The following is a 55,323-nucleotide window of genomic DNA, read 5'->3' as shown; positions in this document are numbered from 1 at the left end:
GCGCTTGAAAATGACCTGAGTTGCAAGGTCGTCATCCCAAGGGATCAGGTCAAATTCATCAAAGTCGATACCGCCGGATCATCCTTCGAAGACACCGAACAGGCTGTGCAAAACGCTGTATACGATGCCACCCCTTATGACCTGACAGAGCTGGTATATGTCACGGCAGATGACGGGGCGACCACATGCGTCGCCGTCGTTCCACGCGATACACTGGAGGAAGCTCGGGGGTTTGTGCTGGGATACGGATTCGTTCCGGTCGCGTTCAGCGCTGCATATGAAACAGATGACTTTCCGACCGAACCGTTTTTCCCGCTTGGGGACGCGCCTGCGACGACAAACGCGCCCAAAGTGATCGCCACAGACCCCGCGCAGGATAGTCCGGTTGTTCACGCGATCGCCGATTCTACCGCTCCGACCAGCTTTTGGCCTGTCCAAAAAGTGGCCGCACCTAACTGGGCCTCTCTGCCATCAGTGCGAATTGTAGCGGCGGTGGCTTTGATGTTGGTGGCCGGTGGCATATGGAGTCTTTTCAGAGAAGACAGCCCTGCCCCTGCCGATTCAGAACTGGCCCTGCTGGACGAAACAATATCCCAACCCGAACCGAGTTCTGGACCTGTCGAGCCTGCAGAGACACCCGCAGCACAGGCCGAAGTCACAGTGCCCGAGACTGCAGAGCCAGAAATGGCACCGACCTCTGAATCAGAGCCCGAGCTGTCTGCAACCGACCAGGCCATTCTTGAGGCGCTGAACGTTGCGCCCGCGTTGGTAGACGAAATCGAGCTTGAGCCTGAAACTCAGTTAGTTCCGACACAGCCGGGGATCGAAATCACGTCACCAGGCCTTTTGATAGCGCCGGCACAGGATCCGCAAATTGAGCTGTATCTGGCCTCCAAAGACGACTCAAATCTGTCGCGTGATGCAATCGCATTGCCGCCAGCACACACATACGACACCGACCTGCCATTTGATTTCGAACCACTTTCAACCGCTGCCGGGGCTAGGTTCAGCCTTGATGAGCGCGGGCTGGTAATACCAACCAAAGAAGGCGTCTTGAACCCGGACGGAGTGGTTGTCTATTTGGGAACACCTTCTAAAACTCCCCCTCCATCGGCTTTGGTCCGGCTGGAAAAGGCACCTGTTGAGGAAGTGGTCGACAACAGGCTGGCGACATTGCGACCGAAACCAAGGCCCGAGAACCTGGCCGAAAATTTTGAACGGCAGCGGCTTCAAGGGCGTACATTGAAGGAATTGTCTGGAATTCGCCCGAAACCGCGCCCGGAATCCCTGTTGCGTGCCCCGCCGCCGCCGGAATCGACTGAGCCCCTTGCGGAAATGAGGGTGCCGCGCCCCAAACTCCGACCGGCCGGACTGACCCGGCAGGCCAGTGCAGGTACTGCGACTTTGGGTTCGGCAGCTGGAATTGAACAGCTCAACAGTGAGGTCGGAACGTTCCAGCCCAAAACCACAGCGCCCAAAATCCCATCCTCGGCTTCGGTTGCACGGCAGGCCACAATCGACAATGCAATCAACCTGCGGAAACTGAACCTGATCGGGGTTTACGGCAGCCCATCCAATCGCCGCGCATTGGTTCGGCTGCCCAGCGGCAGGTACAAAAAGCTTAAGATCGGGGACAGGCTTGACGGCGGCAATGTCATTGCTATCAGCGACAATGAATTGCGCTATCAGAAACGCGGGCGAAACGTGGTTCTCAAGATGCCACGTGGTTAGGAGGCGGCCTGCGCGGGTGACCACGCAGGATTACCTTCTTGCATCAAGCTGCTGAAATTTCTCCACTTTCAATCTGCTCTCGCTCGATGGATTCGAACAGCGCCTTAAAGTTACCCTCGCCAAACCCATCGTCGCCTTTGCGCTGAATGAACTCGAAGAAAATCGGTCCGATGACCGTTTTCGAGAAGATTTGCAGCAGAATCCGGGTCTCACCTCCGTCCAGAACGCCCTCTCCATCAATCAGAATGCCGTGCTTCATCATCCGGCCCAACGGCTCTTCATGATCGACCACGCGGGTTTTAGACAACTCATAATAGGCTTCGTTCGGGCCGGGCATGAACTTCAGCCCCTTTTCGGCAATCGCATCGGTCGAGGCATAGATATCCTCGCTGCCCACAGCGATATGCTGGATGCCCTCGCCCTTGTATTTCTTCAAGTAGGAAACGATCTGCCCGGTTTCGCCGCGATCTTCGTTGATCGGAATGCGGATACGCCCGCATGGAGACGTCAGCGCGCGGCTAAAAAGACCGGTGAATTTGCCCTGAATGTCAAAAAAACGGATTTCACGGAAGTTGAACAAATCACCATAGAACTTGAACCACTTGTCCATATTGCCCTTGTAAACATTGTGGGTCAGGTGATCGAGATAATAGAACCCATCCCCCCGGGGCTTGGACTGTTCGGTCCATGTGAATTCCTGATTATAGGGCGATGTTTCGTAATATTGATCAATGAAATAGATCAACGATCCGCCAATCCCCTTGATCGCAGGTACATTCAGTGTCTTGTCTGCCGCGTCATAAGGTTCAGCCCCTTTCGCTACAGCGTGCTCATAGGCTTTCTGCGCATCCACGACGCGCCATCCCATCGCCGGAGCACAAGGGCCATGCTCGCCCACGAACCGGGCAGAATAGCTGTCGGGATCTGCATTCAGGATGTAAGTCACATCACCCTGTTGCCACAACTCAATCGCAGGCTTGTCCTTGTGGTGACCTACCAGCGCGAATCCCATCTTTGCGAACAGATCACGCAGCTCTTGCGGCTCGGGATGTGCGAACTCGACAAACTCGAACCCATCGGTTCCGGCGGGGTTTTCATCCGATATGATTGATTTCGGGGCGTTGTGAGGGAAAGGACCCATGGCGCGTCTCCGTTAATACAGGAATTTATTTGCTGATTTTAAAATACGTCTTAATCGGCACTTTTTTCGCGCATAGTTTTTCAATAACTTAAAAGGGCGCGCGTAATTTGCGCATAAGATTGGCCAATCACGGAGTTTTTCCGCACATGCTTGATTCTACTGATACGCGCCTGCTGTCAGCGCTGCAGAAAAACGCCCACCTAACAGCACATCAACTTGGAGAGATGTTGAACCTGTCGCCCAGTCAGGCTGGTCGCCGGCGCCAACGGCTGGAGGCTGAAGGGTATATCACCAGCTATGTCGCACGCCTCGATCCTCTAAAGTTAGGGTTGCAGGTGCAGGGTTTTGTTCAGGTTCATCTGAGTACGCACGGTCCCGAGCAATCTGAAGGCTTTGCCCGTATGGTCGAAACACGCGCCGAAATCACCAGCGCATGGACAATGACAGGTGAGGCCGATTATTTACTACATGTCTATTGCGACGATCTATCCGCGCTTAATCGCTTGCTTCATCAGGTAATCCTTCCACATCCTGCAGTGGCTCGGATACAAAGCCAAATCGTTATGGATCAGCTCAAACGCGACGCCCCCCTTCCCACCTGAGCGCATTGAAAGGACGATCATGGACAACTTCCTTTACCAGGCGACGATCTATCTGGCTGCGGCTGTGATCGCCGTGCCGCTTTCGGCGCGTCTGGGACTGGGCTCTGTACTGGGATATCTGGCCGCGGGCCTTGTCATAGGGCCGTTGTTCGGATTGGTGGGTGCGGAAACGGAAAACCTGCAGCATGTGGCTGAATTCGGCGTAGTCATGATGCTGTTCCTGATCGGACTTGAACTGGAACCGCGCGCTCTTTGGGATATGCGGGACAGGCTTTTGGGGCTTGGCGGCCTCCAGGTGCTTTTATCGACCGCAGTGATCGCCAGCGTCGCCATGTATGCAAATCATCCATGGTCCGTAGCCCTGGCAGTGGGGTTGACGCTTTCCCTGTCATCAACTGCGATTGTTTTGCAGACCCTGTCGGAAAAGGGCTTGATGAAAACGAACGGAGGACGGGCGACCTTTTCAGTACTGCTGACTCAGGACATCGCGGTCATACCAATCCTGGCACTGCTTCCACTGCTGGCTCTGCCTGCCATTCCCCAGATTGCAAATGACGGATCTATCAACCGCATATCCACGGGGCACCACGGCGCGGCGCATCATAGCTTGTCATTGGTCGAGGGGTTGCCAGGGTGGGCGGTAACGCTTGTCACCATTGCCGCGATCGGTTTCGTCATTCTCGCCGGAGTGTACCTGACCAGGCCCTTGTTCCGCTTTATTCATGCGACCCGCCTCCGCGAGATGTATACGGCGCTGGCGTTGATGATTGTGGTTGGCATTTCCTTCCTGATGACGCTGGTTGGCCTGTCACCCGCTCTGGGCGCGTTTCTTGCGGGTGTGGTGCTGGCCAGTTCCGAGTTCCGGCATGAAATGGAGAGCGACCTAGAGCCGTTCAAAGGCCTTTTCCTTGGTCTGTTTTTCATCACCGTTGGCGCAGGCATCGATGTCGCCTATTTCTTTGACGACCCCTTCGACCTGATCGGACTGGCCCTGTTGGTAATCTTGGTCAAAGGGATCATTCTGTTCCTGGTTGGCCGCGCCTTTAAACTGCGCGGGCGCGATCACTGGCTGTTTACACTGGGGCTGGCGCAAGCGGGTGAGTTCGGCTTTGTCCTGCTGGCGTTTTCGACCCAGCAGAATGTGATTCCAGGGGATCTGTCACAAAAACTTCTGATGATCATTGCGCTGACCATGCTGATCACGCCGCTTTTGTTCATCATTTATGATCTTCTCTCGCGCCGGATGGGGGATGGCACACCGGCACCCGAACCGGATGAGATCGACGAGAAAGGCCCGGTCATCATCGCCGGGATCGGGCGATTTGGTCAGATCGTCAATCGTCTGGTGCAGGCAAGCGGGTTCAAAACCATCGTTCTTGACCATAACATCGAAACCATCCAGCTGATGCGTCGCTTTGGCGTAAAAGGGTTCCTGGGGGATCCGACCCGTCCGGAACTGTTGCGCGCGGCCGGCCTTGAAAAAGCATCTGTTCTGGTGGCTGCGATGGATGATCGCAAGAAGGTGACGCGTCTTGTCGGCTATGCGCGCCGCCAGCGCCCAGACCTACACATCGTCGCGCGGGCACGGGATCGGACCCACGTGTATGAGCTGTATCAAGCCGGCGCGAACGACATTGTGCGCGAGACATTCGATGGCTCATTACGGGCCGGGCGATATGTGCTCGAGAATGTGGGTCTCAGCGAATACGAGGCAGCGCAGGCCGAACAGACTTTCTACCACCATGATCGCATGTCGGTTCGGGAACTGGCCGAACTGTGGATTCCCGGCTTGCCCACCGCCGAGAACAAGAAATACATCGAGCGTGCGCAGCAGCTGGAAAAAGACCTTGAGACCGAACTGCTGGAATTGGCGGAAGAAAACGACAAAAAATCGGCCTGACCTTCAACTCACCGTCAGGCCGCGCGGATCAACCGTCCGAGACGCCAGCTTCGGCAAAGGTCGCCATGCCGGAATGACAGGCAACAGCGCTTTTGAGGATATTGATCGCCAGCGCCCCGCCAGAGCCCTCACCCAGTCGCAGCCCCAGCTTCAGCAAAGGCTCTTTTCCGAGCTTGGCCAACACAGCGCCATGCGCACCTTCCGCGCTCTGGTGCCCGGCGATCGTGTGATCCAGCGCGCTCTCTGAAAGGTCAGACAGACACGCGGCGGCCGCTGAGCAGATAAAGCCATCCAGAATAACCGGAATGTGCAGCGCGCGTGCGGCGGCAATGGCTCCGGCCATAGCGGCGATCTCGCGTCCGCCCAGACGGCGCAGAATCTCTAGCCCATCGCCCGAACCGCCATGTAGCGTAACACCTTCGGCCACCACACGGGTTTTGTTTGCCAATCCCGCATCATCGACACCTGTTCCGCGACCAGTCCAATCGCCCGCCTCACCTCCGAACAAGGCGCAAGCAATCGCCGCTGCGGGGGTCGTGTTGCCGATACCCATTTCACCAACAACAAGAAGATCGGCGTCTGGTCTGACCGCAGTCCACCCGGTGCGCAGCGCCTGCAACAGGTCGTCCTCTGACATAGCTGGACCTGATGTGAAATCCGCGGTCGGTCGTTCAAGCTCCAGCGCGTGGACATCCATCGTTGCCCCAGCCGCCTCGGCCAGCTGGTTGATGGCCGCCCCGCCATGTTCAAAGTTCAACACCATCTGCACGGTCACTTCCGGCGGAAAGGCCGAAACACCTTGTGCTGTGACACCGTGGTTTCCGGCAAACACGATAACCTGCGGCGAGGTGATCTGCGGGCGGGCATCCCCGCGCCAGCCTGCATACCAGATTGCCAGGTCTTCCAACCGACCAAGCGCGCCCGGAGGTTTGGTCAGCTGCCCATTACGGTCAGTCGCCCCTTGCGCAGCGGCATCATCGGGCCCGGAGGCTTGCCGGACAGCTTCGCGGAAAGAATTCAGATTGTAAATTTCGGGCAGCATCCAAAGCCTCGTTGCATCAGAGTGGTCCTGCGTGTTTAACCGAAGCGATCAAACCGACAAGACCCTGAAAGGCGCAGGAGTGCTAAAAAACGACACCAAGCTCATTTCTGCCTGGGATATTCCGCTGGCTTTGGTCCTGTTGACGCGTTTGCCGGTGCCGCGGCTGCCTGACAGAGTGTTCTCGCGTCAGGCCAGCGCCGTTTGGGCCTTTCCATTGGCGGGGCTTGTTGTCGGCCTGTTGGCCTGTGCCGCAGGATGGATGGCGACGGCTATGGGGCTGCCGTCGATAGCGTGTGCCATACTTATCGTTCTTGTCCTGACCATCACCACCGGCGCGATGCACGAGGATGGGCTTGCAGATACCGCCGACGGGCTGTGGGGCGGTTTCACGCCTGAACGGCGGCTAGAGATCATGAAGGACAGCCACATCGGCACCTATGGCGTCCTTGCCCTGATTTCTTCGCAACTGCTGCGCGTGTCGTTGATTACTGCGATCCTTTCGAATGCGGGTTTTGCCACCATATTGGCCGCATGCATCGTTTCGCGGGCTATGATGCCTGTTATTATGTCCGTCCTTCCAAATGCCCGCCAATCAGGCCTTAGCCATTCAGTGGGCGCACCCGGGTCGACCGCGGTGATACTCGGCGGGGCCATGGCGCTGCTGCTCACTCTGCCCATAATCGGGTTGCAGGTGGTTTTCCCGGCGCTGATTGCCACTTTGTCTGCGGTGGCAATGGCGATGCTAGCCAAGGCCAAGATCGAGGGTCAGACCGGTGACATACTGGGCGCTACTCAACAACTGGCCGAGATAGGGTTTCTTATGGCCGTAGCTACGCAGGTTTAGTGGCCCCGATTTCAATAGGTGACTGCAATATAAAAAGGCCACCTCCTTGCGGGGATGGCCTTAAAACTTTGATTTTAGCAGGTTCAGGCCGCCGCTGCCGCGCGCGAGGTCAGAACCTCATCCACCTGCCTGGCCGCAGACACTTCGCCTGCGCCGGATACTGCCGCGACTTCGCGGGTCAGACGCTCAAGCGCGGCTTCATAAAGCTGACGTTCGGAATAGCTCTGTTCGCGCTGATCATCGGTGCGGTGCAGATCGCGGACAACTTCGGCAATCGAGATCAGATCACCCGAGTTGATCTTTTGTTCATATTCCTGTGCCCGGCGGGACCACATGGCACGCTTGACCTTGGCCTTGCCCTTCAGCGTTTTCATCGCTTGGCTGATGACATCTGGCGAGCTGAGCGACCGCAGACCAGACTCGGTCGCTTTGTTGGTCGGCACGCGCAGGGTCATTTTGTCTTTCTCAAAGGAAATGACGAACAGCTCGAGCGAGTATCCGGCAACTTCCTGCTCTTCGATCGAAATGATCTGACCGACACCATGGGCCGGGTAAACAACATAGTCGTTGGGGCGAAACTCAAGCTTCTTCGACTTAGACATACAGGTTCTTCCTTGGTTACGAGAGCGCGGGACAGACAACAAAACGACCCACCCCGTGCCAGTACGGCCCGGTCAGGTTGCTGTGTTTTCAACTAATCAGAACTCCAAAGCGAGCATACTTACGGAGTCATCCCCATCTCAATCAACGTTCAATTTCCGAGTATATCACAAAATTGAGACACTCGAAAGGCTGCCCCTTTCCACATGAAAGAAAGGTGTTAAGAAACAGATAGATAAGGTGCCATCTCACTGCTGAACTGACAAGTTCAGAGCGCGAATCGCTTAGCCGCCTTCGCCGGGGGCCTCAGAGAAGTATTTCTCCATCTTACCCTCTTCGCCATCACGCTCTTCTGCATCAGGCAGCGGGTCTTTCTTCGTCACGATCACCGGCCACTGCTCAGAGAACTTACGATTAAACTCGACCCATTGATCCATGCCTGGCTCAGTATCCGGACGGATCGCATCAGCGGGACATTCAGGTTCACATACTCCGCAATCGATGCATTCATCGGGATGGATGACCAGTGTATTCTCACCTTCGTAGAAACAATCCACCGGACACACTTCGACACAGTCGGTGTATTTGCAGGCGATGCAGTTTTCAGTGACAACATAGGTCATGGTGGATTTCCCGTTTGCGGTTTGGGCGTCTAGCTAAATCAGTATGGCGTCAGCTTCAAGATATGTTCAGCTATCTTGATTGCGAGAAAGATCAAGTAGACGTCGATCCTTCTTGGTGGGACGACCTTTTCCCTCATACCCTGGATTTCGCGGCTGCGTGTCCTGCTTTTCGGTCAAATCGGTATATAGTGTCTGCGCCTCGGTTGCCGGTCCGCGCCGATCACCCAGTTTTTCGATACGCACAACGCGCACAATCCGCCCCTGAGGGAAGGTCAGAACATCACCGGGGGCCACAGGCTGCGCCGGTTTCAGGATCCGGTTTCCGTTGACGCGGACATGGCCGCCACTGACCTGTTTGGCGGACAGGCTTCGGGTCTTGAAGAACCGAGCCTGCCACAGCCATTTATCGATCCGAAGCCGGGCCTCGGTCATCAGGCGTTAATTGCCTTCCTTCAAACCCATAAGCGCGGCCGCGAACGGGTTATCGGGATCAATGGGCTTTTCTTTCCTGGGCGGACGAGACGAGAAGGTCTTGGCACCCTGCGGCTTGCCACCTTTCTTGCCCTGCGGCTTGCCCCGGCCATCCTGAGGCTTACCGCGCGGCTTACCTTTGCCCTGCCCCTGCCGCTGTTCACGGCGTGGGCCTTGGTTGGCCTGACGCTGACGGCCCCAGGTGAAGGTATAGAAGACCTCAACCTCGGGTTCATCTGTTGCTGCTGTCGGCGCGGTGGCCTCGGCTGCTGCCTCGGTGCTTTCGGTGGCCTCGGCTGACGCCTCGGTGGGTGCGGCGACCTCTTCGGGGGTTCCCTCTGGTGCGGGTACTTCCTCGGAGGCAGCTGCTTCCGTGGCCTCTGCGGCAGGTAGCTCTGCCGGTGTGGGCTTAACCTTTTCACGCTCGGCGCGTTCGGCCTTGTAGCCCAGCCCCTGCATCAGGTCGGCGAATTGTTCCAGCGTCATACCGGTGATCGACAGCATGTCAGGCTTGGCCTCGAACCCACCACGGCTGTCTTCAGCGCGCAGCATGTCGGCCAGACGTTCCAGCATGTCGATCCGGATCGAGCGTTCGCCCGCATCGCGATAACCACACATAGTGTCATAACCGTCAGGTGCGCCTTTGGCGATGGGCACAGTAACAAGACCCGGAGGCGGCGCGTCGGGAAATTCCTGCAGGCCATTTGCCAATGCCCACAGAACAAGACGCAGACGCGTTGGGGCCGGTTTCAGCAGTAGCGGCATGAAAATGGTGAACTGACCAAAGCGGATACCGTGTTTGCGCAGCGCGCCACGGGCGTCCTGATCCAGATCCTTGACGTCTTGCGCGACACCTGCGCGCGGCAATACGCCTAGCGCCTCAACCATGCGGAAGGCAAAGCCCCTGGCCAGCCCATTGAGTTCTTCATCGCGCGACAGGTTCAGCAACGGCTCGAACAGTGCGGCCACTTTGCGGTCGATGAAATGCTGCAGGCGACGCTGAACTTTCTGTTCAACATCGGGGCCCGCGGCCTCGTCCACAAAAACCTCGACCAGCGGCTTGAGAGGCTCTGCCCCGGCAACCAGCTTGCCAACGGCATATTCACCCCACATCAGGCCACCCTGATCGGTAAAATCAATTTCGGTATCGGGTGCATTATAGAAGCGATCGGCACGCAGATGGAATTGCGGCGCGAGGGCTTGCAAGGACGCCGATTTCAAGGCTTTCGCCTCGGCTCCTTGCGCGCTTTTGTCCGGACTGAACCGGAACCCTTCCAGACGACCGACGAATTCACCTTCGACGGTCACTTCACCCTTGTCATTTACTTCGGCCAAAAGGGCCTCCTTCTGTTTGAGCCGGCGCAACAAAACGGATGTGCGCCGGTCCACAAATCTCTGAGTCAAACGGTCATGCAGAGCGTCTGACAGCCTGTCTTCTACAATGCGCGTCTCATCACGCCAATGGGATTCGTCACGCACCCAACCATTTCGTTGCGCAACGTAAGTCCAGGTGCGAATATATGCCAACCTTTTTGACAGTGCATCTATATCGCCATCCGTTCGGTCGATCCGGCGGATTTGCCGCGCCATAAAGTCATCCGGGATCGAACCACCTTCATGCAGGTGGCCAAAAATCACTTCGATCTGGCTGGCATGTTCGGCATGGCTGATGCCGCGAAAATCGGGGATTCGGCAAACATCCCACAACAAACGAACGGATTGCGGATCACTGGCACGGGCCGCAATTTCGGCAACTTGCGACAAGGATTTAAGCACATTCAGATCATCTGCCGGACGGGCTTTGATCAGGTGTTCGCTATCCGGGCTAATCTCGAGCGTGTGGATCAGAGCGTCAATCGAACCAAACTGCAAGGCGGCATTCCGCCAATTCAGTTTTTTCATCGGCGCAAAGCGGCTGTCCATAATGGCCTGCGCGACACCGTCGTCCAGAGGCGGCGCCTCGCCGGTCACGCCGAAGGTTCCATCGGACATTCCGCGCCCTGCGCGGCCAGCAATTTGGGCAAGCTCATTCGGGGCCAGGGGCCGCATGCGCCGGCCATCGAATTTGGTCAGGGACGAGAAGGCAACATGGTTCACATCCAAGTTCAACCCCATCCCGATGGCATCGGTGGCAACTAAATAGTCGACCTCACCATTCTGATAGAGCTCAACCTGTGCATTCCGTGTACGCGGGCTAAGCGCCCCCATGACCACAGCTGCCCCACCCTTTTGACGGCGTAGCAGCTCGGCGATGGCATAGACGTTGTCGACCGAAAACCCGACGATGGCGCTGCGCGGTGGCATGCGGCTGATTTTCTTGGAGCCGGCATAGACCAGTTGCGACATCCGCTCTCGCCGGACGAATTGTGCTTCGGGCACAAGTGCCGCGATGGGACCGCGCATGGTATCGGATCCCAGAAACAGGGTTTCATTGGTGCCGCGCGCGCGCAGCAACCTGTCGGTGAAGACGTGGCCGCGTTCCGGGTCGGCGCAGAGTTGGATTTCGTCGATAGCCACAAAATCGGCACCCATGCCTTCGGGCATCGCCTCGACCGTACAGACCCAATATTTCGCACGCGGCGGTACGATACGTTCTTCCCCGGTGATCAGCGCCACCACCGACGGTCCGCGAATGGCGACGATTTTGTCGTATACCTCGCGCGCAAGCAGGCGCAGCGGCAGGCCGATCACCCCCGTGCGGTACCCCAGCATACGTTCGATTGCGTAATGGGTTTTGCCTGTATTGGTCGGGCCAAGTACGGCCACGATTCGGGATGACCCGCTCACCTTTGCCCCCTGCCCCCGGTTCTCAGAGGGCCGAGCCCTCGACCTGGGCTTTCAGTCGATTCACTGCATTGGTTACTTCTTCGTAATGGGGATGTATAGCCAAGGCATGGGAATAGGCCGCAAATGCCTTTTCGGGCTGACCCAGAATCTCAAATATCAATCCAAGCCCGTAGATGGCCTCATAGTTATTCGGGTTCAGCGTCAGGGCATGTTCCAGATCTGCGGCAGCCATCCCGAACCTTTCGATCCCAAAAAACGCAGAGGCCCGCGCGTGCCAGCCTTCGGCGAAATCAGGCGCGTGGTCTGTCAGGGCCGTCAAATGCTCGATCGCGGCATAGGTGTCACCATCATCCAGTGCTTCGCGCCCACGCTCCAGCAGCAGATCGGCGGAGGCCGAACCAGATTGCGACCAGAGCGCCCGTAACTGGCGGTCGATTCCAGTCGCCTGGTCCGGTGTGGCCTGCGCAAGGTTCTGCAACAACTCGGCCTCGTCGCGGGAATCCTCCTGCTGCGCAAGGCAAGTGGAGGAAAACATGACTAGGACAAAAAGTGCCGCAACGGTACCTTTGAGATTGTTGATTGCATTGCTCATAACAAGTGTCAGTGTAGCGTTGCGACCGAGGATGTCCATTCACGGCGTACTAACAAAATGAGGAAGATCATGAGCGATTCATTGGAAAAAGCCGCAGCAGTGCTGAATGAGAAACTGTCGGGCGGCGATTTCGACGCATCGGCTAAATTTGCCATCGCGGATTTGGGCGCGATCGTAGTTGATGCAAGCGGCGCGCGCATCAGCGATGAAGAAACGGACGTGACTTTGAACGCTGATGCGGACACGTTCGAGCAAATTCTCAATGGTGATCTGGACCCGACAAGCGCCTTCATGGCCGGAAAACTGAGCATTGACGGCGACATGGGCGCGGCAATGAAACTCGCCTCGGCCCTGGCCTGATGGAATACCCGTCGGCCCCTTTGTTCGAAGACGTGGCTGGCGGCCCCGCTGGCGGTGTTGCACATTGGTTGAACACCGCCGACGGTACCCGAATTCGCGTGGCGCATTGGCGCCCCGAAGGTAAAGCGAACGGGACTGTCATGCTGTTTCCCGGTCGCACTGAATACATCGAAAAATACGGTGATGCAGCGAGTGAATTCGTCAAGCGTGGCTTTGCCGTGCTGGTGATCGACTGGCGGGGTCAGGGATTGGCAGACCGGTTGCTTGACGATCCGCGGGTTGGCCATGTCAATAAATTCACTGACTATCAGCAAGACGTAGATGTGTCGCTAGAGCTGGCCACAAAGCTTGATCTGCCCAGGCCCTGGCATGTTATCGGCCACTCTATGGGTGGTGCCATTGGATTGCGGGCAGTTTTGGAAAACGATTGTTTTGCTACCTGTGTTTTTACCGGTCCGATGTGGGGGATTTTCTTTACGCCCCTTATGAAACCCATCAGCCGGTTGACCGCAAATTGGGCCCCACGACTGGGGTTTGGCGAAAAGACGCCCCCAACCACATCACTGGACAGCTATGTTCTGACACAGCCTTTCGAAGGCAATAGCCTGACACGCGATCCTGCCATGTACAAAATGATGCAGGATCATCTGGCCAAGTATCCCGAACTGTCCCTTGGTGCGCCGTCGACGATCTGGCTGCGCGAGGCATTAGATGAATGCGACTGGTTGATGGTGCAGACTGCCCCAGCCATTCCATGCCTGACATATCTTGGCTCCCACGAGCAGATTGTGGACCGCAAGGCCATCCGCGCACGCATGGCAAACTGGCCCAACAGCACGTTGATCGAAATTCCAGACGGTGAACACGAAGTCCTGATGGAACCACCAGAGGTGCGCGACCCTGCATTTGACCAAATCGCCGCGCATTTCAAAGCTGCATAGACGGATCACCCCCTGGAACCGGCGCTTTCCCTTTGACTGTCCGCTTGTGATCCTCGCCGGTCGCGCCTAGATGTTTGCCAAAGCAGATTTTCGAGGTGATCCATGCGCGACCTTCCTTTTCCAGTACGTGACGCAAACGCGGTCGGCGGGGCCGATAATCTTGGCAACCTGCCGGAATGGGATCTGACGGATCTTTATGCTTCGGAAGACGCGGCCGAGCTTGCGCGTGACCTGGACTGGTTGGAAACCGAATGCGCCGCCTTTGCCGCAGATTACGAAGGCAATTTGGCGGATCTTGATGCCCAGGGCTTGCTGACCTGCGTGTTGCGGAACGAAAAGATCAATTCGATCGCCGGGCGTATCATGTCCTTTGCCGGACTGCGCTATTATCAGCTGACGACCGACGCCGAGCGCGCCAAGTTCCTCTCGGACATGCAGGAAAAGATCACTGTCTTTACCACGCCGCTGGTGTTCTTCACGCTGGAAATCAATCGCCTCGACGACGACGCGCTAAAAGCGCATTTCGACGCCAACACCGATCTGGCCCGTTACGAGCCCGTATTCCGCCGCATCCGCGCAATGAAACCCTATCAGCTATCTGACGAGCTAGAAAAATTCCTGCACGATCTGGGTGTTGTTGGCGATGCCTGGGAACGCCTGTTCGACGAGACCATCGCGGGCTTGACCTTTGATGTTGACGGAGAAGAGTTGAACATCGAAGGCACACTCAACCTACTGACCGAGCAGGACCGCAGCAAACGCGAAGCGGCTTCTCGCGAATTGGCCCGCGTGTTTCAGGACAACGTCAAGACCTTCGCGCGCGTTCACAACACGCAGGCCAAGGAAAAGGAAATCGTCGACCGCTGGCGCAATATGCCGACTGCGCAGACTGGTCGCCATCTGTCGAATGACGTCGAACCCGAGGTCGTCGAGGCCCTGCGCGAGGCGGTCGTGGCCGCTTATCCCAAACTGAGCCACCGGTATTACGAGCTAAAGCGCAAATGGCTGGGTCTGGACGTGATGCAGGTCTGGGATCGCAACGCCCCCCTGCCGATGGAAGACACGCAGATTGTCGGCTGGGATGACGCCGAGAAAACCGTGATGGATGCCTATGAGGCCTTTGATCCGCGTATGGGTGAGATCGCCGCGCCGTTCTTCTCGAAGGGTTGGATTGATGCCGCGGTGAAACCGGGCAAGGCGCCGGGCGCCTTTGCGCATCCCACCGTAACTGACGTCCACCCCTATGTGATGCTGAACTATCTGGGTAAGCCGCGCGATGTGATGACCCTGGCGCATGAGCTGGGCCATGGCGTTCATCAGGTGTTGGCCGCCGATCAGGGCGAGATGCTGTCATCCACCCCGCTGACGCTGGCCGAAACCGCTTCGGTTTTTGGTGAAATGCTGACCTTCCGCAAAATGCTGGACAAGGCCGAAACCCCTGAGCAGCGCAAGATTCTGCTGGCTGGCAAGGTCGAGGACATGATCAACACGGTCGTGCGCCAAATCGCGTTCTATGACTTCGAATGCAAATTGCACGCCGCCCGCCGCGAGGGCGAGTTGACCCCGGACGACATCAACGCCCTGTGGATGAGCGTTCAGGCCGAAAGCCTCGGCCCCGCATTTGAATTCATGGAAGGGTATGAGACGTTCTGGGCCTATATCCCACATTTCGTGCACTCGCCCTTCTACGTCTACGCCTACGCCTTTGGTGATGGCCTCGTGAACGCGCTCTATTCCGTCTACGAAAGCGGCGCGGACGGGTTCGAGGACAAGTATTTCGACATGCTGCGCGCCGGTGGATCAAAACACCACAAAGAGCTGCTGGCCCCGTTCGGTCTGGATGCCAGCGATCCCAAGTTCTGGGACAAAGGCCTGTCGATGATCTCGGGCTTTATTGACGAGTTGGAGGCGATGGAGGGCTGAAGCCGCCTGAAGCGGAGACGGTGATGTCTGCTTTGCGGACTTTGCTGCCGTACGCACCTAGTCACTTTGTAGCTCCTCTCGCACCTGCATGAGGATTTCTCCTAGTCGATTGAGGCCCGCTCCGTCAGGTCCAATTCCCCAGTAGGCATCCATTGGAGCATTCTCCGCAATGCGTGCGTTTCCCGTAGATAGGAGCAGTTCGCGCGGAAGCTCGTGGGTCTGGAACTTGCGTCTAACTGCGTCCAGCATGATTTCCTCTTTAATATCTTCCCAATCGCTTCGCAGTTGGATTTTTCTTGTCATACCTAGCGCCTTAGCGTCTTTTGGCTTTCCGCAAATTCTGATGCGTTCGCGATAATCTTCATCGTGAAACTTCATTGCTTGGAAGTAATGCTCAACGGTCCGCCACCACCGGTCACCAAAAGCGACACCATATGGCGCAAAGTTCGAAAACTCGGAGTAGGCGTCTGTTTGCGCGTAGAAATAGACTGTGTTCTCTGGCTCTTGGGTCATATGTGTATGACTGTCACAACTGACACAGTTTACAAGTAGGTTTGGGCTCGAACCGGTCATCTGACGGTTTCAGTAGGTCACCGGGTCGGTTCAGACGGCATCAAGGTCCGGCTAGCGGACAAACGAACGAATAGTCCGAATGTCCGCTTCGGGACGTCAGACACCTACGAATTCTTCCAGAGTATACCCGTTTTCATATATTTCGGTTTTGGTCCGAGACAGGCTCAAGGCCGATGTATTGCTGCCAAACAATCCAACTCCGGTTCCCAAGATACACGGCGCTCGCTTGAGGATCAGCCTGTCGATCAATCCTTCGACGAGCATCCATCCTGCGAACTCTCCTCCGCCGCACAAATATACCGGGCCATCAGATTCTCGGGCTATCTGCCGAATATCGTCTGGATCTGGCCGCTTTAGAACCGATACCTCGGATTTCTCAGGCAACTGAAACGTGTTTGAGAACACAATCGTGTTCATGTGCGGATATGGGTTCTGTCCGGGTTCTAGTCCGTATTCATAGCCAAACTCATAGGTCTTCCGGCCCATGATTGCTGTCTTGTAGCCTTCAAGCCGATTGGCATAGTCGTCGACAACGGGCCCTTCATGGGCGAATTTCGAAATGTCTCCAGACAACCCAGAGATAAACCCGTCAAGCGATACGGCGACGTCATAGATAATGGGATGCATCTGCTGCTCCTGTACAATGATTTCCAATGAAGCCAGTTAGCTTCGTGCAGCGTGGAAATTACTTGATCACTGACAGGGCACTCCTCAGATTGAACGCGTCACTAGATGAGTTTCGTGGTCTGGTCAACGTTGCGTCAAATGGGCATTCGAGCAAAAAGCAGCATCCTCTACTTTGGGCTCAAAGCAAACATAATAAACTCACCTCAACTGACTGTCCTTCGACCCGCGCCGGTTGATACCGCCGCGCATTTTGTGCGCCCCGTCACGTTCTTGCTGGCACTCGAGGCACAGTTTCACGCCAGGCAGTGCTGTGCGGCGCTTTTCGGGGATTGGTTCTTCGCATTCGGCACAATGGGTCAGGCTTTCGCCTACGGGCCGTTTCTGGGCCTGCATTCGGGCCAGCTCATCCGAAATGGATGCCTCGATCTGTTCGCTTACTGCGCCGTCGCGCGCCCAGCCACCTGCCATCGGGATGCCTCCTGTAAAGGTGTTAGCCGATTTTGCAGCGGTTCAAGAAGCGTGGCAAGTCATGGCAGCGCCACTGCATTCTCCAGCACACGGTCAATCACTTCCTGCGTGCCGCGTGAAAACTCAAGCGGGCACGGATATTCGGCACCCTCACGGACCGACCGACAAAAAGCTTCGACCTGCAGCTTATAGTGATCGTCCGCAGGGAAACGTGTGACCTGTATTTCCAGGCCGGGGCGGTGCAATTCGACACGCGCCTCTCCGAACACACGCGGATTGAACGGCGCAGTCAGCCGGATCATGCCGCGGTCGCCATGAAACACCATCTCTTGATGCGGATGCATTCGGATCGAGACATAGCTGGAATAGGTGAAATTCGGGAATTGAGCGCGAATCTCGGTAAAAGCGTCGACCCCATCCTCCCACCGGATGGCGGATTCGACCTGAACAGGCTCCTGCCCGGTGACAAAGCGCGCGCTGCCAATCACATAGACGCCAATATCACGCAGCCCACCTCCGCCGGTCTCAGCCCGGTTGCGAATGTTTGCCGTATCCGCCCGGCTGTCAAAGCTGAACGCACCCGTCACATGGGCCAAATTCCCGATCGCCTTGTCGGCGATCAGCTTGCGTACAAACTTCCATTGAGGGTGTTGGACGATCATATAAGCCTCGGCCGCCAACAATCCGGTCTCATCCCGTTTGTTGATCAATGGGGCAAATTCGGACACCGTCATCGCCATCGGCTTTTCACACAGCACATGCTTACCGGCGTCCAGTGCCTTGAGGCTCCATTCGACATGCAAATGGTTGGGCAGCGGGATGTAAACGGCCTCAATCTGCGGGTCGTTCAGCAACGCATCATAGCTGTCATAGACCGTCAAATCCGGGCAAAAGGCCTGAAACGGTTCAGCTTTGGCCGGGTCGGATGTCGCAAGGCCTGCCAGACGCGCGCCCTCAGCTGCGTGGATTGCAGGGGCCATATATTGCCGCGCGAATTTCGCAGCTCCCAATACGCCCCAATTCACCGGATTCTGCATCATGGACACCCCCTATGGCTTTGATCCGGTCTGTTGTAATCGCCCTCAGTCCGAGTGTCATTAGCGCTAACACAAATAGAAAACCCGGCGCGACCAATGTCGCACCGGGCCCGTTCAAATAACGAAGAGGTCAGGCTGTGGCCAGCATCCCTTTTTCGCGGGCAAGCTCACGCATCTTCTTCTGAAGTTTCTCAAAAGCGCGGACTTCAATCTGGCGAATGCGTTCGCGACTGACATTATACTGCGTACTCAGCTCTTCCAGTGTGACGGCCTGATCCATCAGGCGGCGTTGGGTCAGAATGTCTTTTTCCCGGTCATTCAAAACTTCAAGAGCAGCCGCCAACAGCTCGCGGCGGGCGTCGAGCTCATCGCGGGCCTCATAATCGCCCGCCTGATCGGCATCCTCGTCCTCAAGCCAGTCCTGCCATTGCATGGTGCCTTCGCCCTCGGACCCGACGGTCGCATTCAGAGAGGCGTCGCCACCGGACATCCGGCGGTTCATGCTGATCACTTCTGCTTCGGTCACACCAAGGTCATTTGCGATCCGGGCCACGTTTTCCGGACGTAGGTCGCCCTCTTCAAGCGCACCGATGCGTGCCTTTGCTTTGCGCAAGTTGAAAAACAGCTTTTTCTGCGCCGAGGTTGTACCCAGTTTGACCAAAGACCATGACCGCAGAATGTATTCCTGAATCGAGGCGCGAATCCACCACATGGCATAGGTCGCCAGCCGGAATCCTTTTTCCGGGTCAAACCGTTTCACGGCCTGCATAAGACCGACATTGGCCTCGGAGATCACTTCGGCCTGTGGCAGCCCATAACCGCGATAACCCATAGCGATCTTGGCCGCCAACCGTAGGTGGGAGGTCACCATTTTATGTGCAGCTTCAGTATCTTGCTTCTCAACCCAGCTTTTGGCCAGCATGTATTCTTCTTCTGGCTCCAGCAGGGGAAACTTACGAATTTCCTGCATATAGCGGTTCAGCCCGCCTTCCGGCGTCGGCGCGGGGAGATTTGCGTAATTGGCCATGTTTCTTGTCCCTCCGACAAATGTTTAAGTCGTTAACATGGATATGGGAGGTCGTCCCGATCCGTTCAAGAGGTACCGTTAACAGTTTGAAATTAACGTTTGATAAAGGAAACCTAAGAAAACGTTATTCACGTAACTTTGCTTATTATGTCAGCGGTGTGCGCAGCTGTTCAATCAGATTTTCCATATCATCCGGCAACACAGCCTCGAAGCGAAGGTTTTCACCTGAAATCGGGTGCTCAAAACCCAAAACCGCAGCATGAAGCGCCTGACGAGGAAAGTCTCGTACGGCCTCTGCGGCAGACGCGCTAAAGGCTTTAGCTGCGAGTTTCCGCTTGCCCCCATAAACCGGATCACCGACCAGACCATGACCGGCATGGGTCATGTGAACCCGAATCTGATGCGTGCGGCCTGTTTCCAGCCAGCATTCGATCAGAGCCAGCCCTTGCGGGGCCCCAAACGTTTCGACCAGACGGGCGCGCGTGACAGCGTGGCGCCCACCGTGAAACAGCACGGCCTGCCGTTGCCGGTCTGTTTTGTGACGGGCCAGCTGAGTGGTGATCCGCATGATATTTCCGGGTTCAAAACTGACACCTTTGACACCGCGCAACCGGGGATCATTGGCATCCGGGACACCGTAACAAATGGCACGATAATAGCGTTCGACACTATGCGCCTCGAACTGCGCGGCAAGCCCGTGATGGGCCGCGTCGGATTTGGCCACCACCAGCAACCCGCTGGTTTCCTTGTCGATACGGTGCACAATGCCGGGGCGTTTGACCCCGCCCACACCGGACAGGTCATCACCGCAGTGATGCAACAACGCATTAACCAATGTCCCGTTCGGAGAACCCGGCGCAGGATGCACAACCATACCCGCCGGTTTATTGATCACGATCAGGTCGGCATCCTCGAACACGACCTCCAGCGGGATGTCTTCGGGGCCGATATGGCTGTCTTCGGCCTCGGCCACGGTGATCGCCACCACTGCGCCTTCGGCCACCTTGGCCTTGGGGTCGCGGGTGGCGGTTCCGTTGATCATCACGGCCCCCTCTTCGATTAACTTCCCCAATCGGGTCCGCGACAGGCTTTCCCCCGCTGGCACATCGCGGGAAAGCGCCTTATCAAGGCGGGGCGGCGGATCGGCCGCGATTTGAAACTCAATCTGGCGAGTGCCCATGACTGTCCCTTCCGAACCCCAAGAACCGCAGGAAACGCCGCAGCTTCGCCTGCTGCGGAGAATGGTCATGCTGCTGACCGCGGTGATGATTGGCGGGGTTCTAGTGACATTCGCACTGATTGTCATCCGGCTATCGGACCGGACCCCCACCCTGCCCGATCAGGTTGAGTTGCCCGATGGCGCAACAGCGCAGGCGGTCACCATTGGAAACAACTGGTTTGCGGTTGTGACTGATGACAATCGCATCCTGCTCTTTGACAAAACCACTGGCCGGCAGCGCCAGGAAATTACCGTCGAATAAGGGCTTAACCCTCTAGCGCCATGCGAAACACGATCTCGGATGCCTGGCGCAGCGCCTGATATTCCGCGGCTGTGTCCCGGCGAAACGACTGATCATGCATGCTCAACCTGACAGGGGCAAAAAGCTGCGTCCGGTCGGGAAAAAACTCTTGATGAAAACTCACATCTTCATTTGCCATAAACGCGTCCAGCCAGGCGCGTTCATCCGGTTCAAGCACATCATTCTTACGCATCATCACGGGATCATCGACAGCCCGACGTCGCAACTGACGACTTTTCTTGCGTCCCATAGCCCTAGTGACCACACCAAACGCCTCACACGCGGCTCTTGAATGCGAAGGATTGGACGATGTTTCGGTCTTGCTGTCCAAGGGCAGTTGGACGCCGATGCGATCCAGAAAATCATCGATAATGTTGCCATTAGCCATTTCAGAGCGCTCATACAGCATAGGCACCAACGAGACGCCCGGAAAAGCTGACCTTATCTGAGCCGCAGCACTGGCAAAGCTGAAACGCTCAGGATGCGCACGTATCTCGTCCAGCTGGGTACGAATATATTCAGAACCGCCCCCGGCAAGCCTGCCGTTCTTTGCCCTTTGTTTGTAGTCGGCTTCGAAAAAGTCAGAATATCTACGGCAGTAGAAAGCAATCCTCATCTCACGCGCGGGGATCTCAGCGAAAATCTCGGCCAGTTTGTGCAGATCGACTGAGTACAACATCTCAGACGATACCAAGCATGCCTTATCCTCATGCTCAGCATATTCCCTTGCCATCGCTTCGCGCAGGGCGGTGACCGGCTGTTCGGTTTGGTTCATGTGGAAGGCAATCAGGTTATGACTGCTGGCCAGACGCCCCTGCCCCTCGGTTCGCCTGCGGCCCGTTTCCATATAGTGTAATCCGGCCCCAGCCATCACTTGACCGTTTTTGCGAACAAACCCCTGTAACGCAGTCGACCCAGTCTTGGGCATTCCTATGTGTAGCCAGAGCATGAAACGTTCCTATTCGCCAAGCGACCTCAGGTCTCGGCCTTGGCTGAGAACCCGGCGGTCATCTGACGCATGAGGTCTTGCATCTCGGGTTGTTCGCGCAACTGGGCAACCTGTTGGCGATGCAGATCGCAGGTCATATGGTGCAGGCGGGCCGTCTCAGCGTCTGACAGCATTTCGTAATACAAAGCCCGTTTCCGATCGAGGATTGTGTCGATCGAGGTCTCAGTTTCGGCGTTTTGGTTCATCATGTTCCAATATTCCATCCCAAGGCTTTCCCCCAGATGATGGGCCCGACCACGCATTTTCTTGACCAGATAACTTTCACAGGATTTCAAAGCATAGTGATTGATCTGAACATGCTCGTACCCGACGGAGTCCCGCGCCGATCGCCAACTGGCAGTAAAATACCTTTCGGGCATCGGTTGACCGGATCCGTTGTACCAATGGCATTCTTCCATCGTTTCAACGGTCGGCCTTTTCGGTCGATGGACACCGAGCGCATCCCACAGGCCGCGTTGGAACATGGTCTTAAAGCCCCAAGCTTGCGGCGGTCGAAAAATACGCTCAGGTGCAGCTTGGCGAAACTGATCCGACAGGAAACGGTCCTCGTACCGAACAATGCCGGCGTTTCCGAATAGACGCCAAGTCATTGAAATCGTTTTTGCATCCGGCATGGCACCCGTCAGCGCACGCAATGTATGGTCGCCGGTTCTGACGTTAATATGTTCATCCGCGTCGATAACGATCACCCAATCCTGTGGACGGGCCACTTCCATTTTCAGAAAGGCGTTATAGGCGCGTTTTTGCGGGCTGGTCTGACGTCTCGAGTTGTTGTCGACATGCGTGACAATGCCAAGGTCATGCAATCGCTGCAGCAAGGCATCTGTACCATCGGTACAGTCATTGGTCATGACCACAATCTGGTCCACACCAATGGCACGATTATGGGCGATCCATTCAAGAACGAATGGTCCTTCGTTCTTCATAGGGGTAACGCTGATATATCGAGGATCCTGTTCGGCCATACCTGACTGCCCTGCTTGTTTTCATTGCCCCGGTGGTATCGGAGATTTGTTTAAGATTTTGACCGCAAACTACCGGTATTCAAGCCGGTCACCAAGAGAAATCCGTCAATTTTCCACCTGCACGTTTCAGCTGATTGGAATATCGTTTAAGGGTTGGGCACAGCGCGTGGGCCTTGGAAAGATGAACGCGCGCATTCTGCTTTTCACCTCGTTGCAGATATATCCTGCCGGCCTCGCCTTGAATCGCCGCTGTATTGTCATCCAGTTCCGCAGCCTGAATAATTTGGTTTTGCCCCTGTTCTTCGGCCCCGTTCCTTTCAAGGTATTGCCCCATCGCAAAGACCAGAAATGGGTTGCCCGGATCACAGGCCAACGCATCTGCCATGGCCAGCCTTCCGTTTGCAAAATCTCCATCTTTCTCATACAGTTCGGCCAGTCGCTTTAAGTATAACGGGTTATCCGGAAGGCGCTTGGCCACTTTCCGCGCAATATCCAAAGACTGCGCCAAAGATGTATCTCCCAAATGCAAACGCAGCAAAGATTGCACCCCTTCAAAGCGCGGGTCTTCGCGGGAAATGCGAACATCCTCGGGCAACTGAGTTGAGCTTTCTAGCCCGTCAGCCAAAGTCTGCAAGCGGGATCGGTTGGAGGTTAGACGGCGCGCCCTTTGATCTACGGACAGACTAGCCCAATCCAATAGGATCAGGTCGAAATTACAGGGCGGGCGACCCAGTACCTTCCTCTGCGCAACGTGCGCATTGTAGTTGAACCAAGGCCTCCGAACAGCCTTCTGCATCACCCAATCCATTGGCGGCATTGCGCGCTGCGCAATCTGTTCACGATACAAAAGCCGAGAGCCAAATATGATGACATCCGGGCGCATTGGTTTTGTCCAAAACGCCCTGCTGAACACCTGCGCAGCCTTCCAGCGTTTCTTCTGCCCTCCAAATATCGCGGCTTGAAGTGCAGTTACGACAGCAAAATCTTCGGGCCAGATATGCGGGTTTTCGAAGGCTGCTTCAGTCATCTCTAACGCTTCGGCCCAACGATTCAGATAAAAGTAATTCAACGCCTGAAGAAGTGGAAGGAATGCATTATCCGAACCTGCATCCATCAACGGCTGCACCAGTTCCAATGCCTCTTCGGCCCGATCTCCCGCGCCCAAACCATGAAGATAAAACGAAGCCTTGGCATAGATATGAGCGGCTTCTGAGAGATTCAGAAATTCTTCTGGACCGCGGTGCAGGCGTGCGATCACTTGTTCGTTGGCGCGTTTGACTTCATCTTCGTTCAAAACATCGCGAAAAACTTTTCCCTGCTGCCCTGAAATTCGCGCCGCTGCCATGGAAAAGGCGGAAACGTACGGCGCTATCAACTGATCCGCGCGCGACATGGTATAGAGCTCCAGAAAGTCTCGTTGTGCACGGGTCAGACTGGAAAGATCCGCGATATCTGACATTTGCATAAGGTGCGGAAACTGCACTTGGAATCGGGCCACAAGCTCGGGCTGATCTGAAAACATGATCGCGGCACACCCTGCGTTTTTTCCAAGATGCGCCGCATACAGTTCTTCCGGTTCGATCTTTGCCGGCCAGGTCGTATGCTTCCACGGCAGGCCATTCAGGATGTCGCCACGGCGAATGTGATAGGCCGACACCCCCTTGCCACTTAGTTTGACATCTGCCTTTTCCATGATCGTCCGGATTTCATCCGTGAACCCGATCCGATGGATGAACTCTCGGTACCGGGGACGGATCTGCTCGATATCTTCCCATTGAAAGGCCAGAACCTCAAAGCCTTCCTCGACGACAACAGAGCGGCCGGTATTCAGATGGGATATCAGCCGATCCGGTGTCGCATCGCCCTGAAACGACCATATCGGCAGGGAGTTCTCGCCTAGAGCATCAAAGGATTCGGTGCTCAGGAAATGCTCATCCATCCACTCTTGTGAGAACAATTCTTGCGGCTGGTCCAGCTCTGGCGCATCCGCACCTTTGGGAAACCAGTTGACCCGATAGCTGGTGTCAAAATCCTCGGCCAACCGGATGCAGGTCAGCATCATCAGCAACCGGGCACCCATCCGGTCTTTGCGCTGGCCGATAAAGACCCCCTTTTCGGGCTTCATGAGGCTGCTTCGGCCAAGGCTGCGCGCCGCAGCCGTCGGAACCTCTGCCTTGCTTGCGCAACAAGCTGTGGGTGACGTTCGCCGCCAATCGCCTCGATCCCACGCATATACAAAGGCAGTCGCCGCCGCGCCCGCATCATCCGGTAATAGGCCTGGGGTTCCAGTGTGCCGTCCATCGCCTCGAGCATAACCGGCTTCAGTATATCCAATTTGCGCAGCATCGGGGCCGCGAAATGGTTTGAAAACCATGTCTTCAGCAGCACGACATTATCGCCTTTCAATCGAGTCACCTGCTGGCGATCAAGATCAAAAAAGGGATCATAGAAAACGTAGGCCTTCCCCACATTTTCAACGGTTTGCGTGGCATCGCTAAAGGGAAGATCCCAGTCTTGCACCTGCCCGAACCGATACCGGGTCTCCCACGGGACCAGCCGTTCATCCAGCGTTGTCTGCGGATTGAAAGCGATGACATTGGCGCCGGGAACAAGGGCCGAGAATGTCAGCGCTCCAAATCCGCCCATCGAAGCGCCCGCAAACACAACCTGATCAAACTGTGCAAAAAAACCCTGATCCGCTTGGGTCTGAAAATACGAGATGATCTCGGGATCGCGGTACCAGGCTTTGGTCCGCGCAAATATCCCCATATGGGACCAGCCTTCGTCACGGAAGAACTTCCAGCCCCAGGGTTCGCGGGAAAAAGACAGGTCGTTGGCATTGGCAATGTTGTCAAAGCTGACCACAAGCCGGGACGCAGACCTTTGGTGAAACAAAACCGAGTGTCTGTTCAGCTTTTGCAGAAACCCGGTCCCGTCCCCACCTGGATACAGCTCGACAAACCAAGGGGGCGCAGGGTCTGTCAGAATCCGTTCATACCCCGTCTTACGATCGGGGTGATCAGGCTTGAGCTGCTCTTTTGAAAGGTCTTCTGCCATGGTGATCAGACCAGATTTTCCGCAAGCCAGAGGCGGAAATCCACCCAGTCAGGCCGCAACTTGATCTCTGATATCTTGGCGCGATGCCAGTCACATGCCTTCGCGTGCAGGCGGCCGAGTTCTTCATCGGCTTTCAGTTCGGCCAGCAATGGGGCCGCGCGATGCGCTGCTGGCAGTATCGAGTGATCTGTTTCTTTGTTGGCATTCATGTCCTGCCAATAGGCTTGCCCTTGGTCTACGCGGATATGATTGGTCCGGCCCCGATCCCTTTTTACCAGAAACCCATCCAAAGACCGGACGGAATAGTGATGAATCCGCCCCAGCGAATGATCAAATTTCCGCCATGCGCGCCACCCAACCTTCTCGGACGGAAACAGCCTGCCACCGGCATCGGACCAAGCGATTTCGCTTTCTTTCCCTTCTTCGACCCCTTTCGGGCGATGCGGGCCGAACCGCGTAAATTTTCCGTTGTTACGAAACAGGGTTTTCAGACCATAGGCCCGGCCGGAATGATACGGGAATTCCTGATCCCCCATCGAAAAGGACTCGGTCACAGGTTTGTCTTCAAAGCTGATATTCCCCGAACTACCAAACAATTTCCACGCGAATGAGATCGCATCCACCGGCTTTCCGGCCCGCTGTTCGGTTTCTGCGATCAGCGCCGCAAAGCTGTTGTCACCGCAGCGGATGTTCCAGAATTCATCAACATCCAGACACATCAGCCAGTCGGCCTCTTTCACTTTGGGCTGACGCCGCGCGCGCCTTAGCATCTGGTGCTGCGGGTTTCCCCCTTCTTTGACCTCGTTCGGTACATGTGTGGCAAGACCCAATTCCTGCAGCCTGCGGGCAATGGCATCCGTGCCGTCTTCACAGCTATTGGTGAAGATCACAAAGTGATCGACTCCCAGTGTTTTGTGGAATGCGACCCATTCCAGCATATAGGGGCCTTCGTTCTTCATCGTCGTGAATACGGTGAGCGCCTGAGACATGTATTTCCTGCCATAACTTCTTTGCCCAAGTCATACACAACCCGGCAAGCACGGGCGAGATGGGATTTGGGTGCAAAAGAAATACTGCGCGAAACTGGTGCAAAGCTACACCCACTGGGTAGGGATCATACTATTTCGAATGAATATCCAAGTGGTTGAAGCGGCTAACCTTAATCACGCCAAAATGCGCCTACTCTTTCTTTGGTTGCAGCAGGACGCATTTGGCTGGTTCAAGGTTAGTCGGTTCTGAATCGTCGCGAACCAGGTCAGAATCTCAGCGACAGACATGACATTCCGCCATCCAGTTTGGCGCATTCCACATTGTCGATTTCGACCACATCATAACCGTTCTGGCGCAACATCTCGGTGGTACGCGGGAAGCCGGCCGGAGCCAGGACAAATTGGTTGAACCGGATCGAGTTTGCAGCGGCTTCTTCGCCTTCTGCCACATGCAGAACCCGATACCCTTCGAAGCAGCCGGATGCGTCCAGCCGCTTCGTGGACAGGATGGTTTCCCCATCCAGCAACGAACAATCCGTTTTGAAGTGCAACACGCCCGGTGGTGTAAAAACCTCGCGTACGGTGTGGCCCCAGTCGGAAACGATTTCGGTCAGCTCTGTGACACCGGCCGCATCGGTCCGATCTGACCGGCCAACCAGAATTTCGCGACCCGTTACCAGAATGTCCCCGCCTTCAATATGGCCGGGCCCAGCGATCTGCCGAACCTCGTCATAAACGCCGCGGATTGTCGGCTCCATCTCGGCCACCTCACCCATGCGGCTGGGTGCACCGGGGCGCATCATCACCGCACCCTGAGGAAGACACAGTGTGGTATCTTCGACAAAGACGGCATCCGGATACGTCTCAAGGGGAGCCAGTTCGATAACCTCTGCTCCGGTTTTCTTGAGGGTTTCAACATAATGCGCATGAGATGCAAGCATTCGGTCTAGGTCCGGCGTACCGATATCTTCTGCACGCAGACCATCGGTGATGGACGCTGCTGGGCGACGGGTGATCGCGCGCGAGAATTCATAGGTCGGGTCAGTCATTTTCGGTCTCACTTTTCATCAAGAGTGTGATTGGTTGGGCGCGCGGATTTCAACAAGCCGCGGGCCATCTTGGGATTGTGCAGACGACATAGCTTGGGCCACGTCCAACGGGTCGGGGCCAGTGCGCCAGAACGGCATGCCGCACGACCGGGCGACGCTTTCAAAATCCGGTGGGGTCGGATCGCATCCCAGCACAGTCACACCGACCGCCTGCATTGATGTGGCGATTTCCTGATAACCGTGGTTGTTCCAGATCACGAAGGTGATCGGCAGTTTTTCATCAACGGCGCACATCAGCTCAGGAAGGCTGAACTGCGCCCCGCCGTCGCCTGCGATACAAATGACCGGAGCGTCAGGGTCCGCCAATGCAGCGCCGATCGCGGCGGGTATGCCATATCCAAGCGCTCCGAACCCGGTCGCGGCGTTGAACCACCCGCCGGGCCGATCATGATCGTAGTACAGGTTTCCTGCATAGATCGGATAAGCAGAATCGCCCACCATGATCGCGTTAGGGACTGCATCGCGCATGGCGTTCAGCATTGCCAGTAACGCCTGCATTTCCGGCCCGATTTCTTCGACCGCGTTCTGCCGCGAAGTAGCCGCGCGCGCGGCACCGTTTGCCGACTTGGGCGATGCGGCAAACCGATCCACAAGCTCGGCCGCTGCCATCGCCGCATCACCAACAATGGCGATGTCCGCCGCGTGGCGCTTCAGCTGATCGGGGCATAGGTCCAAACGGATCAGGGATGGCATTTCAGCCATCGTGCCGGTGGCGTACATATCGTAGTCCGTCTGGCCCAGCTCAGTCCCCAAAGCCAGAACCACGTCGGCCTGTTCAATCAAAGCGCGCACTGAATTCAGGCTTGGGCTTGCAGGCACGCTCAACGGGTGATCGTACATCAACCCGCGCGCATTCACGGTTTGAACAACCGGCGCATCCAGCGCTTCGGCCAGCTGCCGGATCGGCCTGCCCGCGCTGCGCGCACCGCCGCCGACCAGAATGACCGGCGCTTTTGCCGACCCCAGTAGCTTGGCAGCACGGTCAAGAAGCGCCGGATCAAGAGACTTATCGACGGGACCTTTCGCAGAATCGGTCGGACCAGCAAACTCGTCCCCCGCAACGTCTAGCGGGATTTCGATATGTGTTGGCCCTGGGCGACCGGATTGAAACGGGGCGAAGGCGCAGTCCAATGCGGCTGCTAGTTCAACTGACTTTTCAACTCGGTCCGATGACAGAGCGACTGTTCGCGCCATCGCTCGTTGATCCGGTAACTCATGCAAGTGACCAAGCCCTTTGCCAAGACTGGACAACGTGTTGACCCCAGACACAACCAGCATCGGAACGCTGTCTGCCCGAGCCTGCCCCATCGCCGTGAGTGTATTGGTCAGACCGGGGCCGGTAATCACAAAGGCAACGCCGGGCTTGCCGGATACCCTGGCATAACCATCAGCCATGAACCCTGCCCCCTGCTCGTGTCGTGGGGTGACATGGCGAATGCCCGATGCGGCCAGCCCGCGGTACAGTTCGACCGTATGCACGCCGGGGATGCCAAACACGGTATCCACATCGCGCCTGACCAGTTGATCAACCAGCGCCTCACCAATGCTCGTCATGCGTTTTCCAGTTGCAGTTGGGTCGCGTGGGCAACGATCCGGTCACAGGCTTCGGTAAAGATCGCGTCGTCCACCGTCAGCGCGATACGGACCCAGTTATCAACCGTGTCACCGAAAGACGGCCCCGGCATCACCGCGACTTTGCCATGTTCGAGCAGATGAAAGGCGTACTCGTTTCCATTCATCCCGGTGGCCGAGACATCAATCATCGCAAACATACCTGCCTGTGGAAGATGCACACGCAGATGTGTCTCGTTCGGCAGCCTGTCGTTCAGCATCCAGGCGCGGCGGGCGTACCGTTGCGCCATGCCTTCGGCCACGGTTGATCCGTTGCGAATGGCCGTCTCGGTCATGTCGGCGATGAAGGGCTGATTTCCAAACAGCATGGTTTCCGACAGCGACAAAAGGCGCGCGGTAAATTCCTCGGGGCCAATGCACCAACCGCTGCGGAATCCGGGGGCGGCATGGGATTTTGATATCGACGAGACGACGATCACCCGATCCGCCAACTCGGACCGCGACAGCGGTGAGGTAAACACAGATCCGTCAAAGATCAGTTCTTCATAAACCTCATCAGAAATGATCCATAGATCATGCTCGATGGCCAGCTTGCCGATTGCGTCTATGTCTTCGCGTGTCAGGATCGACCCGGTAGGATTATGCGGTGTGGTCAACAAAAGCGCAGTGGTCTTCGCGGTAATCCTGTCCGCGATATCATCCGCAGAAATACGAAAACCGTTTTCCGGCCGCAATGGTACCGGCACAATATCCGCACCGCTTGCGCGTACCACACCTTGATAGGTTGCATACATCGGATCGCCCACCAGCACCTCACAACCCGCCTCGGCCACGCCCATCAGGACGGTAAAAAGCGAGGTCTGGGTGCCTGGAAAACACAGCACTTGATTATCCGTGATCGTGCGCCCGGATCTGGCCGAATAACGATCGGCCAGTGCAGAGCGCAGTCCAGCCTCACCACGCCCATTGGAGTAGTTAGTACGCCCGGCGCGCAAAGCGTCCACAGCGCTTTCCACCAGTTCGGCGGGCGTTGGCACATCCGGCTCGCCAATGGTCAATTCGATGATATCCTGCCCCTGCTCGACAAGTTCCTTGGCCTTGAGATAAACTTCCCATTTGGCGCCACCCAGGCCGGCAAGGCGTTCGGTAATCGCTGTTTTCTTCATGTCTGCCTCTGCTCAAGATCCGTCAATTCAACACCGATAATTGCCCCAACCGATGCCAGCCCAATCTCGGGCAGCTCATCCGGCTCAAAGGCGTATGGCAGGGCGCCGCCTTCCATCCACAAGCCGTCGACCACGGCGTTGCATGCGATAGCCAACCTGCGCAGTTCCGCCGGGCTGGCTGGTATGCCTACCTCGTTCAGCGCATCAGCAATGAGTGATTCCAAGCGGTCACGAAAATCCCGATATGTCTGTTCATGGATCGCCTGCATTTTGTCGTCCGCCAGAACTTTGTTCAAAAAGCCCGCCCATAGGGACACTGACCCCGGATCGACCACCGGATGGGTCAACCCGGTCGTTACAAACGTCGCCAGCCGCAATCTAGCTGTGCTATAATCTCCGTCTGCAGGGGCCGACGTCATATCCGTCAGTCGCCGCATATGAAAGTCATAAGCTGCTGTAATTAAATCTTCTTTCGAAGAAAAATAGTGCCGGATCAGACCCTGAGTTACACTGGCCCGCTCGGCAATCGCCCGAACGGTCGCACCTTGCAAACCTTGCTCAGCGATCAAAGACAGCGTGGCCTGGATCAGCGCCTCTTTGCGCTGCTCCGCGGGTTCTCGCTTGAATTTTGTTGCGTGATCCGACATCTATCTTTCCAAAAATTATAATTATACAGTTGCATAATTGTAGGGATTTGCTAAAGCTGCAAGTAAAAAAACGGTTGAGAGGGATGAAACTGCAAAATGAACGCTGACCCAGAAACCACGCCGGATGAAGCCATTCGGGTCACTGACTTGCACAAGTCTTTTGGCTCGCTCGAAGTTCTCAAAGGCGTTTCACTTACTGCCCATCAGGGTGATGTCGTCGCCATCATCGGAGGCAGTGGTTCGGGGAAATCCACGTTCCTTCGCTGTATCAATTTCCTTGAAACGCCCAGTTCCGGAGAAATCGTCGTAAACGGCGAGCCGATTGAGATGCGCCCGGATGGCACGCCTAAGGACCGGCGTCAGCTGGAACGCATCCGCACCCGACTGGCAATGGTGTTTCAGGCCTTCAACCTTTGGACCCACCGCACGTTGCTGGAAAATGTCATCGAGGTGCCCGTTCACGTGCTGAAAGTGCCGCGGGACGAGGCGATCAAACGCGCGCACCAGCTGCTGGAGCGCGTTGGGCTTGGCGACAAGGCGGATACATTCCCTTCCTTTCTGTCAGGCGGTCAGCAACAGCGCGCTGCGATTGCGCGTGCTCTTGCCGTTGATCCCAGCGTAATGTTGTTTGACGAGCCAACCAGCGCGTTAGATCCAGAACTTGTTGGTGAAGTACTGACCGTAATTCGCGATCTGGCGGCCGAGGGCCGAACCATGTTGCTGGTCACGCATGAGATGAAGTTTGCGCGCGAGGTTGCGACCCATGTTGTGTATCTTTTCGAAGGAAAGATCGAGGAACAGGGGCCACCCGACGAACTTTTCGACAATCCAAAATCCGCAAGGCTGCAACAATTCCTAAAATCAGTCGGCTGAACAAACAAAATATCAAACAGGGAGAATATCAATGAAAAACAAAAAGCTAATCGTGGCCGCTTTGGCTGCTGCTGTGCTTTCGGCTGGAACGGCTGGCGCAGATGAAGTCAAGATCGGGATCGCAGCCGAGCCTTATCCGCCGTTCGCATCGCTGGATGCCTCTGGCAAATGGGTCGGTTGGGAGATCGAGGTTATTGATGCGGTCTGTGCCGCCGCCGAGCTTGAGTGTGTGATCACTCCGGTTGCGTGGGACGGTATCATCCCATCACTGACCGGTCAGCAGATTGATGCCCTGATGGCGTCGATGTCGATCACCGAAGAGCGCATGAAAACGATCGATTTCAGCGATCCTTACTACAACACTCCGGCCGTTATCGTCGCCGACAAGTCGATGGACATTGAACCGACACCAGAATCTCTGGCCGGTAAGATCATCGGCATTCAGGCGTCCACGATCCATCAGGCCTATGCCAATGAGCATTTCAAAGATGCCGCAGAAATCCGGGTGTATCAGACTCAGGACGAAGCCAACCAGGATCTGTTCGCCGGCCGTATCGACGCGACCCAGGCCGACAGCATCGCCATGGCGGATTTCGTCTCATCTGACACCGGTGCCTGCTGTGAAATCAAAGGCGCGGTCGAAAATGACGTCTCGATCCTAGGTCGCGGCGTCGGCGCGGGTGTCCGCAAGGGCGATGACGCGCTGCGTGAAAAGCTGAATGCGGGTATCGCGGCAATTCTTGCCGACGGCACGCATGACGAAATCACCTCGCGCTATTTCACAGCCAGCATCTATAGCGAGTAAGGTTCGCCGTGGAAGCTATCCTCGAAAGCCTGGGTTTGGCCCAAAGCATGGAGTTGCTTGCCCTTAGTCCTCCGGGATGGGGCGGCAACCTTCTGCGTGGCCTCGCTAACTCGTTGCAGATCGCTTTTGGAGCGTTCGGGTTCGGGTTGATCATCGGGCTTTTCGGGGCCTATGGAAAACTATATGGCGGGCCGGTCACACGTGACCTGCTCGGCATATATACGACAGTGATGCGCGCCGTGCCTGAGCTGGTGCTAATCCTTATCCTGTATTACGTCGGTACAGACCTGATCAACCAGGCATCGCAGGCAATGGGATATGGCCGAGTCGAAATCAGCGGCGTTGTCGCCGGTATATGGGTTTTGGGCATTGTTCAGGGCGCCTATGCGACCGAGGTCCTCAGGGGGGCGATTCAAGCGGTTCCTACTGGTCAGATCGAAGCCGCCCGTGCCTATGGCATGCCCTCTCTTTTGCTCATGCGGCGGGTGACAATTCCCGCGATGATGTCTTTTGCCACGCCTGGATTGGCCAATCTGTGGCTGATTGCAACCAAAGATACAGCCCTTCTGGCCATTGTCGGATTTAGCGAATTGACGCTGGAAACCCGTCAGGCTGCTGCCAGTACGCGCGCCTATTTCACCTTCTTCCTTGCTGCAGGTGCCTTGTACTTGATCGTCACGCTTTGTTCCGGTGTCGTGTTCGCGCGTATCGAGAAATGGGCCCGTCGTGGGCAGCCTTCGTTGAAGGGAGGAAGCCGATAATGGACTGGCGAGCACTCATGCAGCCGCATCGGATCGTGCTGATGGCACTTTTTGCTGCTTTCGTTATCTGGTGCGCCATCTCACTGCGCTGGGATTGGATTCCAACCTATGCGCCCCTGGCACTTGAAGGTCTGTGGAGAACCATCTGGCTGTTGGCCGTCACCTGTGTGCTTGGGTTCTTGCTGGCTGTTCCGCTGGGCCTCGCTCAGGCGATTGGGCCCTGGTATCTGTCGGCACCGGCGCGGGTGTTCTGCACGATCATTCGTGGCACGCCCATCCTTTTGCAGATCTGGCTGCTATACTATGGGCTTGGATCGCTTTTCCCTCAGATTCCATGGATACGCGGCAGCGAGCTGTGGCCCTATCTGCGACAGGCTTGGCCCTATGCGGTTCTGGCCCTGACCTTGTCGTACGCAGGCTACGAGGGCGAAATCATGCGCGGTGCCTTTGCCAGCGTTAAGAAGGGTCAACTCGAAGCGGCGCAATCCTTTGGCATGCCTCGGTTTACCATGTTCCGCAGGATCTGGCTGCCTCAGGCCATTCGCAGCGTGCTGCCGACACTAGGCGGTGAGACGATCCTACAGCTGAAAGCAACCCCGCTGGTGGCGACGATAACAGTGGTTGAGATCTACGCTGTGTCGTCAAGAATTCGGGCGGACACCTTTGTTGTCTATGAGCCGCTGCTGCTGTTGGCACTGATCTATCTGATCATTGCAGGCATTATCACACTGATCTTCCGCCGTATTGAGCTGCAGGTCCCTGCCCGGTAACGCAACGCCGGACACCTAAGAAACCTGACACCTAGTCAGAATCCTGACTGCCAGCGCCTTTACCTTGCTTAACAGCGGGCGGCTGGCTTTGACACGTCGACTGAACGCACCGAAGGCGTCGCGAATTTCGGCCTAAAAAGAATGAAATCCAATCACTTGGTGCGGTCGAGAAGACTCGAACTTCCACGGGTGTTACCCCACAGCGACCTCAACGCTGCGCGTCTACCAATTCCGCCACGACCGCACTGCAAGTGACTTGGTAGGGGGCGTATAGACGCTGATGATCAAGATGTGAAGAGGCAAAAATCACGGTGGTTTGAATTCCCTTTCCGCGTACTTATCTTTAGCAGGTTGTCGTTCAAATGACCTCGTCAGGAGCCCTGCCATGACCTCGCCCGACCCTCGCCCCATCGTTCAGATCGACATAGTCTCGGATGTGGTTTGCCCCTGGTGCATTGTTGGATATCGGCAGTTGGATCAGGCGCTAAAACAGCAAAATATTCTGGCAAAGCTGCGCTGGCATCCGTTCGAATTGAACCCAAACATGGCGCCCGAAGGTCAGAACCTGCGCGAGCATATCGCCGAGAAATACGGCTCCTCGACGGAACAAAGCCAGATGATGCGGGATCGATTGACGCAAATCGGGACTGACCTGGGCTTTACCTTCGCCTTTGACGACGACAGCCGCATCATAAACACCTTTGCCGCGCATCAGCTTCTTGACTGGGCCGAGGCTCAGGGTCGCCAGCATCCACTGAAGCTGGTCTTGTTCGAGGCCTATTTCACCAAGCAAATGGACGTTTCGAATATTAAAGTTCTGCTTGAGGCCGCGGAAACTGCCGGTCTGGATCGGAATGCTGCGCGCAGGGTGCTTGAATCGGGTGCTCATGCCGCGCCGGTTCGAGAGAAGCAGCAATACTGGACCAGCCGTGGCATTTCCGGCGTGCCCTCAATGGTGTTTGGCGGAAAGTATCTGCTGACCGGAGCGCAGGGGGCGGACACCTATGCGCAGGTCCTGCAGCGCTGTTTGACCGAAGCGGCCTAGGTCTTTCCATCCATGCATCCAGCCGCTAAGGAGCCGACATGGAATGGAAGATTACTGACGGATTGACCGACTATGATGAGGCCATCGCCTTTATGGAGGCGCGCGTGGCCGATATCGCGGCGGGTGAGGCGGATGAGTGTATCTGGCTACTTGAGCACCCTGCCCTGTACACAGCGGGCACTTCAGCCAAGGTCGAAGACCTGAAAGACCCGGACAGATTTCCAGTCTATACGTCAAAACGCGGTGGTGAATACACCTATCATGGTCCGGGGCAGCGCGTTGCTTATGTCATGCTGGACCTGAACAAACGCGGCAGGGATCTGCGCAAGTTTGTAAAGCAGCTTGAGAATTGGGTGATCGCAGCTTTGGACGAGTTCAACGTGACCGGGCAAATCCGCGACGGCCGTGTTGGTGTCTGGGTGCAACGGGATGACAAGCCGCTGACGCCAGCAGGCGAAAAAGCCGAGGACAAAGTCGCGGCGATCGGCCTGCGATTGCGTAAATGGGTCAGCTTTCACGGCATCTCGATCAATGTCGAACCGGATTTGAGCCATTTCTCTGGGATCGTACCCTGCGGCATCTCGAACCATGGCGTGACTTCTCTGGTCGATCTGGGTCTTCCGGTCGCGATGGATGATGTGGACAACGCGCTTAGAAAAACCTTCGCTGAGGTTTTTGGACCCTCGGGGGCGGATTAACTCGGATCACGAATCGAAAAACAGCCCGGCACCGACTACAATCCTGCCGTCAGATCCGCTCTGTTTCAAAATTTGGAAACAATTCCCGATTGGTCCGTCTGGTTTCCGACGGAATCTAGTTAAATTTCACAAATATGAATACTTGGGTCCCATTAACGCCTAGTATGGATTTACCGTTCTAGAGTGAGTGGTGTGTTAAGCCGGTGATCGCAGGTATACTCTGGGAAAACAGGTAAGTGTTTTGGTTACGAGTCTGCCGTTCCGACCCCAAATCGGAACGGCAATTTCTTTTTTAGTGCTCGTGTTTGTCATGTCCAAACCGGGCCGGATGGCCACAAACCTCTTCCCCACTTTCAATTTCAAGCGTTGCATGGCCGATCCCGAACTGATCCTGCAGCGCATTCTTGATGGTTGTGGAAAGCCACCTGGCATCTTCGTCTGCGTGGCTGGTCGCAACCACATGTGCAGTCAGGGCAGGTTCATGCTCCTGCATACTCCACAGATGAACGTGATGGACCGAAACAACGCCCTCGGTGGCCTCGATCATCGAAGCGACCTCTTCTGGGTCAAGGTCGGATGGTGCACCCAACATCAAGACGTGAATGGTTTCGCCAATTTCAGATTTCACATGCCAAAGGATGTAGACCGAGATCAGAATAGTTACGGCAGGATCCACCCATGTCCAGTTGAACACGATGACCAAGGTTCCGGCGACGATCACTGCCAACGAGCCCAATGCATCTGCCACATTGTGCAGAAAGGCCGCCCTGATATTCATACTGTCCTTTGCCATCGAATAGGTCAGGGCAGCCGTGATCAGATCGACGATCAGGGCCAGCGCTGCGATCCAGACGACGATCCAGCCATTAACCGGTTCGGGCTCGATAAACCGCATGACACCTTCGTACATCAGATAAACGGCAAGAACGACAAGAGTGGTGTAGTTAACAAGAGCGGCCACAACCTCTGCCCGGCCATAACCAAAGCTCATCCTTGGATCTGCCGGGCGTCGCGCAATCTTACGAGCGAAAAACGCGATGATCAGCGCGATGGCATCTGAAAAATTGTGCAAGGCATCTGCGATCAAGGCCAGTGAGCCAGACAAAATGCCCCCCACTATTTGTGCAAGCGTCAATACCAGATTGACGCCGATCGCTCCGACCACCCTCCGGTCACCGGCATTCGGATCAATGTGAGAGTGGGTGTGGTTATGTGACATGGCTGATCAGATCCTTGTTTTGAACTGCCATCTTATGTAATTCCTCTAGTCACTAGAGGTTCAAGAGGCAAAAAGCACAAAATGTACTCAATCGGAGATTTGTCGCGGCAAACCGGGGTCAAGGTGCCCACGATCCGTTTCTATGAGGAAAAAGGCTTGTTGGCCAAACCGTATCGGACGGCGGGCAATCAGCGCAGATATGACGAGACTGCTCTGAAACGCCTCCAATTTATCCGCCACTCGCGTGATCTGGGCCTGCCTTTGCCGGATGTCGAGGCGTTGCTTTCTTTGGAAGGGGCGCAGGGGGCGGATCTGGACCATGTTCATGAAATCGCGGATCGTCAGCTGACTGAACTGCGCAACCGGATAACATTGCTGCGCAGCCTTGAGGCCGAACTGGAACGCATCACAGCCGCCTGTGACGGCACCCACGACCATGTATGTGAAGTGCTGAACGCGTTTGGCGACCATAGCAAATGCCTTGGATCGCACTGATCCTGTAGCGGGTGATCAGGCCAGCGCGTCTTTGATTTTACCGGCGTTTTTAGCGATCAGGTCAAAATCACCCATATTGCCCGGTGGTCGCATCGAAACGCCTTCGTGCCGCGGCAGAACGTGGAAATGCAGATGAAACACTTCTTGCCCACCTGCAGCCTCGTTGAACTGTTGGATGGTGACACCATCCGCACCAAACGCCGCTTTCACCGCCTGCGCCATCTTCTGAACCGTTGAGATCACAGAAGCAAGCTGTTCTGGGCTGGCATCCAGCACGTTGCGACAAGGCGTTTTCGGGATCACCAGCATATGCCCGTCCGTGCGCGGCATGATGTCCATGAAGGCCAGTGTGTCGTCGTCTTCATAGACCCGGTTTGCAGGGATTTCACCACGCAGGATCTTGGCGAAAATGTTATCGGGATCATAGGCAGACATACTCGGCCTCCGTTTGGACGTTTTTCATGAGGTGTTTGTGCGGTGCCGCACCTTGGCGGTCAAGACGCAATGCACATGCGATCAGAGCGACAAAGGTGTTTCCAGAAAATCGCGGTATACCCTGTCCCGATGCAACAGCAAACCTGCCGAAAGAGTATCCCTTACAGGATCGGGTATATGCTCGAAAACCTTTCGGGTACTCAGCCGCATAGCACACAACTCTTCCGGCAACGGTGCGAACAAAGCCATGAAGGCAGCGCAATAAATATCTGCTGCAGTGAGCGTGTTGCCAAACAGAAAATCACCACTTTCTGTGAGCTTGCTACTGACGCGTTTCAATATCCCATCAGCGCGATCGGCAGCCATTTCACCTGCTTCTGTATCATAGCCGTATTTCTTGCCAAGATAGTCGGCAATCTTGGGATGGAACCCACCTTCTTGGCCTCGCATACCAGCATGGATTTGCTGAAGCCGCCTTTGCCAACCCAATCCATTTGGGGCCGCAAGTAAGTCAATGAAGGCGAGAATGTCGGGCGCCATTGATGCTGGCAACAAATCTGGTTCAGGCGCGATTCGTTGTGCCAAGGCGACAATATCGGCCGTTTCGGAAAGCGGTACTTCATCTTTCCAGAACACAACCGGTGCGCTGTCCGTTTGCGCCCAGATGGTCTGCGCCCGGTCCTGATGGTCAAGATAAACTGGCAGCCAAGGCAGACGCTTAACGTGAAAAATACCCTTTGCGGCTTCGCTCCAAGGGCTTGGCACACCTCCGACAACGATCATGCGTAGCCCGGTGGCCGCCTGAGCCTTTTCGGTCGTCACGTAGTTCAGAACCATCCGGTCTCCTCCATTTGCCGAAAGTTGTGCTCTTTTTCGAAGCCCTGCAACCGGCACCCGCGACAATTAATCTTGATCCAGATCAAACTCGACCATTGAAGGTCGCCCCCACGCAATCTAAAACCAGCAGGAATCCCGCGCGTTGGAGAGGTCCGACAGCGCGGTGTAGTTGCAACAGGAGGCACCTAATGGCAGACGCAGCCATTCATGGTCACGACCATGAAGACCAGCGCGGGTTCTTTACCCGCTGGTTCATGTCGACCAACCACAAGGACATCGGGATTCTGTACCTGATCGTCTCGGCCCTGGCCGGTCTAATCTCGGTTCTGATGACTGTTATCATGCGGATCGAATTGATGGAGCCCGGGGTACAGCACATGTGCATGGAAGGGTTCCGCTTGTTCGGCAGCGGTGCCGAGCTCTGCACTCCGAACGGGCATCTGTGGAACGTGATGATCACCTACCACGGTGTTCTGATGATGTTCTTCGTGGTCATCCCTGCCCTATTCGGCGGATTTGGCAACTATTTCATGCCGTTGCAGATTGGCGCGCCGGACATGGCGTTCCCGCGAATGAACAACTTGTCCTTCTGGCTCTATGTCGCCGGTACTTCGCTGGGCGTGGCCTCGCTGCTGAGCCCCGGTGGTAACGACCAGCTTGGTTCGGGCGTCGGCTGGGTTTTGTACCCGCCGCTGTCGACGAGCGAGGGCGGCATGTCCATGGACCTTGCGATCTTTGCCGTGCACGTATCGGGCGCCTCCTCGATCCTCGGCGCGATCAACATGATCACCACCTTCCTGAACATGCGTGCCCCGGGCATGACCCTGTTCAAGGTGCCGCTGTTCAGCTGGTCGATCTTCATCACTTCGTGGCTGATTCTTCTGTCGCTGCCGGTTTTGGCAGGTGCGATCACCATGTTGCTAATGGACCGCAACTTTGGTTTCACCTTCTTTGATCCGGCCGGTGGTGGTGATCCGATCCTGTATCAGCACATCCTGTGGTTCTTTGGCCACCCAGAAGTGTACATCGTGATCCTACCTGGATTTGGCCTTATCAGCCACATCATCGCGACCTTCTCGCGCAAGCCAGTCTTCGGTTACCTGCCGATGGTTTGGGCACTTATTGCGATCGGTGTACTGGGCTTTGTCGTGTGGGCACACCACATGTACACAGTCGGCATGTCGGTCCAACAGCAAGCCTACTTCATGCTGGCAACGATGGTCATCGCGGTTCCCACCGGCGTTAAAGTCTTCTCGTGGATTGCCACCATGTGGGGCGGCTCGATCGAGTTCAAGACACCGATGCTGTTTGCCTTCGGCTTCCTGTTCCTGTTCACCGTTGGCGGTGTGACCGGTGTGGTTCTGTCGCAGGCTGGTATCGACCGCGCCTATCACGACACATATTATGTGGTTGCACACTTCCACTATGTGATGTCGCTGGGCGCAGTGTTTGCGATCTTTGCTGGGATCTACTTCTACTTCTCCAAGATGACAGGCCGTCAGTATTCAGAGTTCTGGGGCAAGGTTCACTTCTGGCTGTTCTTCATCGGCGCCAACTTGACCTTCTTCCCGCAGCACTTCCTGGGTCGTCAGGGCATGCCACGTCGCTACATCGATTATCCTGAAGCGTTCGCGCAGTGGAACTATGTCTCGTCGATTGGCGCCTTTGTATCCTTCGCCTCGTTCCTGCTGTTCTTTGGTATCGTGTTCTACGCCTTGTTCCGTGGCGCACGTGAGACCCGGAACAACCCGTGGAACGAATACGCGGATACGCTGGAATGGACCCTGCCCTCGCCGCCGCCCGAACACACGTTCGAGCAGCTGCCCAAGCAAGAAGACTGGGACAAGGGCCACGCGCACTGATCCCTCTGAACCAACAGAAAACCCCGCCAAGTTGGCGGGGTTTTTCATTTCTAAGTGGCGTGCCACCGGAAATTCGCCAGATCGGTCAAAATAGGGTACTCTGGTAAAGGCAAAACAATCGGCAACCCCGAGGGTTCATATGCCCGATCTTGATTTCTGGTACTCTATCGGAAGCACCTACAGCTTTCTGACGATCATGCGTCTGGACGATTGGTGTTCTGAACACGATGCGTCCGTCACATGGCGGCCGTTCAATGTACGCACAGTGATGTCGCAGCAGAAGAACATCCCCTTTGCAGGGAAACCCGTCAAATCCGCCTATATGTGGCGCGACATTGAGCGTCGGGCGGCTAAGTACCATATGCACGCCCAGCTTCCTGCGCCCTACCCCATTTCTGACCTTGCCTTGGCAAATCAAGTAGCGCTGTTGGGAATGGAAGAAGGCTGGGGCAAGAACTTTACGCAAATTCTATATCGGATCTGGTTCGAAGAAGGTGTAGAGGCCGGTAGCGAAACCGCCCTGTCCGAAGCGCTACACCGCAGTCAGCAAGATCCCCGACTGATCCTGTCCCGCGCGCGCAGCCCCGACATTGTCGCCGCACTTGAGGCGGAAACACTACGCGCAATTAAGCTGGGCATTTTTGGCGCCCCAAGCCTGGTTGTGGGGAACGAAGTCTTTTGGGGGGATGATCGGCTGGACGATGCCCTTTCGTGGGCCCGCGTCGGGCACGTCATCTGAATTTTCAGCGTCGACTCGGACACTCTTTGAGCTATCTTCCGACCATGCCCTACAGATGGAATCAAACCACCACTTCAGAACTTGAATTGCGCCTGTGGCCGCATAACTCACTGCCGCGTCATTGGGCGGTGCGAGTTGTGTTTGGGGTCTTTCTGTTCGGGCTGATCCCACTTTTGGCCGTGCTTGGCTCGGCCTTGCTTTGGGGGTTGCTGCCCTTCCTGCTGCTAACAGTTATTGGCCTTTGGCTGGCGCTCCGGTCAAACTATCGGGCCCGTAGCATATTCGAAGTCCTGACTCTGACCGGGACACAGGCGCATCTGATACATCATGACCCGCGACAGGGGCAGCAGGAATGGGCCTGTAATCGCTATTGGGCCCGCCCCGAGATCCATCAGAGCGGCGGCCCGGTTCCGAACTACGTCACCCTCAAGGGTGAAGGTCGCGAAGTCGAAATCGGCGCATTCCTGTCCGAGGAAGAGCGGATTGCGCTTTACGATGACCTCAAAGAAAAACTGCGCGAACCAGTCGCGCAGTAAACTTTCAGCATGTCACGGCAGTCAGCCGCTGGCAGCCGCACAAAGCTGATCTTTGACCATGGGCCCAACTTTCCCAAAGTCCATCTGGCCAGTATAGCGTGTCTTGAGCTCGCCCATGACCTTGCCCATATCCCGGATCGACCCGGCACCAGTGGCCGTAATCGCTGATTGGATGGCTTTCGTCACCTCATCGTCGTCCAGTTGCTCGGGCAGGAATTCTTCTATGACTTCTATCTCGCGCAGTTCACGCTCCGCCAGATCGAGGCGTCCACCCTCTTCGTAAGCACGCGCACTTTCCTTACGCTGCTTGGACATTTTCCCTAGAATTTCAAGAACTTCGGCATCACCGCAACCCTTGGCTTCCTCGTTGACCGCAGCACGAGACGCGATATCCCGGTCCTTGATTGCTGCATTGATCAGACGTAGGGTCGACAGACGCTCGGCGTTCTTGTCTTTCATTGCTTGCTTCAGGGCGGAATTCACCCGTGATCGCATATCCATTTAGTTTGTCCATCCCCATGACAAAAGGAACCTCGACCATATCGAAACAAAAAGCGTGATACAACCGGGGGCCTCAACATCTAAGTCATTGATATTGCTCAATAGCCCAAAAATTGAACACACTTGACCCAAGCGCATAACCCCCTTAGGTATGCGCCGATTTACCCTGCAGGAGAGTCGCGCTATGGCCCAGAACGCCCCGTCCAAGCCCACCGCATGTCTGGCTTTGGCCGATGGAACACTGTTCTACGGGGTCGGTTTCGGCGCCACAGGCCAGACCGTGGCCGAGCTGTGTTTCAACACCGCAATGACTGGCTATCAAGAGATCATGACCGATCCTTCTTATGCCGGGCAGATCGTGACCTTCACTTTCCCTCATATCGGAAATGTTGGCGTGAACCCCGAGGATGACGAAACCGGTGATCCTGTCGCGGCCGGAATGGTCGTCAAATGGGACCCAACCGAACCGTCCAGCTGGCGGTCTGCAGAAGAGCTGAAATCATGGCTTGCCCAGCGTGGGCGTATTGCCATTGGCGGTGTCGATACCCGCCGGTTGACCCGCGCAATTCGCCAGCAAGGCGCACCTCATGTGGCATTGGCCCATGATCCTGAGGGCAATTTTGACATCGAAGCTCTGGTTTCGGCTGCGCGTGGCTTTGCCGGGCTTGAAGGTATGGATTTGGCCAAGGAAGTGACTTGTGCGCAAAGCTATCGCTGGGATGAGATGCGTTGGGCCTGGCCAGATGGCTATAAACGGCAAGAGGCCCCAGTACATAAGGTTGTGGCACTGGATTTCGGGGCAAAGCGCAATATCCTGAGATGCCTTGCCTCGACCGGGTGCGATGTCACTGTGCTGCCCGCAACGGCCACCGCGGCTGAGGTTCTGGCCCATAGTCCCGACGGCGTATTCCTGTCCAATGGCCCCGGTGATCCAGCGGCTACGGGTGAATACGCAGTACCGATGATCAAAGAGGTATTGGACACCACCGACCTACCCGTATTCGGGATTTGCCTTGGTCATCAGATGCTTGCGCTGGCCCTTGGCGGTCAGACTGTCAAGATGAATCACGGCCACCACGGGGCGAACCACCCGGTAAAAGATCTCGAGACTGGGAAGGTGGAAATAACGTCTATGAACCATGGGTTTGCGGTAGACGCTCAAACCCTTCCCGACGGTGTCGTTGAGACTCATCGTTCGTTGTTTGATGGTTCAAACTGCGGAATTCGCATGACGGATCGACCGGTCTATTCGGTACAGTACCACCCAGAGGCATCTCCGGGCCCACAAGACAGCTTCTACCTGTTCGAGCGGTTCTCGCATGCGATGGCCGCCCGGAAGGCACAGGCATAATCATACAGTCTTAACGGCCTATTAACCTTAATCGCTCCACCCTGACGCAGATTACCATGTCTGGGTTGATTGAATGGTTGAACTGAACCTGCAGCATTTCGCATCGGCCGCGCCGATTTCTGCAACGGTGCGCAAGCCTTTGGGGGCTTGCCTGATCGACCGCGGGCTACTTTCGAACCATCAGTTGCAAAAAGCCCTGCACCTGCAATCCAGACAAAATGTTGCACTGGGCGAAATCCTGGTCGGCGAAGGCTGGGTAGATCGGTCCGAGGTTCTGACGGCGCTGTCTGAACAAACAGGATTGCAGATCGCGGACCTGGATCTGCATCCACCAAATCCGGACCTTTGCAAAACCCGCCCCGCCAGCTTTTGGCTGGATCACAACATCATTCCCTGGATGCGCATCGGTCCCATTCTGCTGGTCGCTACCGCCAATCCCGATCAATTCGACGCAGTTCGCAAGCAGTTGGCAAAGGAAAAGCAAACGATCATACCCGTGCTTGCCGATGCGGACCGGATCGACGATGCAATCGCCAGCATTTTCTCGGAAAGCCTTGCTGAAAAGGCTGAAACCCGTGTGGCAATAGCTCAGAGTTGCCGATCCTGGACTCGGCACTCGCGTATTGGGCCGATTGCCATAGTGCTTGGCCTCGCCACACTGTTCCTGGCGCAACCCATTCCGGGGCTGCTGGCTCTGGTCGTTTTGGCCGTAACGTCGCTTGTATTATTCCTGACATTGCGACTGGCGGGATTGCTCTCGTTTCTGTGTTACAAAGGAAAACGCCACAGTCAGACCGCCACCACGCTTCCTCTTCGACTGCCTCGCGTTTCCATTATGGTCCCTTTGTACGAAGAGCGAGAGATTGCTGGCGCTCTGATCCGCCGATTGCGACGTCTGACATATCCCAAAGCTCTTTTGGACGTCATTCTGGTTTTGGAAGAAACGGATATGGTAACCCGTGCAACCCTGGCCAAAATCGAGCTGCCCTGTTGGATCCGCACGATCGAAGTACCGGCACTAAGCGGGCTGACGACAAAACCGCGCGCGATGAACTATGCGCTGGATTTCTGCCGTGGTGACATTCTAGGCGTTTGGGATGCCGAGGACGCCCCTCTTCCCGATCAAATCGAACGCATCGTCGGACATTTCACCCAAGCCAGTGAAGACGTCGTCTGCTTGCAAGGCGTTCTGGATTATTACAACCCGCGCACCAACTGGCGGTCTCGCTGCTTTACCATCGAGTATAACAGTTGGTTTCGGGTCATTCTGCCTGGCATTGCCCGGTTGGGACTGGTGGTTCCACTTGGTGGTACAACCTTTTTCTTTCGTCGCGAAAAGCTGTTGGAACTGGGCGGTTGGGATGCCCATAATGTGACCGAAGACGCGGATCTGGGCGTCCGCCTCAGCCGCGCGGGTTATCGGACCGAGATGGTTGATACCGCCACTTTCGAAGAAGCAAACTTTCGGGCCTGGCCTTGGGTCAAACAGCGTTCACGATGGCTCAAGGGCTTTATGGTCACATATCTTGTCCACATGCGCGCGCCGATCCATCTGCTGAAAGAGCTGGGTGTGCTGCGCTTCCTTGGGCTTCAGGCGTTTTTTCTGGGCACCGTCGGACAATTCCTGCTGGCCCCGGTTTTGTGGCTGTTCTGGCTTACCACATTCGGATTGGCCAGCCCGCTGGATCCCGTCATTCCGGGCAAGGTCATGACCATACTGATAGCTCTATTCGTATTTGCAGAGATCACGAATGTGACCATCGGGATACTGGCTGTCTCTGCCCGTGAAAGACGGTTTCTGATGCCGTGGGTGCCGACAATGCCGTTGTATTTCCCCTTGGGTGTGCTGGCAGCTTACAAAGCCCTTTGGGAATTGGCTATCAACCCGTTCTTCTGGGACAAAACCCAACACGGTCAAGCTAGTGAAGAAGCCTTCGACATGTGACCGTCAGCTTTCGCGACGAACCGCATCCTGCTTGAGACGCGTCATGAAAGCGACCGAGATATGCTCTTTCAACGCACGTTCCGCGGCTTGCTCGTCACGGGCGGCAATAGCCTCGACGATGCCTTTGTGTTCACTTTGCGCGATCTCACCGCGCCCGGAAACCGCAAGCGATGTCGTTGCCATCAAGGCCATTGTACGGTGCACAAGGTTCAGCTGTTGCACCAAATAGCGGTTGTGCGAGGCCAGATGGATCTGTTCGTGAAACCGCCGGTTCGCCCGAGACAGGGCGTTTGGATTGTCCACCAGCGCATCATCTTCGGCAACCATTTCCTGCAGCACCTTGATCTCTTCCTCGGTCGCGTGCTTGGCGGCCAAACTTGCAGCGAGACCTTCAAGTTCACGGCGAACGACATATAGCTCTGCCATCTGATTGTGGTCCAATGAGGCCACAATCAGCGAACGCCCGTCGCGTTCAAGCAAGGATTGGGTCTCTAACCGCTGCAATGCCTCGCGGATTGGCGTGCGCGAAACACCGAACCTTTCGGCCAGCTCGCTTTCGACCAGCCTGTCACCGGGCTTGTAGATGCCCACATCAATCGCTTCGAGAATAAGGCTGTAGGCGTCGCTGTTGGACTGCTTGGATTGGGGCATCTTTTGTTTTTCTCCTCGTTCGGACATGTCTATCCGTCTGCAGTGCGCACAATCAAGTACTGCATTGAAAACCTGCGCCGCGCGGCTTAAACGGCAGGCATGGTCAAACCTGCCTTCAGCCATGTCTCCCAATGGGTGTTCGATCTTGACAACACCCTGTACCCGCCGCATATGCGCCTGTTCGATCAGATCGAGGTGCTGATGACGGATTATGTGGTCCAGGCCATCGGCGTCGACCGGGCCGAGGCCGACCGGCTGCGATCCCATTACTGGCGCGAATATGGCACCACGCTGGCCGGGCTGATGGCCGAACATGATCTGGATCCCGACCCTTACCTGCATGCCGTGCATCAGGTGGATATGAGCCATATGGACCCGGACGTGGATCTGGCGGCACATATTCGTGCTCTGCCCGGGCGCCGCATTGTCTATACCAATGGCAGCGCGCCCTATGCCGAACGCGTCCTTGCGGCGCGTGGCCTCAGCGGTTTGTTCGATGCCATCTATGGGGTTGAGCATGCGGGATACCGTCCTAAACCCGAAAAGGCCGCATTCCAGGCCATCTTTGCGCAAGACGGAATCAAAGCAGAAAAAGCGGCCATGTTCGAAGACGATCCGCGCAATCTGGCGGCCCCGCATGAGATGGGGATGCGCACGGTTCATGTCGCGCCCGAACCGCACATGGCCGATCACATCCACCACCATACAGACGACCTGACCGCCTTTCTGGCCCGCCTGCGATAGGCTGTCACACTGCGACGATCTGCACGTACTGCGACCCGGGTGCCGCCCCTATATCCCAACTGCGACGAACAGAACGGAGACCCAGATGTCCGCAATCGAAATGCCCCCGCGCTTACCCATCTGGCAGCGCCTGCTATTTGCTGTTCCTCTGTTTGGCTGGATGGCGCGCGATGCGGCCGATGCAGATGGGGACGACTGGTATTACACCGCTGCCGCCATCTTCAGCATGTGGGGCTGTTCAGTGATGCTGTTTGGCTTGCCGGGCTTGTATATCCCCGCCGTCGTGATGGTGCCCGTGATATTCCTGATCCTCATCCTGATCTCGCGCGGCTGACCTGCGAGACAGGATGTCACTTGGCGCGGGAAGTCGAACCGCTCTAGGGTCGGGTCAGAACCAAAGAGGGCGCCATGAACGACCAGTGTGACATCCTGATTTCCGGCGGCGGAATTGCCGGTTTGACCGCAGCGGCGGCCCTTGGCGCGGCTGGATTCAATGTGGTCTGTGTTGATCCTACCCCACCTGTGACCCAGCGGGACGTGGACGGATCGGATTTACGGACCACCGCGTTTTTGCAACCAGCCCACGGTCTTTTGGAACAATGCGGGCTGTGGGAAAAACTCGACGCGCATGCCGCCCCTCTTCAGATCATGCGGATTGTGGATGCAGGCGGAGATGTGCCCGAGCCGCGCGTGGTGCGCGACTTCAATGCCGCGGATATCTCGGACCAGCCCTTTGGTTGGAACCTGCCAAACTGGCTCTTGCGGCGCGAAATGGTGGCCCGTCTCGCTGAACTGCCCAATGTCGAATTTCGCCCCGGAACGGGCACGGTCAGCTTGTTCACCCGTACAGCCGAAGCCCGCGTTGGCCTGAGCGACGGGACGCGCATCCGCTGTAAACTGGTGATCGCCGCAGATGGTCGCAACTCGCCCATGCGAGAGGCCGCCGGGATCAACGTGCACACCACGCGCTATGGGCAAAAGGCGTTGGCCTTCGCGGTTACACACTCGATCCCGCATCAGAACGTCTCGACCGAGATTCACAGGTCCGGCGGCCCGTTCACGCTCGTTCCCCTGCCCGACTGGCAGAGTCAGCCCTCGTCCGCGATTGTTTGGATGGAGCGTGGCCCGCGCGCGGTAGAGCTGTTGAACACCGATCCGGAAAGCTTTGAAGCGCTGATGACCGAACGGTCCTGCGGGTTGTTCGGTCCGTTGAAACTGGCTTCACGCCGAACAATCTGGCCGATCATCAGCCAATCGGCAGAGCGCCTTTCGGGCGAACGCGTGGCCCTGATGGCCGAAGCCGCCCATGTCGTGCCCCCCATCGGTGCGCAGGGGCTGAACATGTCCTTGGGTGATCTGCGATGCCTGCTGGATTTGGCACAGGCCCGTCCCGAGGGCCTGGGTGACGCGCGGATGTTGGATGCCTATCACAAAGCGCGTCACACCGAGATCGAGGCCCGGGTCAAAGGTATCGACCTGCTGAACCGCGCCTCGATGATCGAAGCGCGGCCTTTACGGGACATACGTGCAATGGGGTTGAACGCGCTGTATTCGCTGCCGACCGTGCGCAAGACGCTGATGCAGATGGGCCTCGGCGTCCGCTAACGCCCGATTGTCACAAAACCTGGTCCAGCACGCGCTTTAGACGCGCGATTGTGCCGTCAACATCGTACAGCTTGTCCAGACCGAACAGGCCCAGACGGAAGGTGCTGAACCCGTCTGGCTCATCACATTGCAAGGGTACACCAGCAGCGATCTGCATGCCCAAGGCGGCGAATTTGCTGCCGCTCTGGATATTGGGATCCGAGGTATAGCTGACCACCACACCCGGCGCACCAAACCCATCGGCAGCGACAGAAACAATGCCCTTCTCCTTCAGCATTGCCCGTACACCCTCCCCCAATGCCCACTGGGCGTCACGCAGTTTGTCAAAGCCATAGTCTCGAGTCTCAGCCATCGTGTCGCGGAAGGCTTTCAGCGCATCTGTTGGCATCGTGGCGTGATAGGCGTGACCGCCATTTTCATAGGCTTGCATGATCTGACGCCATTTCTTCAGGTCGACGGCAAAACTGTCCGAAGTCGTCTCCTCCAGCCTTGCCTCAGCCTGTTCGGACAGCATGACAAGACCCGCGCAAGGCGATGCGCTCCACCCTTTCTGAGGGGCCGAGATCAGGACATCCACACCCGTCGCCTTCATGTCCACCCATGCGCAGCCCGAAGCGATGCAATCCAGAACCATCAGCGCCCCAACCTCGTGGGCTGCGGCTGCCATCGCCGAAATATAGTCGTCGGGCAGAAGGACCCCGGCCGCCGTTTCGACATGCGGCGCAAAGACAACATCCGGGCGCCCATCGCGGATCGTTTCGATGACTTCCTCGATCGGAGCAGGCGCAAATGGGGACGTTGCCGAGTTGCCGGTCTGGCGCGCCTTCAGAACTGTTGCCGACGCCGTCAACCCACCGGACTCGATGATCTGGCTCCACCGATAGGAAAACCAGCCATTCCTGACCACCAGAACATTGGCATTGCGGGCAAACTGGCGCGCGACTGCTTCCATTGCATAGGTACCACCGCCCGGGATAACGGCCACACCGTCAGCGTTGTAAACGCCTTTCAGCATCTCAGAGATGTCGCGCATCACATGCTGAAACTGAACCGACATGTGATTAAGCGAGCGATCGGTGAAGACGACCGAAAACTCCTCTAACCCATTGGGGTCAATTTTGTCCAAAAGCGGGGGCATTGGTATTCCTTTCAAATTCCACGAAACGAGCGGGTGTTCGCAACTTCGCTCACTGCCTCTCAGTTATTACTGAAAATTGACCCAACGGAACCCGGTTTCCTAAGAAAATTTTAACGCCTCAAAGGCCCTATCGACAACTAATGACGCCAAACAGTGTCAGCAACCCTTTACACCCCTACGTGTTTCTGACCAGATACATACACTTTGGAGAAGAAAGGTATTTTCACTCGTGACTGCGCATAAGCGGATCAGTTTTCAGTTTGTACGTGACGAAGTAAAACGACGAATAGAAACCAGAGTTTGGCCACAGGGGTCGGTGCTGCCGACAGAAACCCAGTTGGCAGAAGAATTTAATTGTGCCCGTGCCACGGTAAATCGTGCTTTGCGGGAACTGGCAGATCAGGGCTTCGTTGAAAGAAAACGTAAAAGCGGAACGCGGGTCAAAAAAGAACCCAGCAAACACGCAAAACTGGAGTTTTCCCTGACCCGACTGGATGTCGAGGGGCAGAACTCCACCTATCGTTATGCGCTGGTCGAGCGTAATATCGTCTCCAGCCCCGGATGGCTTGCCTCTCAGTTAAGCGTCTCGCAAGAAGCGCGTGTTTTGCATATTGTCTGCATGCACTATGCAGACAACCGGCCGTTTCAACTGGAAGAGCGCTGGATCAATATCGACGCAGTTCCAGAAGTGGAACATGCTGACCTCGACTCCAAAGGCCCGCATGAGTGGCTGTTGCACGCCGCCCCCTTCACCGATGCTGAAGTCGCCTTTTGCGCGATTTCGGCAGATGGACGGCTGGCTGAATTCATGGGGACAACCTCGGGGACGTCCATGATCCAATTAGAGCGCACGACATGGAAAGACGGGCAGCCTATTACCTTTGCGCGCATGACACATCATCCCGGATATTACATCCGTACCAGGTACTGAAACGGGCCTAGCCGATAGGCCCGGGTAGCCTCTCTTCGCTCAGTAATACATTGGCTTCGACATCTCCGGCCCCGGGCAAAGTCATTATCCGGCGGCGCAGAACACGTTCAAAGTCCGAGAGATCCCGTGCCACGACGCGCAAACGGTAATCATAGAGGCCCAACACATGTTCAACGGTTTGAACCTCGGGGATCGCACTGACGGCGCGTTCGAAATCTTCAAGGCTGACCTGACCTTTCCGCGCTAACTTGACCCCCAGAAAAACTGTCACCCCAAACCCCAACGCTTCTGCATTCAAACGCAGGTGGCGCCCCTTTATGATCCCCGTCGTTTCAAGCCTCCGGATACGGCGCCACATCGCGGGCTGAGACAGGCCGAATTTACGCCCCAAGGCACCTGCGCTTTGCGTTGCATCCTGGATCAGAGCGCGCAGAATTTTGCGGTCGAGCTCATCCAATTCGGTCATAGCGGCAGCACCTCATCGCTTTTTACCCGCGCGATATGCATCAATGCCTCGATATCTGCGATATGTGGCAAAGTCAGGATACGGTCACGATACAGCTGCTGGTAATGTGCCATATCCTTGGCAAGCACAGATAAGCGCACATCCACACGGCCCAAAAAGGTCTGAATCTCGATCACCTCGGGAACCTCGCGCGCGACACCCATGAACTCGTCGAATGCACGCGGTTGGGTCTTATCCAGCGTCACCCGCAATGAAACCTCGACTGCATATCCCAATGCGGCCCAGTCAATGATCGCCTCTTGGGCTTGAATAATCCCGGCCTCTTGCATTTTTTCGATACGCCGCCAGCAGACACTTGTGCTGATGCGACAAAGCTCGGCCAACTCAGCGGTTGTCAGCGTCGGGTCGGCCTGGAAATGACGCAGAAGCCTGCGGTCAACATCATCAAGCATGATTTTTTCTTTATTTCTGTACTTCAAGAATAGATACTCGAGTTATCCTTGATAATTCAAGGGTAACAGTATCGCTATCCTTGGAAAATCGCCTTAAAACCCACAGCAATCGAAACAGAAAGGACCAGCATCATGCGCGTCTATTACGATCGCGATTGCGACATCAACCTGATCAAAGACAAAAAAGTGGCCATCCTGGGTTATGGCAGCCAGGGTCATGCACACGCGCTGAACCTGCGCGACTCGGGCGCGAAGAATCTGGTCGTTGCCCTGCGCGAAGGCTCGCCTTCGGCTAGGAAAGCCGAAGCCGAAGGCCTGGCGGTCATGGGCATTGCAGAAGCGGCAGCCTGGTGTGATGTCATCATGTTCACCATGCCCGATGAATTGCAGGCCGAAACTTACAAGAAATACGTGCATGACAACATCAAGCCGGGTGCTGCGATTGCGTTCGCCCACGGCCTGAATGTTCACTTTGGCCTGATCGAACCGAAAGCAGGCGTAGACGTCATCATGATGGCCCCCAAAGGCCCCGGCCACACCGTCCGTGGTGAATACACCAAAGGTGGCGGCGTTCCCTGCCTTGTGGCCGTTGACACTGACGCAACCGGCAAAGCGCTGGAAATCGGTCTGTCCTATTGCTCGGCCATCGGTGGCGGCCGTTCGGGCATCATCGAGACCAACTTCCGCGAAGAATGCGAAACCGACCTATTCGGTGAACAGGCGGTTCTGTGTGGCGGTATCGTCGAGCTGATCCGCTGCGGCTTTGAAACTCTGGTCGAGGCTGGTTATGCACCCGAAATGGCCTATTTCGAGTGTCTGCACGAAACCAAGCTGATCGTGGACCTGATCTATGAAGGCGGAATCGCCAACATGGATTACTCGATCTCGAACACTGCTGAATACGGTCAGTACGTCACTGGCCCGCGCATCCTGCCTTATGAGCAGACCAAGAAGGCAATGAAAGAGAGCCTGTCGGACATCCAGAGCGGCAAGTTCGTACGCGACTTCATGCTGGAAAATGCTGTGGGTCAACCCACCATCAAAGCATCGCGCCGTTCCAATGACGAGCACCAGATCGAAGTGGTCGGCAAAAAGCTGCGGGACATGATGCCCTGGATTTCGGCCGGAAAACTGGTCGATCAGGAAAAGAACTGATCCTATCGTGACGCCGCCCCCCCGGGGCGGCGTCATTCATTTAATGGGCGTCAAAAATTTCTATCGACGGCCCGCCAACAATATCCACATGGGTATACATCGGGTTGGAATGCTGCTCGAACTGCACCGGCTTGTCGACAACCACCGAGGGCCATTTCCCGGGCTTCTGACAGAGGAAGATGTTGAGCAGCAAATGGCTGGGATTGATCCCCTGCGGATTGGCGATAACCAACATGGGCTCAACCCCTGGATTACCAACCGTGACAATGCCCGTCACAATCAACCTAGCGGGCCCCGGAGGCATCTTGTTGTTCCAAACATACCAATCTCGTGAAGCCACATCGTCTCCGGGCTGGCAAACAGCATTCACTTCTTTGTAGTCCATAATTTGTCTCCAAATTCTTTTTCCAATACCCCTACAATACCACACTCGCAGCTAATTGTGACGAAGCAGGCAATACCATGAGCGAACCCTCTGAAATCACCAACAAAAACTGGCTTATGGTCGCTGTACTTGGCTTCATCTGGGGCGGCACATTTATGGTCGTGGCCATCGCGCTCGAAGGGTACGGGCCCGTCACAGTAGCAACAGCGCGCACTACTCTGGGCGCGCTCACCCTTATACTGCTGATGGGGGCGACGGGTCGCAAATTGCCAACAACCACGCGGGGCCTTTGGCCCTCAATCATCGTGATCGGCATTCTGTCGACGGCCCTACCTTTTTTGCTTCTCAGCTGGGGCCAGCAATATGTTCCGTCCGCCTTTGCGGGCCTGTCGATGGCGGCCATCCCGTTGATGGTGTTGCCACTGGCACATTTCTTTTCGGATGAGCCCCTCAACGCGCGGCGTTTTGTTGGCGTATCACTTGGATTTGCAGGCGCGCTGGTGCTGATTGGCCCTGGCCTTGCACAGCTTGGTCAAGGTGCGGAACCACTGGCACAGCTGGCCTGTATTGGTGCTGCACTGTGCTATTCCTGCGCTTCTATATTCACGCGCAGATGCCCCCCGGTCGATCCGGTTGTTCTGGCTGCGCTCACTTTGCTGGTCGGCGCGGCGATCTTGTTGCCCATCATGCTGGTAACCGAAGGGGTGCCAAATTGGCATGGCGCACGGCCTAGCCTCGCCATAATCGCATTGGGCCTTGTTCCGACCGCCTTTGCCACGTTGTTGCGCGTCTCGATTATTCGCAGCGCCGGGTCTGTTTTTCTGACGCTGGTCAACTACCAAGTTCCGATATGGTCGATGGTATTTGGCGCGTGGATTCTGTCCGAGGCATTGCCGATACGGTTTTACGTTGCTCTGGCGATGATCCTGACCGGGCTAGCGATCAGCCAGTGGTTCAGCCTGCGCAGAATGCTGGCCGGTCGCTAGCCTGCAACCGCCGCGACCTCAGCAACGATACTGTCAACGACTTGGGCCAACAGCTGATCATCTTCACACTCCGCCATGACGCGGATCAGAGGTTCAGTGCCGGATTTACGGATCAGTAATCGGCCTTTTCCTTTCAGACGCTCTTCGGCATCCGAGATTGCGGCTTTCACACCAGCTGTTTCCAGCGGGGCCTGCCCCTCGCCATAGCGCACGTTCTTCAACAGTTGCGGTACTGTTTCGAACTGAACCGACAGTTCGGATGCGTTGCGCCCGGAATGTACCATTTCAGCCAGGAAATGCAGGCCCGCCATGAGGCCATCGCCTGTGGTGGCATAATCGCTCATGACGATGTGGCCAGATTGTTCACCACCCAGGTTGAAATCTCCTTCACGCATCCGCTCGACTACATAGCGGTCGCCTACGGCCGTTCTTTCAAGCCTGAGCCCTTGCGAACCGAGATGGCGTTCGAGACCAAGGTTGGACATGACTGTCGCGACCAAGGCGCCGCCGCGCAAGCGGTCTGCCTTGGCCCAAGAGGTCGCTAACAACGCCATCAACTGATCGCCGTCGGCCACGTGTCCGTGCTCATCCACGATCACAACCCGATCGGCATCA

The 55,323-nt window shown here is 56.2% G+C and carries 58 protein-coding genes and 1 tRNA gene (1 of these 59 only partly in view); 26 read left to right on the top strand and 33 right to left on the bottom strand.

Annotated features, from left to right (window positions below):
- Positions 1-1,731, top strand: partial view of a hypothetical protein gene (locus AC2FJ5_RS11235; protein ID WP_496793400.1) — the 3' portion only. The gene continues 147 nt to the left of window position 1, outside the view; the window shows 1,731 of its 1,878 coding nt (coding positions 148-1,878); the start codon falls outside the window, past its left edge; its stop codon occupies positions 1,729-1,731.
- A 43-nt stretch (positions 1,732-1,774) separates the two neighbouring features.
- Here AC2FJ5_RS11235 and hppD read toward each other — a convergent pair whose 3' ends face one another.
- Entirely contained in the window at positions 1,775-2,872 is a 1,098-nt protein-coding gene (hppD, locus tag AC2FJ5_RS11230; protein WP_496793399.1) for a 4-hydroxyphenylpyruvate dioxygenase, read from the bottom strand.
- Positions 2,873-3,018: 146 nt separating this feature from the next.
- On the opposite strand from hppD, the gene AC2FJ5_RS11225 reads away from it, so the two are divergent.
- A complete protein-coding gene (locus AC2FJ5_RS11225) occupies positions 3,019-3,474 on the top strand; it encodes an Lrp/AsnC family transcriptional regulator (RefSeq protein WP_142634408.1) in 456 nt (151 codons plus the stop codon).
- A 19-nt stretch (positions 3,475-3,493) separates the two neighbouring features.
- Entirely contained in the window at positions 3,494-5,374 is a 1,881-nt protein-coding gene (locus tag AC2FJ5_RS11220; protein ID WP_142634410.1) for a monovalent cation:proton antiporter-2 (CPA2) family protein, read from the top strand.
- 28 nt (positions 5,375-5,402) lie between these two features.
- On the opposite strand, the gene cobT is transcribed toward AC2FJ5_RS11220, so the two are convergent.
- Positions 5,403-6,416 (bottom strand): nicotinate-nucleotide--dimethylbenzimidazole phosphoribosyltransferase, encoded by a 1,014-nt coding sequence (gene cobT / locus AC2FJ5_RS11215; RefSeq protein WP_496793397.1) that lies wholly within the window; start codon positions 6,414-6,416, stop codon positions 5,403-5,405.
- Positions 6,417-6,447: 31 nt separating this feature from the next.
- Here cobT and cobS point away from each other — a divergent pair, with 31 nt between their 5' ends.
- Positions 6,448-7,260: an adenosylcobinamide-GDP ribazoletransferase gene (cobS, locus tag AC2FJ5_RS11210; RefSeq protein WP_496793396.1), complete on the top strand. Its 813-nt coding sequence runs from the start codon at positions 6,448-6,450 to the stop codon at positions 7,258-7,260.
- An 83-nt stretch (positions 7,261-7,343) separates the two neighbouring features.
- On the opposite strand, the gene AC2FJ5_RS11205 is transcribed toward cobS, so the two are convergent.
- The 5 genes from AC2FJ5_RS11205 to AC2FJ5_RS11185 all read right to left on the bottom strand — a co-directional run bounded on the left by AC2FJ5_RS11205 (position 7,344) and on the right by AC2FJ5_RS11185 (position 12,372).
- The gene (locus AC2FJ5_RS11205) at positions 7,344-7,862 is read right to left on the bottom strand and encodes a CarD family transcriptional regulator (RefSeq protein WP_142634416.1); all 519 of its coding nucleotides are present in this window, start codon (positions 7,860-7,862) and stop codon (positions 7,344-7,346) included.
- A 282-nt stretch (positions 7,863-8,144) separates the two neighbouring features.
- Positions 8,145-8,483, bottom strand: coding sequence for a ferredoxin FdxA (gene fdxA / locus AC2FJ5_RS11200; RefSeq protein ID WP_085821728.1), 339 nt, complete (start codon positions 8,481-8,483; stop codon positions 8,145-8,147).
- Between the two features lie 66 nt (positions 8,484-8,549).
- Positions 8,550-8,915, bottom strand: a complete 366-nt coding sequence (locus AC2FJ5_RS11195; protein ID WP_496793395.1) for an RNA-binding S4 domain-containing protein — start codon at positions 8,913-8,915, stop codon at positions 8,550-8,552.
- Between the two features lie 6 nt (positions 8,916-8,921).
- Complete coding sequence (locus AC2FJ5_RS11190; protein ID WP_496793393.1) at positions 8,922-11,741, bottom strand: helicase-related protein; 2,820 nt, start codon at positions 11,739-11,741, stop codon at positions 8,922-8,924.
- Positions 11,742-11,763: 22 nt separating this feature from the next.
- On the bottom strand, positions 11,764-12,372 hold the full coding sequence (locus AC2FJ5_RS11185) for a tetratricopeptide repeat protein (protein ID WP_142634422.1): 609 nt from the start codon (positions 12,370-12,372) through the stop codon (positions 11,764-11,766).
- A 30-nt stretch (positions 12,373-12,402) separates the two neighbouring features.
- On the opposite strand from AC2FJ5_RS11185, the gene AC2FJ5_RS11180 reads away from it, so the two are divergent.
- From AC2FJ5_RS11180 to AC2FJ5_RS11170, 3 genes are all read left to right on the top strand, one after another.
- Positions 12,403-12,693, top strand: a complete 291-nt coding sequence (locus AC2FJ5_RS11180) for an SCP2 sterol-binding domain-containing protein (RefSeq protein ID WP_142634424.1) — start codon at positions 12,403-12,405, stop codon at positions 12,691-12,693.
- Positions 12,693-13,634 carry an alpha/beta fold hydrolase gene (locus AC2FJ5_RS11175; RefSeq protein WP_496793391.1) on the top strand — a complete coding sequence of 314 codons (942 nt, stop codon included), beginning with the start codon at positions 12,693-12,695 and terminating at the stop codon, positions 13,632-13,634. The genes AC2FJ5_RS11180 and AC2FJ5_RS11175 overlap by 1 nt, the downstream gene beginning before the upstream one ends.
- A gap of 102 nt (positions 13,635-13,736) precedes the next feature.
- Entirely contained in the window at positions 13,737-15,557 is a 1,821-nt protein-coding gene (locus AC2FJ5_RS11170; protein ID WP_281994761.1) for a M3 family oligoendopeptidase, read from the top strand.
- A 57-nt stretch (positions 15,558-15,614) separates the two neighbouring features.
- On the opposite strand, the gene ybiA is transcribed toward AC2FJ5_RS11170, so the two are convergent.
- The 6 genes from ybiA to AC2FJ5_RS11140 form a co-directional block, all read right to left on the bottom strand.
- Positions 15,615-16,070 (bottom strand): riboflavin biosynthesis intermediates N-glycosidase, encoded by a 456-nt coding sequence (ybiA, locus tag AC2FJ5_RS11165; protein ID WP_496788720.1) that lies wholly within the window; start codon positions 16,068-16,070, stop codon positions 15,615-15,617.
- 156 nt (positions 16,071-16,226) lie between these two features.
- Positions 16,227-16,757 carry a dihydrofolate reductase family protein gene (locus tag AC2FJ5_RS11160; RefSeq protein WP_496793390.1) on the bottom strand — a complete coding sequence of 177 codons (531 nt, stop codon included), beginning with the start codon at positions 16,755-16,757 and terminating at the stop codon, positions 16,227-16,229.
- 198 nt (positions 16,758-16,955) lie between these two features.
- A complete protein-coding gene (locus tag AC2FJ5_RS11155; protein WP_281972270.1) occupies positions 16,956-17,225 on the bottom strand; it encodes a DksA/TraR family C4-type zinc finger protein in 270 nt (89 codons plus the stop codon).
- A 59-nt stretch (positions 17,226-17,284) separates the two neighbouring features.
- A complete protein-coding gene (locus AC2FJ5_RS11150; RefSeq protein ID WP_496793504.1) occupies positions 17,285-18,262 on the bottom strand; it encodes a Gfo/Idh/MocA family protein in 978 nt (325 codons plus the stop codon).
- A 130-nt stretch (positions 18,263-18,392) separates the two neighbouring features.
- A complete protein-coding gene (gene rpoH / locus AC2FJ5_RS11145; protein WP_142634432.1) occupies positions 18,393-19,289 on the bottom strand; it encodes an RNA polymerase sigma factor RpoH in 897 nt (298 codons plus the stop codon).
- Positions 19,290-19,434: 145 nt separating this feature from the next.
- Positions 19,435-20,469, bottom strand: coding sequence for an RluA family pseudouridine synthase (locus AC2FJ5_RS11140; RefSeq protein WP_496793388.1), 1,035 nt, complete (start codon positions 20,467-20,469; stop codon positions 19,435-19,437).
- Here AC2FJ5_RS11140 and AC2FJ5_RS11135 point away from each other — a divergent pair.
- Entirely contained in the window at positions 20,468-20,770 is a 303-nt protein-coding gene (locus AC2FJ5_RS11135; protein ID WP_496793387.1) for a DUF6476 family protein, read from the top strand. The genes AC2FJ5_RS11140 and AC2FJ5_RS11135 overlap by 2 nt on opposite strands.
- Before the next feature lie 4 nt (positions 20,771-20,774).
- On the opposite strand, the gene AC2FJ5_RS11130 is transcribed toward AC2FJ5_RS11135, so the two are convergent.
- From AC2FJ5_RS11130 to AC2FJ5_RS11090, 9 genes are all read right to left on the bottom strand, one after another.
- The gene (locus AC2FJ5_RS11130; protein WP_496793385.1) at positions 20,775-21,737 is read right to left on the bottom strand and encodes a hypothetical protein; all 963 of its coding nucleotides are present in this window, start codon (positions 21,735-21,737) and stop codon (positions 20,775-20,777) included.
- 47 nt (positions 21,738-21,784) lie between these two features.
- Positions 21,785-22,783: a glycosyltransferase family 2 protein gene (locus tag AC2FJ5_RS11125; RefSeq protein WP_271946483.1), complete on the bottom strand. Its 999-nt coding sequence runs from the start codon at positions 22,781-22,783 to the stop codon at positions 21,785-21,787.
- Between the two features lie 88 nt (positions 22,784-22,871).
- Positions 22,872-24,908, bottom strand: coding sequence for a hypothetical protein (locus AC2FJ5_RS11120; protein ID WP_496793384.1), 2,037 nt, complete (start codon positions 24,906-24,908; stop codon positions 22,872-22,874).
- Positions 24,905-25,840, bottom strand: coding sequence for a hypothetical protein (locus AC2FJ5_RS11115; protein WP_496700091.1), 936 nt, complete (start codon positions 25,838-25,840; stop codon positions 24,905-24,907). Before AC2FJ5_RS11115 ends, AC2FJ5_RS11120 begins: the two co-directional genes overlap by 4 nt.
- Positions 25,841-25,845: 5 nt before the next feature.
- On the bottom strand, positions 25,846-26,829 hold the full coding sequence (locus AC2FJ5_RS11110; protein ID WP_496709303.1) for a glycosyltransferase family 2 protein: 984 nt from the start codon (positions 26,827-26,829) through the stop codon (positions 25,846-25,848).
- 266 nt (positions 26,830-27,095) lie between these two features.
- Positions 27,096-27,878 carry a dimethylarginine dimethylaminohydrolase family protein gene (locus AC2FJ5_RS11105; RefSeq protein WP_271946472.1) on the bottom strand — a complete coding sequence of 261 codons (783 nt, stop codon included), beginning with the start codon at positions 27,876-27,878 and terminating at the stop codon, positions 27,096-27,098.
- 18 nt (positions 27,879-27,896) lie between these two features.
- Entirely contained in the window at positions 27,897-29,492 is a 1,596-nt protein-coding gene (locus tag AC2FJ5_RS11100) for a 5-guanidino-2-oxopentanoate decarboxylase (RefSeq protein WP_496793383.1), read from the bottom strand.
- Positions 29,489-30,676 (bottom strand): pyridoxal phosphate-dependent aminotransferase, encoded by a 1,188-nt coding sequence (locus tag AC2FJ5_RS11095; RefSeq protein WP_496793382.1) that lies wholly within the window; start codon positions 30,674-30,676, stop codon positions 29,489-29,491. Before AC2FJ5_RS11095 ends, AC2FJ5_RS11100 begins: the two co-directional genes overlap by 4 nt.
- Entirely contained in the window at positions 30,673-31,323 is a 651-nt protein-coding gene (locus tag AC2FJ5_RS11090; protein ID WP_271946462.1) for a TetR/AcrR family transcriptional regulator, read from the bottom strand. The genes AC2FJ5_RS11095 and AC2FJ5_RS11090 overlap by 4 nt, the downstream gene beginning before the upstream one ends.
- Positions 31,324-31,419: 96 nt before the next feature.
- Between AC2FJ5_RS11090 and AC2FJ5_RS11085 the strand changes: the two genes are divergently transcribed.
- The 4 genes from AC2FJ5_RS11085 to AC2FJ5_RS11070 are packed head-to-tail and all read left to right on the top strand — an operon-like array spanning position 31,420 to position 34,532.
- Positions 31,420-32,196, top strand: a complete 777-nt coding sequence (locus AC2FJ5_RS11085; RefSeq protein WP_142634458.1) for an ABC transporter ATP-binding protein — start codon at positions 31,420-31,422, stop codon at positions 32,194-32,196.
- Between the two features lie 31 nt (positions 32,197-32,227).
- Positions 32,228-33,001 carry a transporter substrate-binding domain-containing protein gene (locus AC2FJ5_RS11080; RefSeq protein ID WP_142634460.1) on the top strand — a complete coding sequence of 258 codons (774 nt, stop codon included), beginning with the start codon at positions 32,228-32,230 and terminating at the stop codon, positions 32,999-33,001.
- A gap of 47 nt (positions 33,002-33,048) precedes the next feature.
- Positions 33,049-33,762, top strand: coding sequence for an ABC transporter permease (locus AC2FJ5_RS11075; protein ID WP_496696079.1), 714 nt, complete (start codon positions 33,049-33,051; stop codon positions 33,760-33,762).
- On the top strand, positions 33,762-34,532 hold the full coding sequence (locus AC2FJ5_RS11070) for an ABC transporter permease (protein WP_496793380.1): 771 nt from the start codon (positions 33,762-33,764) through the stop codon (positions 34,530-34,532). The genes AC2FJ5_RS11075 and AC2FJ5_RS11070 overlap by 1 nt, the downstream gene beginning before the upstream one ends.
- 157 nt (positions 34,533-34,689) lie before the next feature.
- Here AC2FJ5_RS11070 and AC2FJ5_RS11065 read toward each other — a convergent pair.
- Positions 34,690-34,776: transfer RNA gene (locus AC2FJ5_RS11065), tRNA-Leu, on the bottom strand.
- Positions 34,777-34,917: 141 nt separating this feature from the next.
- Here AC2FJ5_RS11065 and AC2FJ5_RS11060 point away from each other — a divergent pair.
- Positions 34,918-35,577 (top strand): DsbA family oxidoreductase, encoded by a 660-nt coding sequence (locus AC2FJ5_RS11060; RefSeq protein WP_496793379.1) that lies wholly within the window; start codon positions 34,918-34,920, stop codon positions 35,575-35,577.
- Positions 35,578-35,615: 38 nt separating this feature from the next.
- Positions 35,616-36,275, top strand: coding sequence for a lipoyl(octanoyl) transferase LipB (gene lipB, locus AC2FJ5_RS11055; RefSeq protein WP_496793378.1), 660 nt, complete (start codon positions 35,616-35,618; stop codon positions 36,273-36,275).
- A gap of 292 nt (positions 36,276-36,567) precedes the next feature.
- Here the strand turns inward: lipB and AC2FJ5_RS11050 are convergent, their stop codons facing one another.
- Complete coding sequence (locus tag AC2FJ5_RS11050; protein ID WP_496793377.1) at positions 36,568-37,494, bottom strand: cation diffusion facilitator family transporter; 927 nt, start codon at positions 37,492-37,494, stop codon at positions 36,568-36,570.
- Positions 37,495-37,575: 81 nt separating this feature from the next.
- On the opposite strand from AC2FJ5_RS11050, the gene AC2FJ5_RS11045 reads away from it, so the two are divergent.
- Positions 37,576-37,989 (top strand): MerR family transcriptional regulator, encoded by a 414-nt coding sequence (locus AC2FJ5_RS11045; RefSeq protein ID WP_281972282.1) that lies wholly within the window; start codon positions 37,576-37,578, stop codon positions 37,987-37,989.
- Between the two features lie 15 nt (positions 37,990-38,004).
- On the opposite strand, the gene AC2FJ5_RS11040 is transcribed toward AC2FJ5_RS11045, so the two are convergent.
- Positions 38,005-38,424 (bottom strand): HIT family protein, encoded by a 420-nt coding sequence (locus AC2FJ5_RS11040; protein ID WP_496793375.1) that lies wholly within the window; start codon positions 38,422-38,424, stop codon positions 38,005-38,007.
- Positions 38,425-38,505: 81 nt separating this feature from the next.
- A complete protein-coding gene (locus tag AC2FJ5_RS11035) occupies positions 38,506-39,261 on the bottom strand; it encodes a glutathione S-transferase family protein (RefSeq protein ID WP_496793374.1) in 756 nt (251 codons plus the stop codon).
- Positions 39,262-39,449: 188 nt separating this feature from the next.
- Here AC2FJ5_RS11035 and ctaD point away from each other — a divergent pair, with 188 nt between their 5' ends.
- The 3 genes from ctaD to AC2FJ5_RS11020 all read left to right on the top strand — a co-directional run bounded on the left by ctaD (position 39,450) and on the right by AC2FJ5_RS11020 (position 42,398).
- Positions 39,450-41,123 carry a cytochrome c oxidase subunit I gene (gene ctaD / locus AC2FJ5_RS11030; RefSeq protein WP_142634476.1) on the top strand — a complete coding sequence of 558 codons (1,674 nt, stop codon included), beginning with the start codon at positions 39,450-39,452 and terminating at the stop codon, positions 41,121-41,123.
- Between the two features lie 139 nt (positions 41,124-41,262).
- The gene (locus tag AC2FJ5_RS11025) at positions 41,263-41,862 is read left to right on the top strand and encodes a 2-hydroxychromene-2-carboxylate isomerase (RefSeq protein ID WP_142634478.1); all 600 of its coding nucleotides are present in this window, start codon (positions 41,263-41,265) and stop codon (positions 41,860-41,862) included.
- Positions 41,863-41,906: 44 nt separating this feature from the next.
- Positions 41,907-42,398, top strand: a complete 492-nt coding sequence (locus AC2FJ5_RS11020) for a DUF2244 domain-containing protein (RefSeq protein ID WP_496793373.1) — start codon at positions 41,907-41,909, stop codon at positions 42,396-42,398.
- Between the two features lie 21 nt (positions 42,399-42,419).
- On the opposite strand, the gene AC2FJ5_RS11015 is transcribed toward AC2FJ5_RS11020, so the two are convergent.
- Entirely contained in the window at positions 42,420-42,899 is a 480-nt protein-coding gene (locus AC2FJ5_RS11015; RefSeq protein ID WP_142634482.1) for a GatB/YqeY domain-containing protein, read from the bottom strand.
- Between the two features lie 184 nt (positions 42,900-43,083).
- On the opposite strand from AC2FJ5_RS11015, the gene carA reads away from it, so the two are divergent.
- Positions 43,084-44,250, top strand: coding sequence for a glutamine-hydrolyzing carbamoyl-phosphate synthase small subunit (carA, locus tag AC2FJ5_RS11010; protein ID WP_496695060.1), 1,167 nt, complete (start codon positions 43,084-43,086; stop codon positions 44,248-44,250).
- A gap of 73 nt (positions 44,251-44,323) precedes the next feature.
- Positions 44,324-46,195: a glycosyltransferase gene (locus AC2FJ5_RS11005; protein WP_496793371.1), complete on the top strand. Its 1,872-nt coding sequence runs from the start codon at positions 44,324-44,326 to the stop codon at positions 46,193-46,195.
- A 3-nt stretch (positions 46,196-46,198) separates the two neighbouring features.
- Here AC2FJ5_RS11005 and AC2FJ5_RS11000 read toward each other — a convergent pair whose 3' ends face one another.
- Positions 46,199-46,846 carry a GntR family transcriptional regulator gene (locus AC2FJ5_RS11000; protein ID WP_142634488.1) on the bottom strand — a complete coding sequence of 216 codons (648 nt, stop codon included), beginning with the start codon at positions 46,844-46,846 and terminating at the stop codon, positions 46,199-46,201.
- 99 nt (positions 46,847-46,945) lie between these two features.
- Here AC2FJ5_RS11000 and AC2FJ5_RS10995 point away from each other — a divergent pair, with 99 nt between their 5' ends.
- The 3 genes from AC2FJ5_RS10995 to AC2FJ5_RS10985 all read left to right on the top strand — a co-directional run bounded on the left by AC2FJ5_RS10995 (position 46,946) and on the right by AC2FJ5_RS10985 (position 49,195).
- On the top strand, positions 46,946-47,590 hold the full coding sequence (locus tag AC2FJ5_RS10995) for a pyrimidine 5'-nucleotidase (RefSeq protein WP_142634490.1): 645 nt from the start codon (positions 46,946-46,948) through the stop codon (positions 47,588-47,590).
- 85 nt (positions 47,591-47,675) lie between these two features.
- Positions 47,676-47,924 (top strand): hypothetical protein, encoded by a 249-nt coding sequence (locus tag AC2FJ5_RS10990; RefSeq protein ID WP_496793370.1) that lies wholly within the window; start codon positions 47,676-47,678, stop codon positions 47,922-47,924.
- A gap of 74 nt (positions 47,925-47,998) precedes the next feature.
- Positions 47,999-49,195: a UbiH/UbiF family hydroxylase gene (locus AC2FJ5_RS10985; RefSeq protein WP_496793369.1), complete on the top strand. Its 1,197-nt coding sequence runs from the start codon at positions 47,999-48,001 to the stop codon at positions 49,193-49,195.
- A gap of 10 nt (positions 49,196-49,205) precedes the next feature.
- On the opposite strand, the gene AC2FJ5_RS10980 is transcribed toward AC2FJ5_RS10985, so the two are convergent.
- Positions 49,206-50,333 (bottom strand): aminotransferase class V-fold PLP-dependent enzyme, encoded by a 1,128-nt coding sequence (locus AC2FJ5_RS10980; RefSeq protein ID WP_496793368.1) that lies wholly within the window; start codon positions 50,331-50,333, stop codon positions 49,206-49,208.
- Positions 50,334-50,562: 229 nt separating this feature from the next.
- On the opposite strand from AC2FJ5_RS10980, the gene hutC reads away from it, so the two are divergent.
- Positions 50,563-51,264, top strand: coding sequence for a histidine utilization transcriptional repressor HutC (hutC, locus tag AC2FJ5_RS10975; RefSeq protein WP_496793367.1), 702 nt, complete (start codon positions 50,563-50,565; stop codon positions 51,262-51,264).
- 7 nt (positions 51,265-51,271) lie between these two features.
- Here hutC and AC2FJ5_RS10970 read toward each other — a convergent pair whose 3' ends face one another.
- Together AC2FJ5_RS10970 and AC2FJ5_RS10965 are read right to left on the bottom strand one after the other, a co-directional pair.
- Positions 51,272-51,730, bottom strand: coding sequence for an Lrp/AsnC family transcriptional regulator (locus tag AC2FJ5_RS10970; protein ID WP_496700067.1), 459 nt, complete (start codon positions 51,728-51,730; stop codon positions 51,272-51,274).
- Complete coding sequence (locus AC2FJ5_RS10965; protein ID WP_271946422.1) at positions 51,727-52,182, bottom strand: Lrp/AsnC family transcriptional regulator; 456 nt, start codon at positions 52,180-52,182, stop codon at positions 51,727-51,729. Before AC2FJ5_RS10965 ends, AC2FJ5_RS10970 begins: the two co-directional genes overlap by 4 nt.
- Before the next feature lie 132 nt (positions 52,183-52,314).
- On the opposite strand from AC2FJ5_RS10965, the gene ilvC reads away from it, so the two are divergent.
- Entirely contained in the window at positions 52,315-53,337 is a 1,023-nt protein-coding gene (gene ilvC, locus AC2FJ5_RS10960; RefSeq protein ID WP_496793366.1) for a ketol-acid reductoisomerase, read from the top strand.
- 40 nt (positions 53,338-53,377) lie between these two features.
- Here ilvC and AC2FJ5_RS10955 read toward each other — a convergent pair whose 3' ends face one another.
- Entirely contained in the window at positions 53,378-53,722 is a 345-nt protein-coding gene (locus AC2FJ5_RS10955; protein WP_496793365.1) for a hypothetical protein, read from the bottom strand.
- Between the two features lie 77 nt (positions 53,723-53,799).
- Between AC2FJ5_RS10955 and AC2FJ5_RS10950 the strand changes: the two genes are divergently transcribed.
- Entirely contained in the window at positions 53,800-54,708 is a 909-nt protein-coding gene (locus tag AC2FJ5_RS10950) for a DMT family transporter (RefSeq protein ID WP_496690750.1), read from the top strand.
- On the opposite strand, the gene AC2FJ5_RS10945 is transcribed toward AC2FJ5_RS10950, so the two are convergent.
- On the bottom strand, positions 54,705-55,323 hold a 619-nt coding region (locus tag AC2FJ5_RS10945; protein WP_496793364.1), incomplete at its 5' end, for a phosphohexomutase domain-containing protein. The genes AC2FJ5_RS10950 and AC2FJ5_RS10945 overlap by 4 nt on opposite strands.

The sequence above is a fragment of the Ruegeria sp. CDSA221 genome (genome assembly GCF_059611825.1).
Note: the sequence above shows the minus strand (reverse complement) of the source record. Positions and strands in the feature narration are given on the sequence as shown.

Coding starts and splice junctions, on each gene's coding strand:
- hppD (WP_496793399.1), bottom strand. CDS start 2,872: ATGGGTCCTTTCCCTCACAACGCCCCGAAATCAATCATATCGGATGAA.
- AC2FJ5_RS11225 (WP_142634408.1), top strand. CDS start 3,019: ATGCTTGATTCTACTGATACGCGCCTGCTGTCAGCGCTGCAGAAAAAC.
- AC2FJ5_RS11220 (WP_142634410.1), top strand. CDS start 3,494: ATGGACAACTTCCTTTACCAGGCGACGATCTATCTGGCTGCGGCTGTG.
- cobT (WP_496793397.1), bottom strand. CDS start 6,416: ATGCTGCCCGAAATTTACAATCTGAATTCTTTCCGCGAAGCTGTCCGG.
- AC2FJ5_RS11205 (WP_142634416.1), bottom strand. CDS start 7,862: ATGTCTAAGTCGAAGAAGCTTGAGTTTCGCCCCAACGACTATGTTGTT.
- fdxA (WP_085821728.1), bottom strand. CDS start 8,483: ATGACCTATGTTGTCACTGAAAACTGCATCGCCTGCAAATACACCGAC.
- AC2FJ5_RS11195 (WP_496793395.1), bottom strand. CDS start 8,915: ATGACCGAGGCCCGGCTTCGGATCGATAAATGGCTGTGGCAGGCTCGG.
- AC2FJ5_RS11185 (WP_142634422.1), bottom strand. CDS start 12,372: ATGGACATCCTCGGTCGCAACGCTACACTGACACTTGTTATGAGCAAT.
- AC2FJ5_RS11180 (WP_142634424.1), top strand. CDS start 12,403: ATGAGCGATTCATTGGAAAAAGCCGCAGCAGTGCTGAATGAGAAACTG.
- AC2FJ5_RS11175 (WP_496793391.1), top strand. CDS start 12,693: ATGGAATACCCGTCGGCCCCTTTGTTCGAAGACGTGGCTGGCGGCCCC.
- AC2FJ5_RS11170 (WP_281994761.1), top strand. CDS start 13,737: ATGCGCGACCTTCCTTTTCCAGTACGTGACGCAAACGCGGTCGGCGGG.
- ybiA (WP_496788720.1), bottom strand. CDS start 16,070: ATGACCCAAGAGCCAGAGAACACAGTCTATTTCTACGCGCAAACAGAC.
- AC2FJ5_RS11160 (WP_496793390.1), bottom strand. CDS start 16,757: ATGCATCCCATTATCTATGACGTCGCCGTATCGCTTGACGGGTTTATC.
- AC2FJ5_RS11155 (WP_281972270.1), bottom strand. CDS start 17,225: ATGGCAGGTGGCTGGGCGCGCGACGGCGCAGTAAGCGAACAGATCGAG.
- AC2FJ5_RS11150 (WP_496793504.1), bottom strand. CDS start 18,262: ATGCAGAATCCGGTGAATTGGGGCGTATTGGGAGCTGCGAAATTCGCG.
- rpoH (WP_142634432.1), bottom strand. CDS start 19,289: ATGGCCAATTACGCAAATCTCCCCGCGCCGACGCCGGAAGGCGGGCTG.
- AC2FJ5_RS11135 (WP_496793387.1), top strand. CDS start 20,468: ATGACTGTCCCTTCCGAACCCCAAGAACCGCAGGAAACGCCGCAGCTT.
- AC2FJ5_RS11140 (WP_496793388.1), bottom strand. CDS start 20,469: ATGGGCACTCGCCAGATTGAGTTTCAAATCGCGGCCGATCCGCCGCCC.
- AC2FJ5_RS11130 (WP_496793385.1), bottom strand. CDS start 21,737: ATGCCCAAGACTGGGTCGACTGCGTTACAGGGGTTTGTTCGCAAAAAC.
- AC2FJ5_RS11125 (WP_271946483.1), bottom strand. CDS start 22,783: ATGGCCGAACAGGATCCTCGATATATCAGCGTTACCCCTATGAAGAAC.
- AC2FJ5_RS11120 (WP_496793384.1), bottom strand. CDS start 24,908: ATGAAGCCCGAAAAGGGGGTCTTTATCGGCCAGCGCAAAGACCGGATG.
- AC2FJ5_RS11115 (WP_496700091.1), bottom strand. CDS start 25,840: ATGGCAGAAGACCTTTCAAAAGAGCAGCTCAAGCCTGATCACCCCGAT.
- AC2FJ5_RS11110 (WP_496709303.1), bottom strand. CDS start 26,829: ATGTCTCAGGCGCTCACCGTATTCACGACGATGAAGAACGAAGGCCCC.
- AC2FJ5_RS11105 (WP_271946472.1), bottom strand. CDS start 27,878: ATGACTGACCCGACCTATGAATTCTCGCGCGCGATCACCCGTCGCCCA.
- AC2FJ5_RS11100 (WP_496793383.1), bottom strand. CDS start 29,492: ATGACGAGCATTGGTGAGGCGCTGGTTGATCAACTGGTCAGGCGCGAT.
- AC2FJ5_RS11095 (WP_496793382.1), bottom strand. CDS start 30,676: ATGAAGAAAACAGCGATTACCGAACGCCTTGCCGGCCTGGGTGGCGCC.
- AC2FJ5_RS11090 (WP_271946462.1), bottom strand. CDS start 31,323: ATGTCGGATCACGCAACAAAATTCAAGCGAGAACCCGCGGAGCAGCGC.
- AC2FJ5_RS11085 (WP_142634458.1), top strand. CDS start 31,420: ATGAACGCTGACCCAGAAACCACGCCGGATGAAGCCATTCGGGTCACT.
- AC2FJ5_RS11080 (WP_142634460.1), top strand. CDS start 32,228: ATGAAAAACAAAAAGCTAATCGTGGCCGCTTTGGCTGCTGCTGTGCTT.
- AC2FJ5_RS11075 (WP_496696079.1), top strand. CDS start 33,049: ATGGAGTTGCTTGCCCTTAGTCCTCCGGGATGGGGCGGCAACCTTCTG.
- AC2FJ5_RS11070 (WP_496793380.1), top strand. CDS start 33,762: ATGGACTGGCGAGCACTCATGCAGCCGCATCGGATCGTGCTGATGGCA.
- AC2FJ5_RS11060 (WP_496793379.1), top strand. CDS start 34,918: ATGACCTCGCCCGACCCTCGCCCCATCGTTCAGATCGACATAGTCTCG.
- lipB (WP_496793378.1), top strand. CDS start 35,616: ATGGAATGGAAGATTACTGACGGATTGACCGACTATGATGAGGCCATC.
- AC2FJ5_RS11050 (WP_496793377.1), bottom strand. CDS start 37,494: ATGTCACATAACCACACCCACTCTCACATTGATCCGAATGCCGGTGAC.
- AC2FJ5_RS11045 (WP_281972282.1), top strand. CDS start 37,576: ATGTACTCAATCGGAGATTTGTCGCGGCAAACCGGGGTCAAGGTGCCC.
- AC2FJ5_RS11040 (WP_496793375.1), bottom strand. CDS start 38,424: ATGTCTGCCTATGATCCCGATAACATTTTCGCCAAGATCCTGCGTGGT.
- AC2FJ5_RS11035 (WP_496793374.1), bottom strand. CDS start 39,261: ATGGTTCTGAACTACGTGACGACCGAAAAGGCTCAGGCGGCCACCGGG.
- ctaD (WP_142634476.1), top strand. CDS start 39,450: ATGGCAGACGCAGCCATTCATGGTCACGACCATGAAGACCAGCGCGGG.
- AC2FJ5_RS11025 (WP_142634478.1), top strand. CDS start 41,263: ATGCCCGATCTTGATTTCTGGTACTCTATCGGAAGCACCTACAGCTTT.
- AC2FJ5_RS11020 (WP_496793373.1), top strand. CDS start 41,907: ATGCCCTACAGATGGAATCAAACCACCACTTCAGAACTTGAATTGCGC.
- AC2FJ5_RS11015 (WP_142634482.1), bottom strand. CDS start 42,899: ATGGATATGCGATCACGGGTGAATTCCGCCCTGAAGCAAGCAATGAAA.
- carA (WP_496695060.1), top strand. CDS start 43,084: ATGGCCCAGAACGCCCCGTCCAAGCCCACCGCATGTCTGGCTTTGGCC.
- AC2FJ5_RS11005 (WP_496793371.1), top strand. CDS start 44,324: ATGGTTGAACTGAACCTGCAGCATTTCGCATCGGCCGCGCCGATTTCT.
- AC2FJ5_RS11000 (WP_142634488.1), bottom strand. CDS start 46,846: ATGCCCCAATCCAAGCAGTCCAACAGCGACGCCTACAGCCTTATTCTC.
- AC2FJ5_RS10995 (WP_142634490.1), top strand. CDS start 46,946: ATGGTCAAACCTGCCTTCAGCCATGTCTCCCAATGGGTGTTCGATCTT.
- AC2FJ5_RS10990 (WP_496793370.1), top strand. CDS start 47,676: ATGTCCGCAATCGAAATGCCCCCGCGCTTACCCATCTGGCAGCGCCTG.
- AC2FJ5_RS10985 (WP_496793369.1), top strand. CDS start 47,999: ATGAACGACCAGTGTGACATCCTGATTTCCGGCGGCGGAATTGCCGGT.
- AC2FJ5_RS10980 (WP_496793368.1), bottom strand. CDS start 50,333: ATGCCCCCGCTTTTGGACAAAATTGACCCCAATGGGTTAGAGGAGTTT.
- AC2FJ5_RS10970 (WP_496700067.1), bottom strand. CDS start 51,730: ATGACCGAATTGGATGAGCTCGACCGCAAAATTCTGCGCGCTCTGATC.
- AC2FJ5_RS10965 (WP_271946422.1), bottom strand. CDS start 52,182: ATGCTTGATGATGTTGACCGCAGGCTTCTGCGTCATTTCCAGGCCGAC.
- ilvC (WP_496793366.1), top strand. CDS start 52,315: ATGCGCGTCTATTACGATCGCGATTGCGACATCAACCTGATCAAAGAC.
- AC2FJ5_RS10955 (WP_496793365.1), bottom strand. CDS start 53,722: ATGGACTACAAAGAAGTGAATGCTGTTTGCCAGCCCGGAGACGATGTG.
- AC2FJ5_RS10950 (WP_496690750.1), top strand. CDS start 53,800: ATGAGCGAACCCTCTGAAATCACCAACAAAAACTGGCTTATGGTCGCT.